The 57,671-nt window shown below is 41.1% G+C and carries 48 protein-coding genes, 2 tRNA genes and 1 pseudogene (1 of these 51 running past the window's edge); 30 read left to right on the forward strand and 21 right to left on the reverse strand.

The window, feature by feature from the left end; genetic code table 11:
* Positions 1-94 precede the first annotated feature (94 nt).
* Positions 95-562 (reverse strand): annotated as a pseudogene (locus V7K79_RS08700) (Uma2 family endonuclease); the annotation flags it as partial.
* 194 nt (positions 563-756) lie between these two features.
* Here V7K79_RS08700 and sat point away from each other — a divergent pair.
* Entirely contained in the window at positions 757-1,935 is a 1,179-nt protein-coding gene (gene sat, locus V7K79_RS08705) for a sulfate adenylyltransferase (protein WP_335046633.1), read from the forward strand.
* 177 nt (positions 1,936-2,112) lie between these two features.
* Positions 2,113-4,224, forward strand: coding sequence for a caspase family protein (locus V7K79_RS08710; RefSeq protein ID WP_335046635.1), 2,112 nt, complete (start codon positions 2,113-2,115; stop codon positions 4,222-4,224).
* 19 nt (positions 4,225-4,243) lie between these two features.
* Here the strand turns inward: V7K79_RS08710 and hisC are convergent, their stop codons facing one another.
* From hisC to V7K79_RS08725, 3 genes are all read right to left on the reverse strand, one after another.
* Complete coding sequence (gene hisC, locus V7K79_RS08715; RefSeq protein ID WP_335046638.1) at positions 4,244-5,293, reverse strand: histidinol-phosphate transaminase; 1,050 nt, start codon at positions 5,291-5,293, stop codon at positions 4,244-4,246.
* A 352-nt stretch (positions 5,294-5,645) separates the two neighbouring features.
* A tRNA-Val gene (locus V7K79_RS08720) sits at positions 5,646-5,717 on the reverse strand.
* A gap of 339 nt (positions 5,718-6,056) precedes the next feature.
* Positions 6,057-6,545 (reverse strand): DUF1499 domain-containing protein, encoded by a 489-nt coding sequence (locus V7K79_RS08725; RefSeq protein WP_335046641.1) that lies wholly within the window; start codon positions 6,543-6,545, stop codon positions 6,057-6,059.
* 323 nt (positions 6,546-6,868) lie between these two features.
* Here V7K79_RS08725 and V7K79_RS08730 point away from each other — a divergent pair, with 323 nt between their 5' ends.
* The 9 genes from V7K79_RS08730 (at position 6,869) to V7K79_RS08770 (ending at position 19,883) form a co-directional block, all read left to right on the forward strand.
* The gene (locus V7K79_RS08730; protein WP_335046644.1) at positions 6,869-7,129 is read left to right on the forward strand and encodes a hypothetical protein; all 261 of its coding nucleotides are present in this window, start codon (positions 6,869-6,871) and stop codon (positions 7,127-7,129) included.
* 677 nt (positions 7,130-7,806) lie between these two features.
* The gene (gene fbp, locus V7K79_RS08735) at positions 7,807-8,856 is read left to right on the forward strand and encodes a class 1 fructose-bisphosphatase (RefSeq protein WP_335046645.1); all 1,050 of its coding nucleotides are present in this window, start codon (positions 7,807-7,809) and stop codon (positions 8,854-8,856) included.
* Between the two features lie 331 nt (positions 8,857-9,187).
* On the forward strand, positions 9,188-10,333 hold the full coding sequence (tal, locus tag V7K79_RS08740; protein ID WP_335046647.1) for a transaldolase: 1,146 nt from the start codon (positions 9,188-9,190) through the stop codon (positions 10,331-10,333).
* Positions 10,334-10,467: 134 nt separating this feature from the next.
* Positions 10,468-11,997: a glucose-6-phosphate dehydrogenase gene (zwf, locus tag V7K79_RS08745; protein WP_335046649.1), complete on the forward strand. Its 1,530-nt coding sequence runs from the start codon at positions 10,468-10,470 to the stop codon at positions 11,995-11,997.
* A gap of 81 nt (positions 11,998-12,078) precedes the next feature.
* Entirely contained in the window at positions 12,079-13,461 is a 1,383-nt protein-coding gene (gene opcA, locus V7K79_RS08750; RefSeq protein ID WP_335046651.1) for a glucose-6-phosphate dehydrogenase assembly protein OpcA, read from the forward strand.
* 811 nt (positions 13,462-14,272) lie between these two features.
* Positions 14,273-16,879: a phosphoenolpyruvate--protein phosphotransferase gene (ptsP, locus tag V7K79_RS08755; protein ID WP_335046653.1), complete on the forward strand. Its 2,607-nt coding sequence runs from the start codon at positions 14,273-14,275 to the stop codon at positions 16,877-16,879.
* A 318-nt stretch (positions 16,880-17,197) separates the two neighbouring features.
* Positions 17,198-18,502 (forward strand): O-acetylhomoserine aminocarboxypropyltransferase/cysteine synthase family protein, encoded by a 1,305-nt coding sequence (locus tag V7K79_RS08760; RefSeq protein WP_335046655.1) that lies wholly within the window; start codon positions 17,198-17,200, stop codon positions 18,500-18,502.
* Positions 18,503-18,607: 105 nt separating this feature from the next.
* The gene (gene metX / locus V7K79_RS08765) at positions 18,608-19,687 is read left to right on the forward strand and encodes a homoserine O-acetyltransferase MetX (protein WP_335046656.1); all 1,080 of its coding nucleotides are present in this window, start codon (positions 18,608-18,610) and stop codon (positions 19,685-19,687) included.
* 22 nt (positions 19,688-19,709) lie between these two features.
* Positions 19,710-19,883, forward strand: coding sequence for a hypothetical protein (locus V7K79_RS08770; protein ID WP_335046658.1), 174 nt, complete (start codon positions 19,710-19,712; stop codon positions 19,881-19,883).
* A 101-nt stretch (positions 19,884-19,984) separates the two neighbouring features.
* Here V7K79_RS08770 and V7K79_RS08775 read toward each other — a convergent pair whose 3' ends face one another.
* Both V7K79_RS08775 and V7K79_RS08780 read right to left on the reverse strand, forming a co-directional pair.
* A complete protein-coding gene (locus V7K79_RS08775; RefSeq protein WP_335046660.1) occupies positions 19,985-20,299 on the reverse strand; it encodes a helix-turn-helix domain-containing protein in 315 nt (104 codons plus the stop codon).
* A 4-nt stretch (positions 20,300-20,303) separates the two neighbouring features.
* Positions 20,304-20,570 (reverse strand): type II toxin-antitoxin system RelE/ParE family toxin, encoded by a 267-nt coding sequence (locus V7K79_RS08780; RefSeq protein ID WP_335047044.1) that lies wholly within the window; start codon positions 20,568-20,570, stop codon positions 20,304-20,306.
* Positions 20,571-20,949: 379 nt separating this feature from the next.
* On the opposite strand from V7K79_RS08780, the gene V7K79_RS08785 reads away from it, so the two are divergent.
* From V7K79_RS08785 to V7K79_RS08810, 6 genes are all read left to right on the forward strand, one after another.
* Entirely contained in the window at positions 20,950-21,954 is a 1,005-nt protein-coding gene (locus V7K79_RS08785; protein WP_335046662.1) for an aromatic ring-hydroxylating dioxygenase subunit alpha, read from the forward strand.
* A gap of 255 nt (positions 21,955-22,209) precedes the next feature.
* Positions 22,210-22,950, forward strand: a complete 741-nt coding sequence (locus V7K79_RS08790) for a hypothetical protein (RefSeq protein WP_335046664.1) — start codon at positions 22,210-22,212, stop codon at positions 22,948-22,950.
* A gap of 84 nt (positions 22,951-23,034) precedes the next feature.
* Positions 23,035-24,093: an aromatic ring-hydroxylating dioxygenase subunit alpha gene (locus V7K79_RS08795; protein WP_335046666.1), complete on the forward strand. Its 1,059-nt coding sequence runs from the start codon at positions 23,035-23,037 to the stop codon at positions 24,091-24,093.
* The gene (locus V7K79_RS08800; RefSeq protein ID WP_335046668.1) at positions 24,077-24,982 is read left to right on the forward strand and encodes a ferritin-like domain-containing protein; all 906 of its coding nucleotides are present in this window, start codon (positions 24,077-24,079) and stop codon (positions 24,980-24,982) included. Before V7K79_RS08795 ends, V7K79_RS08800 begins: the two co-directional genes overlap by 17 nt.
* Positions 24,983-25,021: 39 nt before the next feature.
* Positions 25,022-26,227: a P-aminobenzoate N-oxygenase AurF gene (locus V7K79_RS08805; RefSeq protein WP_335046670.1), complete on the forward strand. Its 1,206-nt coding sequence runs from the start codon at positions 25,022-25,024 to the stop codon at positions 26,225-26,227.
* Between the two features lie 18 nt (positions 26,228-26,245).
* Entirely contained in the window at positions 26,246-26,536 is a 291-nt protein-coding gene (locus V7K79_RS08810; protein WP_335046672.1) for a 2Fe-2S iron-sulfur cluster binding domain-containing protein, read from the forward strand.
* 170 nt (positions 26,537-26,706) lie between these two features.
* On the opposite strand, the gene V7K79_RS08815 is transcribed toward V7K79_RS08810, so the two are convergent.
* Positions 26,707-27,870, reverse strand: coding sequence for a P-loop ATPase, Sll1717 family (locus tag V7K79_RS08815; protein WP_335046675.1), 1,164 nt, complete (start codon positions 27,868-27,870; stop codon positions 26,707-26,709).
* Positions 27,871-28,065: 195 nt separating this feature from the next.
* Between V7K79_RS08815 and V7K79_RS08820 the strand changes: the two genes are divergently transcribed.
* Together V7K79_RS08820 and V7K79_RS08825 are read left to right on the forward strand one after the other, a co-directional pair.
* Positions 28,066-29,088 carry an aromatic ring-hydroxylating dioxygenase subunit alpha gene (locus tag V7K79_RS08820; protein WP_335046676.1) on the forward strand — a complete coding sequence of 341 codons (1,023 nt, stop codon included), beginning with the start codon at positions 28,066-28,068 and terminating at the stop codon, positions 29,086-29,088.
* Between the two features lie 58 nt (positions 29,089-29,146).
* Entirely contained in the window at positions 29,147-29,722 is a 576-nt protein-coding gene (locus V7K79_RS08825) for a thermonuclease family protein (protein WP_335046678.1), read from the forward strand.
* A 97-nt stretch (positions 29,723-29,819) separates the two neighbouring features.
* Here the strand turns inward: V7K79_RS08825 and V7K79_RS08830 are convergent, their stop codons facing one another.
* From V7K79_RS08830 to V7K79_RS08840, 3 genes are all read right to left on the reverse strand, one after another.
* On the reverse strand, positions 29,820-30,701 hold the full coding sequence (locus V7K79_RS08830) for a carbohydrate ABC transporter permease (protein WP_335046681.1): 882 nt from the start codon (positions 30,699-30,701) through the stop codon (positions 29,820-29,822).
* A gap of 153 nt (positions 30,702-30,854) precedes the next feature.
* Positions 30,855-31,193 (reverse strand): type II toxin-antitoxin system PemK/MazF family toxin, encoded by a 339-nt coding sequence (locus tag V7K79_RS08835; protein WP_335046683.1) that lies wholly within the window; start codon positions 31,191-31,193, stop codon positions 30,855-30,857.
* Positions 31,180-31,404 carry a ribbon-helix-helix domain-containing protein gene (locus tag V7K79_RS08840; protein WP_335046685.1) on the reverse strand — a complete coding sequence of 75 codons (225 nt, stop codon included), beginning with the start codon at positions 31,402-31,404 and terminating at the stop codon, positions 31,180-31,182. Before V7K79_RS08840 ends, V7K79_RS08835 begins: the two co-directional genes overlap by 14 nt.
* Before the next feature lie 156 nt (positions 31,405-31,560).
* Between V7K79_RS08840 and purN the strand changes: the two genes are divergently transcribed.
* Positions 31,561-32,223, forward strand: a complete 663-nt coding sequence (gene purN, locus V7K79_RS08845) for a phosphoribosylglycinamide formyltransferase (protein WP_335046687.1) — start codon at positions 31,561-31,563, stop codon at positions 32,221-32,223.
* 176 nt (positions 32,224-32,399) lie between these two features.
* Here the strand turns inward: purN and V7K79_RS08850 are convergent, their stop codons facing one another.
* From V7K79_RS08850 to V7K79_RS08865, 4 genes are all read right to left on the reverse strand, one after another.
* Positions 32,400-34,982 carry a GAF domain-containing protein gene (locus V7K79_RS08850; protein WP_335046689.1) on the reverse strand — a complete coding sequence of 861 codons (2,583 nt, stop codon included), beginning with the start codon at positions 34,980-34,982 and terminating at the stop codon, positions 32,400-32,402.
* Between the two features lie 597 nt (positions 34,983-35,579).
* Positions 35,580-36,116: a bifunctional pyr operon transcriptional regulator/uracil phosphoribosyltransferase PyrR gene (gene pyrR / locus V7K79_RS08855; protein ID WP_335046692.1), complete on the reverse strand. Its 537-nt coding sequence runs from the start codon at positions 36,114-36,116 to the stop codon at positions 35,580-35,582.
* Positions 36,117-36,360: 244 nt separating this feature from the next.
* Positions 36,361-37,332 (reverse strand): adenosylcobinamide-phosphate synthase CbiB, encoded by a 972-nt coding sequence (gene cbiB / locus V7K79_RS08860; RefSeq protein ID WP_335046693.1) that lies wholly within the window; start codon positions 37,330-37,332, stop codon positions 36,361-36,363.
* Positions 37,333-37,418: 86 nt separating this feature from the next.
* On the reverse strand, positions 37,419-37,859 hold the full coding sequence (locus V7K79_RS08865; RefSeq protein ID WP_335046695.1) for an Rrf2 family transcriptional regulator: 441 nt from the start codon (positions 37,857-37,859) through the stop codon (positions 37,419-37,421).
* 468 nt (positions 37,860-38,327) lie between these two features.
* Here V7K79_RS08865 and V7K79_RS08870 point away from each other — a divergent pair, with 468 nt between their 5' ends.
* Entirely contained in the window at positions 38,328-38,741 is a 414-nt protein-coding gene (locus tag V7K79_RS08870; protein WP_335046697.1) for an AbrB family transcriptional regulator, read from the forward strand.
* Positions 38,742-38,841: 100 nt separating this feature from the next.
* On the opposite strand, the gene V7K79_RS08875 is transcribed toward V7K79_RS08870, so the two are convergent.
* Together V7K79_RS08875 and V7K79_RS08880 are read right to left on the reverse strand one after the other, a co-directional pair.
* A complete protein-coding gene (locus V7K79_RS08875; protein WP_335046699.1) occupies positions 38,842-40,746 on the reverse strand; it encodes a chloride channel protein in 1,905 nt (634 codons plus the stop codon).
* A 182-nt stretch (positions 40,747-40,928) separates the two neighbouring features.
* Entirely contained in the window at positions 40,929-41,057 is a 129-nt protein-coding gene (locus V7K79_RS08880; RefSeq protein WP_335046701.1) for a hypothetical protein, read from the reverse strand.
* Between the two features lie 165 nt (positions 41,058-41,222).
* Between V7K79_RS08880 and V7K79_RS08885 the strand changes: the two genes are divergently transcribed.
* On the forward strand, positions 41,223-41,609 hold the full coding sequence (locus tag V7K79_RS08885; RefSeq protein ID WP_335046703.1) for a hypothetical protein: 387 nt from the start codon (positions 41,223-41,225) through the stop codon (positions 41,607-41,609).
* 390 nt (positions 41,610-41,999) lie between these two features.
* On the opposite strand, the gene V7K79_RS08890 is transcribed toward V7K79_RS08885, so the two are convergent.
* Positions 42,000-43,619 carry an ArnT family glycosyltransferase gene (locus V7K79_RS08890; protein ID WP_335046705.1) on the reverse strand — a complete coding sequence of 540 codons (1,620 nt, stop codon included), beginning with the start codon at positions 43,617-43,619 and terminating at the stop codon, positions 42,000-42,002.
* 693 nt (positions 43,620-44,312) lie between these two features.
* On the opposite strand from V7K79_RS08890, the gene V7K79_RS08895 reads away from it, so the two are divergent.
* Positions 44,313-45,482, forward strand: coding sequence for a hypothetical protein (locus V7K79_RS08895; RefSeq protein ID WP_335046707.1), 1,170 nt, complete (start codon positions 44,313-44,315; stop codon positions 45,480-45,482).
* Positions 45,483-45,495: 13 nt separating this feature from the next.
* Here V7K79_RS08895 and V7K79_RS08900 read toward each other — a convergent pair whose 3' ends face one another.
* Positions 45,496-46,803, reverse strand: a complete 1,308-nt coding sequence (locus V7K79_RS08900; RefSeq protein ID WP_335046709.1) for a recombinase family protein — start codon at positions 46,801-46,803, stop codon at positions 45,496-45,498.
* 269 nt (positions 46,804-47,072) lie between these two features.
* Here V7K79_RS08900 and V7K79_RS08905 point away from each other — a divergent pair, with 269 nt between their 5' ends.
* From V7K79_RS08905 to V7K79_RS08935, 7 genes are all read left to right on the forward strand, one after another.
* Complete coding sequence (locus V7K79_RS08905) at positions 47,073-48,656, forward strand: type I restriction-modification system subunit M (protein ID WP_335046711.1); 1,584 nt, start codon at positions 47,073-47,075, stop codon at positions 48,654-48,656.
* A gap of 102 nt (positions 48,657-48,758) precedes the next feature.
* Positions 48,759-48,881 (forward strand): hypothetical protein, encoded by a 123-nt coding sequence (locus V7K79_RS08910; RefSeq protein ID WP_335046713.1) that lies wholly within the window; start codon positions 48,759-48,761, stop codon positions 48,879-48,881.
* Positions 48,882-49,140: 259 nt separating this feature from the next.
* A complete protein-coding gene (locus V7K79_RS08915) occupies positions 49,141-50,250 on the forward strand; it encodes a hypothetical protein (RefSeq protein ID WP_335046715.1) in 1,110 nt (369 codons plus the stop codon).
* Positions 50,243-51,568 carry a restriction endonuclease subunit S gene (locus tag V7K79_RS08920; protein WP_335046717.1) on the forward strand — a complete coding sequence of 442 codons (1,326 nt, stop codon included), beginning with the start codon at positions 50,243-50,245 and terminating at the stop codon, positions 51,566-51,568. The genes V7K79_RS08915 and V7K79_RS08920 overlap by 8 nt, the downstream gene beginning before the upstream one ends.
* 47 nt (positions 51,569-51,615) lie before the next feature.
* On the forward strand, positions 51,616-52,209 hold the full coding sequence (locus tag V7K79_RS08925; protein ID WP_335046718.1) for a Uma2 family endonuclease: 594 nt from the start codon (positions 51,616-51,618) through the stop codon (positions 52,207-52,209).
* Positions 52,196-55,654, forward strand: a complete 3,459-nt coding sequence (locus tag V7K79_RS08930) for a type I restriction endonuclease subunit R (RefSeq protein WP_335046720.1) — start codon at positions 52,196-52,198, stop codon at positions 55,652-55,654. The genes V7K79_RS08925 and V7K79_RS08930 overlap by 14 nt, the downstream gene beginning before the upstream one ends.
* Entirely contained in the window at positions 55,651-56,370 is a 720-nt protein-coding gene (locus V7K79_RS08935; protein ID WP_335046722.1) for a M48 family metallopeptidase, read from the forward strand. The genes V7K79_RS08930 and V7K79_RS08935 overlap by 4 nt, the downstream gene beginning before the upstream one ends.
* A 5-nt stretch (positions 56,371-56,375) precedes the next feature.
* Here the strand turns inward: V7K79_RS08935 and V7K79_RS08940 are convergent.
* The 3 genes from V7K79_RS08940 to V7K79_RS08950 all read right to left on the reverse strand — a co-directional run.
* A tRNA-Ala gene (locus tag V7K79_RS08940) sits at positions 56,376-56,448 on the reverse strand.
* A 65-nt stretch (positions 56,449-56,513) separates the two neighbouring features.
* On the reverse strand, positions 56,514-57,242 hold the full coding sequence (locus V7K79_RS08945; protein ID WP_335046724.1) for an HAD family hydrolase: 729 nt from the start codon (positions 57,240-57,242) through the stop codon (positions 56,514-56,516).
* On the reverse strand, positions 57,239-57,671 hold the 3' portion of the coding sequence (locus tag V7K79_RS08950; protein WP_335046726.1) for a class I SAM-dependent methyltransferase. 452 nt of this gene lie beyond the right edge of the window; only the last 433 of its 885 coding nucleotides appear in the window; its start codon lies off the right edge, out of view; it ends in the stop codon at positions 57,239-57,241. The genes V7K79_RS08945 and V7K79_RS08950 overlap by 4 nt, the downstream gene beginning before the upstream one ends.

The raw sequence follows: 57,671 nt of genomic DNA on the forward strand, positions 1-57,671 counted from the left end.
TCATTGATTTTTTTGCACAAGCTCTAATTGCTGACTCTAATAATAGTCTGTCTCGTCCTTCTTTACTTCTCCAATATTAGACCTGAATCCTTACGTAAATCCATAGTTCAGGAACAGCGATCGCAACGTATGCATCAAGAGTTGTTTTTGATGTCACATCTGTTTCAATTGCCAAATCAGGAGGCGGATCGTTTGGTTCCAGTTTGCGACGACCGATCATTCTTTGGTAATTTTGGATGTAGAAACAAGCATCTGGTTCTACCCCCGCGATATTTTCCCGCTTGAAGGTGGTTGAACCGAAGGGTTCATAACTTTTTTTGGCAATCTTCAGCAAGATTTTTACAATATCCGAAATTAAGTCCTTTGATTTTTCGTGTTCGGGTAGAGGAACCATAATTTCTAACGTAGATTTGCTGTAAGCAACTCGTAGCAATCGCTTCTCCCCCAGTTCTTGCAAAATAGATTCAAATTCCTCCCAACTTATATCCTGGATATTTACTGTACTACCAGGCGCTAGCCGCATTTGGCTAACAGGTTTAACAACGGGGGATACAGCAGTCATAAGCAATTTCAAATACAGGAACTATTCTGAAACTTGAGACTGGATTAAGCTTTAGCCTAACCTAATCAGATAGGTTGGAGGCTAGTTGCAAAAATTTTCTTCCATTCCCTAAACTATTTTTCTCTACGTACCAGCATTTGATAAGTTAGTACATAATCTGAAACAATAACAGTAAAAGCAGAGAGGGGATTACGTTGAGTCAGAATCCAGATGCCATAGCCCCCCACGGTGGACAGTTGGTTAACCGCATCGCCACACCAGAACAAAGAGCAGAGTTTCTTTCAAAAGCTGACTTTTTGCCGCGAGTGCAACTTGACGATCGCGCCGTTTCCGATTTAGAAATGATTGCGATCGGTGCTTTTAGTCCACTCACGGGTTTTATGAACCAAGAAGACTACGATCGCACTGTGACAGAAATGCGATTAGCTAACGGTCTTGTCTGGTCAATCCCGATTACACTATCGGTAAGCGAAGAAGTAGCTTCACCATTGCCAGAAGGCGGCTTAATCCGTCTGGATAACTCGATAGGCGAATTTATCGGAGTTTTGCAACTTACGCAAAAATATCACTACGACAAAATCCGCGAAGCAATAAAAGTCTACCGGACTAATGATGTCAATCATCCTGGCGTGCAAGTACTCTATAACCAAGGTACTGTAAATCTGGCGGGTGATATTTGGTTGTTGCAACGCGAACCTCATCCCCAGTTTCCCACTTACCAAATCGATCCAGTTGCCTCACGGCAACTATTTCAAGACAAGGGTTGGAAAACCATTGTCGGCTTTCAAACTCGCAACCCCATCCACCGCGCCCATGAATATATTCAAAAGTGCGCCTTAGAAATCGTTGATGGTCTATTTTTGCACCCATTAGTTGGGGCAACAAAAGAGGACGATATTGCTGCTGATGTGCGGATGCGCTGCTATGAGATTTTGCTGGAACATTACTACCCCTTAGACCGGGTAACTTTGGCAATTAATCCTGCTGCAATGCGCTATGCTGGGCCTCGTGAGGCTATATTCCATGCTTTAGTCCGCAAAAACTACGGCTGTACTCACTTTATCGTCGGACGAGATCATGCTGGTGTTGGTGACTATTACGGCACTTACGATGCTCAGTATATCTTTGATGAATTTGCACCAAATGAATTAGGCATTGTGCCGATGAAATTTGAACACGCTTTTTACTGTATGCGCACTAAGCAGATGGCAACATCTAAAACCAGTCCCAGTAGGCCAGAAGAACGCATTCACCTATCAGGGACAAAAGTGAGGGAAATGCTGCGACGCGGTGAGTTACCTCCACCAGAATTTTCTCGTCCAGAGGTAGCAGCAGAGTTGGCGCGGGCAATGCGGATAGAAGTAACGGCTTAAGGCATTGGGCATTGGCCAAACAGAGTATTGAGCATGGGGATTGAATCTTCAATTTTGAATTTTGAATTTTGAATTTTGAATTGATTTCTCCCCTGCTCCCCACATTTTTGTAACTTTACAATATAGAGTTCAGCCCTGTAAGCTGCTAACTGAATAGCTGAGGGCTGATAGCTAATTATGAAACGTCGCACGTTTTTAGAGAAAATTGGCTCAATACTCGCCGTATTGGGAATAACTGAAGCTGAGTGGTTGTCTTTGGGAAATCGCTATTATCAAGCTTTGGCACAACCCAGTCCGCGCAAGTTGGCATTGTTAATAGGTATTAACCAATACCCAAAAATTCCAGCCCTCAGTGGTTGTCTGACAGATGTGGAACTACAAAGAGAACTTTTGATTTATCGCTTTGGTTTCCAAGGGTCAGATATCTTAACTCTAACTGAGGAAGAAGCTAGTAGGGAATTCATTGAGACGGCTTTTTTGGATCGCTTGGGTAAGCAAGCTAAACCCGATGATCTGATTGTCTTTCACTTTAGCGGTTATGGCAGCCGTGTCAAATTGGAAACATCTCCAGAGACAATGCAAAATGTTCTGGTGTCAGCTAATGCTAGTCTAGTTTCACAAGAAGAGACAATAGTCAACTATATATTAGAAGAAACTCTACTGCTATTATTGCGATCGCTGCCTACAGATCGAGTCACAGCAGTATTAGATACTAGCTATTATGCGCCAACCCCAGTATTAGGATTAAAAAGTCGCGCCCTTCCAGAATCCGTAGGGGCAAAGCTAGCAGCAGAAGAACTTGACTTTCTCCAACAACTTAAAACTCAGAAGTTACCCAGCACGCCGATTGTCTTAGCAGCTACCTCAAATCCCAAGCAGTCGGCGAGAGAAGAACTCTTTGCTGGTTTTAGTGCTGGGTTATTTACCTACGCCTTGACGCAGTATTTGTGGGAATTCACCCCAACTATCAAAATTCAAGTCGCCCTCTCCTATATGGAAAATTCTCTATCCAAATTGGGTAGTAAACAGCAACCAGCGTTATTAAGTAGTCATAAAAATCAACATTTAACGTCTCTACCGCCAGATGGTATTATTGGTGCAGAAGGCGCAGTCACAGCAATTGAAGAAGATGGCAAAACAGTGCATCTGTGGTTAGCAGGATTACCGCCACAAGTACTGCTATACTACGGAGTTAATTCTCGGTTCACCTTAACAACAACAACAGAAGAATTAGTATTGCGATCGCGGACTGGGTTAACAGCAAAAGCGCAAATTCCCCAAATTGAAGGTGCAAATTCCCTACAAGTCGGGCAACTTGTCCAAGAATCAGTCAGGGTTTTAGCCCGAAAGATCCATTTAATAATTGCTTTAGATACTGGATTAGAAAGAATTGAGCGTGTAGACGCTACCAGTGCCTTTGATGCATTTCCCCATATCTCCACCGTCGTTGTCGGGGAAAAACCAGCTGATTATTTATTTGCCAAACTACAGCAAACACCTAGTCGCTATGGTCTATTTTCTCTTAGTGGCGAACTAATTTCCAATGCCACGGGGGAAGCAGGAGAAGCAGTAAAATCAACAGTGCAAAAGTTAGCGCCAAAATTATCAACCTTGTTGGCAGCTAAGTTATGGCGACTGACTGAAAATCAAGGTTCTTCTCGCTTGGCTTTGAAGACAACCTTAGAAATAATTGACAACAGATTGCCTCGCGTAATTATGCAGCGCGAAACAGTACGAGCTTTCAAAACAGAAACTTCGATTCAAAAATCCCTCCCGACACCGATTGTCCCTATCGGCAGTCAAATGCAATATCGGGTAGAAAACCAAAGCGATCGCCCAGTATATTTAATCTTGCTGGGATTAAACAATAATCATACAGCGATCGCCTTCTATTCTTGGGAAACTCCCCAAGAACCAAACACTACGGACACCAAACCTCTCCTGAAAGAAGTCGTCATCTCTCCAGGTGAAACCCTTACCCTACCCCAAACTGATACTGCTTCCGAATGGATGATTTCAGGGCCAGCTTCTGAGTGCGAACACCAACTGATTTTTAGTACTGCCCCTTTTAACGGAACTCTCGCCGCCTTGAACGCTGCCAAGTATTCTACAGCCGAAGAAGGGCCAATTGACTCATTGGAAAACTCCTTAGATGTTGTACAAGCCTTGCTACAAGACCTACATAACGCTAGTGCCTTCAAAACAGATATGAACGGCACAGCACTTGATTCACATAGCTTGGATGTGAATAATTGGGCAAGTCTTAGCTTTAGTTTTCAAGTGCTGTAAGTTAAGTGGGTGTGAATAATTAAAGGTTTGTAGTTAGTACCTTTACTAGAACCTGATTTTGCTCATCTGTCCCAACAGTGATCCGTAATTTATCATCTAGTCCGGGCTGCTTGAAATAGCGGATTAAAATTCCCTGTTCCTTCAGTTTTTGATAGAGATATTCTGCGTTTCCTTCTCTTGGCTGTGCCAGCAAAAAGTTAGCCTGGGAATCCCAGATATAAAAACCTAATTGTTTCAATTCTGTAGCTAACTTAGTCCGTGATGCTTTAATTTTGGCTACACAAGCATTTTTATAAGCTTGGTCAGTGATGGCAGCCGTACCAATTGCACAAGCGATCGCATCAATGTTATAGCTATCTTTAACCTTAAATAATCCCTGCAATAGTTTGGGATTCGCCACCCCAAAGCCTAATCGCAATCCTGCCAACGAGTAGCCTTTAGATAATGTCCGAATCACGATCACGTTTTCGTATTCCTCAACCAAAGCCAATGCATTTTCTTCAGTAAAATCTACATAAGCTTCATCAATCACTAAAACTCCAGATAACTGGCTGGCTAATTTTCGTAAATCATTTGTTGCTACCAAATGCCCCGATGGACTATTGGGCGATGCAATAAATGTCACAGCCCCATTGGCAGCAACTAATTCTTCCAAAGGTAAATTATAGTCTTCGTTGTAGGGAATCTCAATAATTTCCGCCGCTTGCATTTGTGTTAATGTGCGATACAGCACGTAAGTAGGCATCGGATAAACTACCTTCTTCCCAGGTTCAGCACAAGCTCGAATTACTACACTCAACAATTCGTCACTGCCATTTCCGACAATTATCCAATCATTAGGAACTTCTAAAACTTTACTTGCAGCTTGCCGAAACTCCCCCCCAAAAGGTTCTGGATATCGCCGCAACCATTCACCATCAATATTCTGTAGCACAGCTAATGCGGCAGGAGAAGGAGGATAGGGGTTTTCATTGCTATTAAGTTTAATAATTTGTGTACCACGTTGAGGCTGTTCACCAGGAACATAGCTAGCCATTGCATCAACATTGGAGCGAAAGTAGTTGGTCATAGGGCATTGGGAATTGGATAGGATTTCTACGACGGGCTACGCTATACCAATTTTTAATTCGTAATTCGTAATTCGTAATTCGTAATTAAGAAAGCTAGACTCTGGGTTTGGGGGTTTGAATGTGTTGCCTCATTTTAGAGAATTGGTATTAAGCAAATTTCAATCCACAATTTCTGAGCATATCGTTTTTTGTTGTTTACATCAGAAAATAGGGCTTTATAAATTACGAATGTGGTATTTTTTAATGCGGCATTGCTGCGTCCATTCTTTTTCCCCCTATAAGCACATCTTAATGTGGGGGGCATATTTAAGAAACTGAAGCTAGTTAGCTGAAAACTTTACTGTGTATAAGTGGGCGATACTGGATTTGAACCAGTGACCCCATCCGTGTGAAGGATGTGCGCTACCCCTGTGCTAATCGCCCAAGACTTTTTATATTACCATAATTTACTAAATAGCAACGTAAGCTGAAATGCCAAAGGCTGACTTGTTGCGCCTACACAATTGACGTTATTCTTCATCATTGCCGTATGTCACGCAAGGACTGTCAATTATGAGTGCTGGCTCAAATGAATTGCAGAAAATGACAGTAGAACAATTAACCCCAGATTCGTCAGGGTGAATGCACTTTATCGCTTCTTCTACTAAGGTATGGAAAGCACAATCATTGCAGATAGTCTGACATTTTTCCACTAAGTATAAATTTTTAAATGGTATTGCGATCGCATCTTTATCAGTTAAATAAGAACAAGTAGCAGCAAAATCAGATGTTTAAATCGCGTAGAGCCAGACGAATTTGCTCGCATCGCCTGCGGTTGATACCAAGATCAAACTCTCCGACGCGAGATGCCGATCGCAGATGAATTACTGACTCATTAGCAGGTAAATAAAATTCTACATCATCAACAAGTCTGAAGATGCGGCTTTTAGAAAGAGCGTGGATGTAATTATCTGTTTGTTCTACAATTTCTGTACGGGGAACAACGCTGAGAACTTTTAGTAAGATTTCTCTAGCTGCATTGCGGTCTACATGATAAACAATCGGGTTGATGGCGTGTTTTTCATCTGCGTTTTGACTGACAACACAGTTGTTTGAAACCGGGCAAGTACTAAGATGACCATTATCAACTCCCAAGCTAGAAGCCGCCCAAGTAGCCCCAGGAAGTATTAAACTACTAATTAAAGTTAAGAGTATTACAAAAGCAATACTCCGCAAGAAGCGCTGCCAGAACGCTCTTAGCAGACGGGACATGATAAATTTACTCCTTTTGTTCGGTTATTTTGAGTGAGTAATGAGAGTTACAATTCGCTCTACAGATTATCATCTATTCAGCCACACTCTGAGTTTGGGCAATCACAATGTAGCCGCGCCGACCAGTTTCTTATGCTATTGTTGCTGCCAATAACGGAATCAAGCCAAAAAAGTGACCAATAATTCAGATTTCCATTGACTACGAACCCAAAATCATTAGCAGGGGTTGCGACTGCATTCCCTAATGATTCCAGCTTTGACTCAGAAGAATTAGTTGGTATCGACTTTGTTATGGCTAATGTTAAAAAGGTTGATGGTTGTAGATGAACATAGGAATAATCCAGCCTTACAGTAACGGGTTTTTAGAAGTTGTCCCAGAAAGCGATTATTGGCAGATTGCAGCTATACACATCAATGGTCAAGCCTACTGCCCTACTCCTCAGCTTTATCGTTCAGAAAAAGTGGCATTAGCAAAAGCAACACAAATTTATGATTGGATAGCTGACCACGAACATCAAATTAGTGATGAGGCTTACTACTGCTCTGAATTAAAACTCATTTTATGGCAGCAACCAAAAGTATAGCAGGAGGCAGAAGGCAGAAGGCAGGAGGTAAAACTATTACTATTCCTAGCTTTCACTGTTTTAAAATGTCCTAATTTATGTGACTACGGCTATATCTTAATACAGCATTTCATTAATTTGTAGCAAATTAATGAAAGACAATACTTTGCAATGCCAATGCGTCCCTCTGCAATGCTATTGCATCCCGATACAATGTTAATGCGTGCCCCTACAATGCTATTGCATCCCGATACAATGTTAATGCGTGCCCTTACAATGCCATTGCATCCCAATACAATGTTAATACGTGCGCCTGCAATGCCATTGCATCCTCCTGCATTAAAAATGCTACGCTTTTACGCAAAATTGTATTTAGTTAACCAGGAAGATTGCTTGCTTTAGGCAAATCTGATAGTAGTTTCGTATTAATGTTTCAGAGTAAACCTATAGTCCCTGCCGCAAATGTGGGGATTTTAGCTTGTTATAGGATGTGTAGGCATACCTGCCCCCTTGAGAAAGTTGTGTTAAGTCAAAGTACTTAAGCTTTAGTTGCAGGGGTCACTGAAATTCATTTCTTTAGTTTATCTAAAGTCGCATCTAAGTTATCAAATTACCTTTCTAAGATAGAAGCAGCAACTATAAGTTGCTATAGATGACTAAAACCCAATTAACAACTAGTTACTGCGGAGAACATAAAAATGGCTAAAGCGCCAGAATCTTTAGACTTATCTGCCTACGATGTTACAGACAGAGCTTTAGATCGTGACTGTACAACCTTATCCCGTCACGTCCTCCAACAACTTCAGAGTTTTTCGCCAGATGCACAGGATTTAAGTGCGTTGATGAATCGCATCGCCTTAGCTGGGAAACTGGTTGCTCGTCGGATGAGTCGCGCTGGTTTAATGGAAGGCGTTCTGGGATTTACTGGGGAAGTTAATGTCCAAGGCGAATCCGTCAAAAAGATGGATGTTTACGCCAATGATGTATTTATCTCAGTGTTTAAGCAAAGTGGCTTAGTCTGTCGCCTCGCGTCTGAGGAAATGGAAAATCCTTACTACATTCCCGAAAATTGCCCGATTGGCCGCTATACCCTGCTGTATGACCCAATTGATGGTTCATCCAATACTGATAATAATCTCAGCTTAGGTTCCATTTTCGCGATTCGCCAACAAGAAGGAACTGATAGCGATGGTAAGGCAACTGACCTGCTCACCGACGGACGCAAGCAACTAGCTGCCGGATACATCCTGTATGGGCCCTCCACGATGTTGGTTTATACTATAGGTAGAGGCGTTCATTCCTTTGTTCTTGACCCCAGCTTAGGAGAGTTTATTCTCACAGAAGAAAATATTCGCATTCCTAACCACGGTTCTGTTTACAGCGTGAACGAAGGTAACTTCTGGCAGTGGGAAGAATCGATTCGAGAATACATTCGCTACGTTCATCGCACAGAAGGCTACACCGCTCGTTATAGCGGTGCAATGGTGAGTGACATCCATAGAATTTTAGTTCAAGGTGGCGTGTTTCTTTACCCAGGCACAATTCAAAACCCAGAAGGGAAATTGCGCTTGCTTTATGAAACGGCTCCTCTCGCCTTTTTGATTGAGCAAGCAGGCGGACGTGCTACTACAGGACTGAAAAATATCTTGGATGTGGTGCCAAAAAAACTGCATCAGCGCACGCCTTTAATTATCGGTAGCAAAGAGGATGTAGCAAAGGTGGAGTCTTTTATTCAAAACGGACACTAGTGTTAAAAGCCAGAAGACAGGGAAAAAAGCTTGTAAATTCCGCTTTTGAACTTTTTTCAACTCAATAGTTATTTTTGCCATGCTGCACTAGAAGATTAAGACAAAAGTATCAAGGATGCATCTAGCATCTGGCATTAATTAAAAGTTAATCATGGTGATTTAGGATTGGAATGCAGAATAGCACCTCTTGAAGATGTATTAAAGATTATCTCAGCTGGCTGATGCAATAAGTGATTGACAACGCCACAATTCAAAGTAAGCATCAAATTTTGATGGATTTAACTAACTTACTTAGAAACATCACTATACAGGAGTGAAACAAATTAGAGCTATGTCTACCAATCATTTACTAGAAATTAACCAATACGGTCAAAGTATCTGGATGGATAATTTGACCCGTGACATTATTCAATCAGGTGAACTCAAAGACATGGTTGAAAATCAAGGTATATCTGGGATTACTTCTAACCCAGCTATCTTTGAGAAAGCGATCGCAGGTAATGTGATTTATGATGCCGATATCGAAGCTGGAGTTCGAGCTAGCTTACCGACATACAAAATTTACGAATCCCTGGTTTTTGCGGATATCCGTAATGCCTGTGATATTTTACGCCCTGTCTATGAAGCCTCGAATAGACTAGATGGTTATGTGAGTATTGAAGTCCCGCCAACCATCGCCCAAGATACTGAAGCAACAATAACCGAAGCCCGACGCTATTTCCAAGAAGTTGATCGGGAAAATCTGATGATTAAAATTCCCGGTACAGAACCTGGTTTGCCAGCAGTAGAGCAGGTAATAGCCGAAGGGATAAATGTTAATGTTACGCTGCTGTTTTCTGTAGATAGCTACATCAACACAGCTTGGGCTTATATTCGGGGCTTAGAAAAACGGGTGGCTGAAGGTAAGGACATCAGTAAAATTGCTTCAGTCGCTAGCTTCTTCCTCAGCCGGATCGATAGCAACATTGACGGCAAGATTGATGCTAAGTTGAAAAAAGGCGTTGATGATATTGCCGTGGAAGCAAAGCTAAGAGCTGTTAAAGGAAAAATAGCGATCGCTAACGCTAAAATTGCGTACCAGGAATACAAGAAAATTATCGAGAGCGATCGTTGGAAAGCCTTGGTAGAAAAAGGGGCCACAGTACAGCGGCTACTTTGGGCTAGCACCAGCACCAAAGACCCCAACTACAGAGACGTGATGTATATCGAAGAGTTGATTGGCCGTGATACCGTCAACACCGTACCACCAGCGACAATTAAAGCTTGTGCCGATCATTGTAACGTAGGCGATCGCTTAGAAACAGATGTAGATAATGCTTACACACTAATCGAAAACCTCAAAGATCCGGACATCAACATCGACATCGATACCGTAATGGATGAACTGTTAGTCGATGGTATTGACAAGTTTATCCAGCCCTTCCAGTCCTTGATGAACTCTTTAGAAGACAAGATCAAGGTATTGTCACCAGTGTAGGGACTAGGGACTAGGGACTGGGGACTGGGGACTGGGGACTAGTAAACAATTTTCCTGATACCCAATACCCAATACCCAGTCCCTAATACCCAGTCCCCAATCTCAAAACCCAAAACCCAAAATCCAAAATTGTTATGGTTAGTCTGCTAGAAAATCCCTTGCGCGTTGGTCTGCAACAACAAAGGATGCCTGAACCCCAGATTATTGTCATTTTTGGCGCTTCTGGCGATCTCACTTGGCGCAAACTAGTGCCAGCACTTTATAAATTGCGACGAGAACGGCGTATTCCCCCAGAAACTACCATTGTCGGTGTGGCACGTCGAGAATGGAGCCATGAGTACTTCCGCGAACAAATGCAAAAGGGCATGGAAGAGGCACATCCTGATGTCGATTTGGGGGAACTCTGGCAAGATTTCTCTCAAGGTCTGTTCTACAGCCCTGGGGATATAGACAACCCCGAAGGCTACCAAAAACTGAAAAATTTATTGAGTGAATTAGACGAAAAACGGGGCACGCGAGGGAATCGCATGTTCTACCTTTCGGTTGCACCCTCCTTCTTTCCCGAAGCGATTAAGCAGTTAGGAAGCGCCGGGATGCTAGAAGATGCTTACAAACATCGTCTAGTAATTGAAAAACCCTTTGGTCGGGACTTGGCATCAGCCCAGAGTCTTAACCAAGTGGTACAGAAATTTTGCAAAGAAAACCAAGTATACCGCATCGATCACTACTTAGGTAAAGAAACAGTCCAGAATTTGCTGGTGTTTCGTTTTGCCAATGCGATTTTTGAGCCATTGTGGAATCGTCAATTTGTTGACCACGTACAAATTACCGTAGCAGAAACCGTGGGAGTGGAAGACCGGGCTGGTTACTATGAAAGCGTCGGCGCACTACGGGATATGTTGCAAAATCACCTCATGCAACTTTACTGCCTAACGGCGATGGAAGCACCTAACGCCATGGATGCCGACAGCATCCGCACAGAAAAAGTGAAGGTACTACAAGCTACTCGTCTAGCTGATGTTCGCAATCTGTCGCGGTCAGCAGTACGCGGTCAGTATAGTGCTGGCTGGATGAAGGGTGAAGCAGCGCCAGGGTATCGGACAGAACCAGGCGTTGCTCCCAACTCCACCACACCGACCTACGTCGCCATGAAGTTTTTAGTAGATAACTGGCGCTGGAAAGGTGTACCTTTCTATTTGCGTACCGGGAAGCGGATGCCGAAAAAAGTCAGTGAGATTGCCATTCACTTCCGCGAAGTTCCATCTCGGATGTTCCAATCTGCTGCCCAACAAATAAACGCCAATATTTTGGCGATGCGGATTCAGCCCAATGAAGGTATTTCCCTGCGTTTTGATGTGAAAATGCCGGGTGCAGAATTCCGTACCCGTGCCGTTGACATGGATTTTAGTTATGGTTCCTTTGGTATCCAAGCAACATCTGATGCCTACGATCGCTTATTCCTTGATTGTATGATGGGCGATCAAACATTGTTCACCCGCGCGGACGAAGTAGAAGCAGCTTGGCAGGTAGTAACGCCAGCCCTTTCCGTTTGGGATGCACCCGCTGATGCAAATACTATTCCCCAGTACGAAGCTGGTACCTGGGAACCAGCAGAAGCAGAATTCTTAATTAACCAGGATGGTCGTCGCTGGCGCAGACTGTAAATATTAGTCATTGAGTCACTAGTCAAAACAAATGACCAATGACAAAATCCCAAATCCCAAATCCCAAATCCAAAATTTCCTATGGCTCCCCAAGCTTCTACAATTTATTCACTTCAGGCACCAAAAGATATTTCGCTTGACGAATTAGATGCGGAACTGAATCAAATTTGGCAAAGTTACGGCATTACTGGCAAGGACGGTGCGCTTCCTGCTGCTACTCGCGCCACAACATTTACTTTAGTGGTTTACGAACCCGAAGAAACCCAGTATCTTTTGGCTACTTTGGGATTTTACAACGGTCCGCTTGATGGAATTTTAGGGCCTCAGATGGAAGCTGCCTTGCGGCAAGTGCAGACAAAATATGCACTGCTAAATACTGGAACAGCAACACATGAAACCGTGGCTGTCTTGAGAGAAGAATTCATCAAACGTCAAGGAAACGGAGCTACGGGAGACAATGGTTCTATTGAACTTCCTAGCTTAAGCCTAAATGCTCCAAGCCCTAGAATTGCCGACGAAATCGCCCTCCGCAACCCTTGCCGGATTATTGCCCTATTTCCCATTACTGGCGAAGATAAAGGAGTCAAAGCTCAAGTTTCTGCCTATTGCCCAATCCAAAAGCAATCGTCAAGTACACTAGTTTGCTGCGAATACATAACTCTCAGTGGAACTGCTGCTGCCTTGGAACGGGTAGGGGGCATGATTCCAGCCTTGTTAATTGGTGGCTTACCAAAGTTTCTCTGGTGGAAAGCAACACCAGACCCTAACAATACTCTATTCAAGCGGCTGGCAGCAGTTTGCAATAATGTGATTGTGGATTCTTGCCGCTTTAACGAGCCAGAAAGTGATTTACTCCGCCTCCAAGAATTGGTGGAAAGTGGTGTTCCCCTGGCTGACCTCAACTGGCGTCGCCTCTCAGCATGGGAGGAATTGACAGCTGAAGCTTACGACTCACCTCATCGTCGGGCTGCCCTTCGGGAAGTTGACCGAGTAACTATTGATTACGAAAAAGGCAACCCCGCACAAGCATTATTGTTTTTGGGTTGGTTGGCAAGTCGTCTAGAATGGCAGCCAGTTTCTTATAAAAAGGAAATTGGAGATTATGACATCACTCGCATTAACTTTATTGCCCAAGACCAACGGCAAATAGAAGCCGAATTGGCGGGTGTTCCCCTTGCTGATGTAGGTGAGATTGCTGGCGACTTGATTGCTTTGCGCCTGAGTTCGACCAATCCAAAGGCAGACTGTGGTACAGTAATTTGCTCGGAAACTGGTGGTTGTATGCGCATGGAAACCCACGGCGGCGCTCAATCTGCTGGTCTATTTCAACAGGTGACTTCACTTTCAGAACAAAAAGCGGAAGCATTGCTAAGTCAGCAAGTACAACGCTGGGGTCGCGAGTCACTTTTTGAGGAAAGTCTGGGAGTGACAGCGAATATTTTCAAATTGGAAACAAATAGTTAGTTTCGCCTGGAAATCATAAAATTTACCAAAATTGCGAAAATCAAAGACTAACTCTTCAGATTTTTGGATATTTCAATCATCTGGAGAGTTTTTCTCTTGTGTGTACACCGTAGCCGATTCTCTGGGGAGGGGGCAGGGAGCAGGGAGAAAGAGGGTTTTCAGATTTCTGCATAGATTACGGAAATTATAACCAATCAACCAAACTTGATATTAAATCCTCGGCAACACTAAAAGCAGCAAAAAGATGTTGTTGCTCCTTAGCGGACATATCTGGCGACAGAGCCACTTATTTGTTCAATTCCTAAAAAAGAAACATTATTGTTCCCCAACTGTCTAATCTGCAAGAAAATCCTACTTTCTGACATTTACCTTATTACAGCCGTAGTCACACAGGTTAGGACATTTGGAAAGAGTGAAAGAAGAGAGTTAGCAATAGTTTTACCTCCTGCCCTCTGCCTCCTGCCTCCTGCTATATCTGGGATTTCCTAAGAAAAGCAAAAATCTCGATCGGTCAGCTGGTAAAGTACTTCCAAAAAAGATCAACCTTTTTTAATATTGTGGCAGGATAATGTTGATGGTAATGTCTCGATTAAGTTGTACGATGGGAACAAACTTATCCAAAATATTTCTTCCCGTACTGCTAACGATAGAGTTTATGAGTGGATACCACGTATTTCCATAAAATAAAGCTATTTTATTCGCATTTCTAACTGGAAAGACCGGAATATTTTCGGACAGTTGCAATTGTAGCGGAATGGGAAAATGAAATGGATAACTAGCTAAACGCAAACCTCTCAACAAGGTTGACGGTGTGGCCACGATCGCAATTGTTATCGTTTCTCACAGCAAACAACTAGCTTTAGGTGTGCGGGAACTCGCCGCGCAGATGGTTCAAAGCCAAGTTACCATTGCTGTTGCAGCAGGTATTGAAGATTCTGAAAATCCATTGGGTACAGATCCGATTCAGGTTTATGAAGCGATCGCTTCTGTTTTTTCTGATGATGGTGTCTTGGTATTAATGGATTTGGGTAGTGCTTTGCTAAGTGCGGAAATGGCAATCGAGTTTCTGCCAGAAGCACAGCAGGAGAAAGTGTATTTGTGTGAAGCACCTCTAGTAGAAGGTGCGATCGCTGCTGTAGTGGCGGCGGCGGCTGGTAGAGATATTCACCAAGTTATGGCGGAAGCACGCGGCGCACTCCTAGCAAAAGCAACTCAATTGGGTGTTAGTAGTCCATTGTCAGTTGTCAGCCCAATAACAACCAATATAAAATCGCCAACACGAGAAATCCAGCTGATTGTGAGCAATCGCTTAGGATTACACGCCCGTCCCGCAGCCCAGTTTGTGGCAACCGCAGCCCGATTTCAATCTCAAATTCTGGTGCAGAATTTAACGAGAAATACTGAGCTAGTCAGAGGTGACAGTATTAACCAAGTCACAACTTTAGGGGTGCGTCAAGGACACGAACTGTTGATTACTGCCACTGGTTCTGATGCAGATCAAGCGCTGGCAGCATTGCAGGGATTATTTGCCAATAACTTTGGTGAGGCAGCCCAGTCTTGTTGTTCCAACAAAGATGAGCCAGCGCTGAAGACGGGTTTCCCGTCGCAGGCGACTGGCGTTGGACTGCCGAACCCGGAGGGTGAAGATAATGTTGCCTTGAATTCTCCACCAGCATTTCACCACGAAGTTACTCCAGTAACTCACGGCGAACTTTCAGGGATTGCAGCTTCTGCTGGAGTAGCGATCGCACCTGTTATTCATTATCAACCCACTCACATTTCTATTACGGAATATCACGTAGACAATCCAGAGACAGAGTGGCAACGATTACAGACAGCAATCCACTCTGCCAGACAAGAAATCCAAGCAGTTTTTTCCCAAGCTTCTCTGCAAATTGGTGACGTTGAAGCCGCTATCTTCGATGCCCAACTACTATTTTTAGAAGATCCAGTACTGTTGGAAGCAACTAACCAACACATTTTAGACAACCATATAAATGCTGAAGCCGCTTGGCAAGCTGTAGTCGATGAAGTAGCGACTTCCTACCGCGCACTTGAGGATTCTTATCTGCAAGAGCGAGTTGGCGATGTTGTAGATGTCGGGCAAAGAGTGCTGCGATTACTAGCTGGAAATGCTGCGGCTAAACTGCATCTTGAATCACCGGCGATTTTGGTGGCGACTGATTTAACCCCCTCAGATACAGCTGGACTAGATCCAACCAAAGTGTTGGGAATTTGTACTACTTCTGGTAGCGCCACCTCCCACAGTGCAATTATCGCCCGGACATTAGGTATTCCGGCAGTTTTGGGAGTGGATGCCCAGGTGTTGTACTTGCCAGATGGTACACTAATGGCACTTGATGGTGAAAGTGGCAAAGCTTGGGTAGAACCAGAATCAGACATCCTGGATTTACTGAGAGCAAAGCAGTCAGCTTGGCAAACTGCCCAACAGCAAGCACGAGCTACGGCACATCAACCAGCGATTACTCGTGATGGTCGGCAAGTTAGCGTCTTCGCCAATATTGGTAGTATAAATGATGTGCAAGTTGCTGTGGCTAACGGTGCAGAAGGGGTGGGACTACTCCGCACAGAGTTTTTGTATTTAGACCGAACAAGCGCCCCGACTGAAGAAGAACAATTATTAGTTTATCAGGCGATCGCTCAAGTTTTAGATAATCGACCGCTAATTATTCGTACCCTTGATGTCGGTGGTGATAAGCCACTTCCCTATATCAAAGCTGAGTTTCCAGAAGCTAACCCTTTCTTAGGTTGGCGGGGAATTCGTTTTTGTTTAGATCGTCCAGAACTGTTCAAAACTCAGTTACGGGCAATTTTGAGAGCTAGTGTCGCACACCAAATTAAAATCATGTTGCCAATGATTGCGACTGTAACTGAAGTACGTGCAGCTAAGGTAATTTTGGGTGAAGTGCAAGCTGAACTAAATCAAGCTGGTATTTCCTTTGATGCAACGATGAAAGTAGGAATTATGGTGGAGGTTCCATCAGCAGTAGCGATCGCCGATCAATTAGCTGCGGAAGTAGACTTTTTTAGTATCGGCACTAACGATCTGAGTCAGTACGTCATGGCTAGCGATCGCACTAATCCCAACGTGGCAAATTTGGTTGATGCGCTACATCCAGCTGTATTGCGAATGGTGCAGCAAACTGTCCAAGCTGCCCATGCAGCAGGAATTTCAGTAAAATTATGTGGAGAATTGGCAGCAGATACTTTAGCAACACCAATTTTATTAGGTTTAGGACTGGATGAGTTGAGCGTAAATCCTCAAAGTATACCTGGAGTAAAGCAGGCGATCGCTCGCTTAAGTATAGTTGAAAGTGAAGCGATCGCGGCATCGGCATTACAACAAGATTCCGCAGAGGATGTTAGAGAACTAATCTCAACTTCAATTTCTGCATAATTAATTCGTAATTGATAATGACGCTCTCTACAAGACGCTGTGCAAACGTCATTACGAATTACGAATTACGAATTACGAATTACGAATTACGAAAAAGGCTAGTCTATTTGCATGACGACTCACACGCTTTTTTTCTAAAAATAAATTAAAAGGTGTTAATTCCCATTTTCTATTTTCCAACTTGTTGTGCTAAAGATGAGGAATCCTGGGTGCAAACAGTTAAAATACGGTAAGCCTTCTAAATTACCGTTGATTTATCCAAAACAAGGCTCAATTATTGTTACTTGTTTGTATAATTGGAAACTCAAATAACTGCTTATGTCAGAACAATATCGTTTTGAAACCTTGCAAGTTCATGCTGGACAAGAGCCGGCTCCTGGAACTAATGCTCGTGCCGTACCGATTTACCAAACGACTTCTTACGTTTTTGACGACGCCGACCACGGAGCGCGGTTATTTGCTCTCCAAGAATTTGGCAACATTTACACCCGCATCATGAACCCAACAACGGATGTATTTGAAAAGCGGATTGCTGCCTTAGAAGGAGGTGTAGCAGCATTAGCAACCGCTAGCGGGCAAGCGGCGCAATTCTTGGCAATCAGTACCATTGCTCAGGCTGGAGATAATATTGTTTCCACTAGTTTTCTGTACGGTGGGACATATAACCAATTTAAAGTATCTTTACCACGTTTAGGTATTAACGTCAAGTTTGTTGAGGGAGATCAGCCGGAAAGTTTTCGTCAGGCGATCGACGATCGCACGAAAGCGTTATACGTTGAAACCATTGGCAATCCTCAATTCAACATTCCCGACTTTGCCACTTTAGCTCATATTGCCCACGAAAACGGCATACCTTTAATTGTGGATAATACCTTCGGCGCTGGTGGTTATTTAGCTCGACCGATTGAACATGGTGCAGATATCGTAGTAGAATCTGCAACTAAATGGATTGGTGGACATGGTACTTCCATCGGTGGCGTAATTGTCGATTCCGGTAAATTTGATTGGGGTAATGGCAAATTTCCTTTATTTACTGAGCCAGCACCGGGCTATCATGGGCTGAATTTCCAAGAAGTATTTGGCCCTAGTGGAACATTTGGCAACATTGCCTTTATTATTCGCGCTAGAGTTGAAGGGTTACGAGATTTTGGCCCGTCCTTGAGTCCATTTAACGCCTTTCTGTTACTGCAAGGATTAGAGACTCTTTCTTTACGTGTAGATCGTCATGCCAGCAATGCCCTAGAATTGGCTCATTGGTTAGAGCAGCAAGAGCAAGTATTATGGGTTAATTATCCGGGGCTTCCCAATCACCCTTATCATGAACGAGCGAAAAAATATCTTCGGCATGGCTTCGGGGGAGTTTTAAACTTTGGGATCAAAGGTGGACTAGAGGCGGGTAAAGCTTTTATTAATCAAGTGAAATTAGCGAGTCATTTAGCAAATGTTGGTGATGCGAAAACCCTCGTTATTCATCCTGCTTCTACAACCCATCAACAGCTAAGTAATGACGAACAGCTTTCAGCAGGAGTGACACCCGATTTGGTGCGAGTATCAGTGGGAATTGAACATATTGACGATATCAAAGAAGATTTTGAGCAGGCATTCCAGCAAGTTAAAAGTTAATTATCAATAAATTGGGAAGTGGGAAGCAAAAGGCAGAGGGGAAAAACTTACTGCAACTTCTCCCCTGCTCCCCTGCTTCCCCTGTTTCCCACTTCCCACTCAGATATGATCTACTCAGACTTCATCTCACCGCAAACCCAGTTTTACAAGATGACTGTGCCATTTCCACTTGAAGGCGGCGAAGTATTAATTGGGGTTCAGGTTGCTTATCGTACCTGGGGAGAGTTAAATGCTCAAGGCGATAATGGGGTATTGATTTGTCATGCCTTAACTGGTTCGGCTGACGCTGATGATTGGTGGGAACCTTTGTTTGGTTCTGGGAAAGTTTTCAATCCAGAACACGACTTTATTGTATGCAGCAACATTTTGGGAAGTTGTTACGGTACAACTGGGCCAATTAGTATCAACCCCATAACGGGAAATTCTTATGGCGTATCCTTCCCTAAGATTACAATCCGAGATATGGTTCACCTGCAAGCTGTACTACTAGAATACCTGGGTGTTCAATCTCTGCGGTTAGTAGTTGGCGGCTCACTCGGTGGGATGCAAGCACTAGAATGGGCATTGTTATATCCAAAAAAGGTGAAAAGTATTGCACCCATCGCTGTTTCTGGCAGACATTCAGCTTGGTGTATTGGATTGAGTGAAGCTCAAAGACAGGCAATTTACGCCGATCCAAACTGGCAAAAAGGGAACTATACTTTGGATGCGCCCCCAAACCAAGGACTAGCAGTGGCGCGGATGATGGCGATGTCTACTTACCGTTCTTGGGATAGTTTTACTAGCCGCTTTGGACGGCAGTATGATGCATCTGAGCAGTTTACTGTAAGCAGTTACTTACAGCATCAGGGTCAAAAGCTAACAGAACGATTTGATGCCAACACTTACATCATCCTTACCCACGCAATGGATCGCCACGATGTTGCACGCGATCGCATCAGTCCTAATTTGTCAGATTATGAATTCATACTGCAAAGCATCCAGCAACCAACTTTAGTTGTCGCAATTGATTCTGACATCCTCTATCCTCCAGTAGAACAACAAGAATTGGCAAATTCAATCCCGAATGCTCAACTGGCGTGGCTGAAGTCAACTCACGGACATGACGCATTTTTAATTGATATGGTTGCATTAAATGAACTGCTGATCTCTTTTCGGCAAAGTTTAGATTTCTCAGCCTCCTAACTCGATATATTGAGAAAACAGCTTGGCATTTCATGTTACTAGCGTTGTCATTAGTAACTGTAGCTTGTCTGTTGCGATCGCAGAACCCCAAATCCTGGCTGATATTTTTCAGAGAGTAGAGACACTTTCCCATCTGCTGATTGCAAAATGGTTGAAAAAGTTAGTTTCCTGGCAGACACCAGCAGAATATTTATAGCATTTGCAGGCGTGAAAGGTTGGGAAGTATTTTGTTTCCTGTTTGAATTATCTCACGCATAGACGCAAAGATAAGTTTGAGAGTTTAGCATTGAATTGCTTTTATCCCACACCAGCAATCACCTGCCCAATATCTTGAGGAGTTGCACCTGTTGCTAACATTGCCCGAATCAACAATTCAATTGATACTGAAGCATCGCCATTTTCAGCTTTAGCAATCCGAGGTTGGCTAGAACTAATCTTAGCAGCGAGTTCACTTTGAGTCATCAGTTTTTGCCGACATTCCTTCAAGTTTTGGCTGAGAGCTAGCTTAATTTCAACAAAGATAGTTTCTTCGGGTGTTAACTCCAAAAAATCTGAAACTGTACCAATTTTCCAGCCTTTAGATTCCAAATGTTTTCTCTTAGCTTGATCCATCACATTACTCCTGTTGATCGTTATCGTATTTGCTCAGACGCTTTTTGCAAATCTCAATTATCTTCTTGGATGTTGTTCTGGTTGTTTTATTAAAGACTTCAACAATCAAAATTGCATCGTCATCAATTCGATAAATGATTCTCCAGTTTTTATCTGTATCTCGAATACGTAATTCATGACAGTGAATTCCTACACTTGGCATAGGGCGTGAATGTGGCAACCCAAGGGATTCACCTTCCTGTAATTGTCTGAGCAGAACACCTGCTTCTATGCGTGCTTCTTAACTGAAAGGTGGGGTTTTAACTTCACTATACAGCCAAACTAAAGGTTTACTTTGATCTCCCATACTGTATTTATATCATATCTGATATATTGATATAATATACCTATGAAAGGGAACTTTATCTGTAGAGCGATGCCTACAGCGATCGCGTAATGGTGCTTGTTGATGAAGGTCTTCGTTTAGTGCTTGCGCTATAGGTCTTGAATTATGCCAGCAAGATAACAAGATGATATTCGCCAAAGATAATAAATATTGTACCAATTCTCTAAAATGAGGCAACACATTCAAACCCTCAAATCCAGATATATTCTAGCTTTATTAATTACGAATTATGAATTGGGATTAAATAATTATCTACCAAACAGTTATGCAAATATTCAATAATTGGAATGTAATCGCTAAGGGTTGGTATATTGCCTGTCCTAGTCATGAAATACCTAAAAAAACAGCAAAATCTGTAGAAGTGTGCAGTCATAAAATTGTCATTTTTAGAGGTGAAGATAAGCAAGTACGCGCTTTGGATGCTTACTGCCCTCATTTGGGGACAGATTTAGGAATTGGGAAGGTTGATGGTAATTGGATTCGTTGTACATTTCATCATTGGGCATTTGATGAAACAGGGCTTTGTCGAAATATTCCCTGTCAATCAGAAATTCCTACTCAAGCTAAATTACAAGCTTATGCAACAGAGGAAAAGTATGGATTTATCTGGATTTATCCAGATGCTAAAGCACCAGAGAAAGTGGCTGATTTTGATGAATTGAAGGGTAAACAAGTTGTTGCAAAAGCTGATAGTGTACTTGTAAGAAATTGCCATCATCATATTTGTATGATGAATGGAATTGATGCTCAACATTTAAAGACAATTCATTATTTAGATATCAAAATGGATCTGTCGCTACATCGTAGCGAATTAGGCACACAAATAGACTTTATAATGCGGGGACAATTCCCTCAAACTACTTGGAGAGAAAAGTTAGGTCAAAAATTTCTTGGTTCTACATATCAGTATTCAATGCGTTATGCTCATGGTTGCATTGGTTTGTTAACAATGATGAAAGATGTTAAGCTTTTTCCCGCACTGTATATGATATATGCTTATACTCCAACTGCACCTGGAAGAACGAGAATTCAACCGATTTATGTAACTGAAAAACGCCAAGGTATTGTGGGATATCTGCTGAGTCGGTTTTTGCTATTCTGTACTCGCTTGGCTTACTATATGCTCAGAGATGAAGATGGCAAGATTTACGACAATATTCGCTTTAATCCGAAGTTGCTCCTAAGTATTGATCGGCCATTAGCTGAATATATGGAGTATGTAAATCAGCTAAAACCGTCTCGATGGTCAAAAAATAGGGGTGTAGAATAGTACGTTGGGTTAACGACAGTGTAACCCAAAAAAGCTTTGGTAATGTTTTATTTTTCAACTTAATCTACATCTGAATTATTTTCTAGAGTAGGCAATGCCCACCAACTCTTATTGATAGGTGCAAGATGTGAATATTCAATTGTAGTGTAAATAACCATTTTAGAATCTGTCACATTACACCGTAAATTTACTAAAGTATTCAATAAAGTGTAATTACAAACATATAATATATTAACTTTAAGTAATTTCCGAAGAATGAATAGTTTGCTGATTCCTGTTCAAAATTTGCAACTAAGCGATCGCACCGCTATGTATGCGCTGCTGCAAAATCACTTTCAAGGTATAACCTGGGATGGGTTTCAAATCGATCTAGAGTGTAAAAACTGGGTTTTATTGTTGAGAGATGAAACATCCAATGCACTCAAAGGATTTTCAACTTTGATGTTATGCCAAAAGGCTTTTTTGGGAGAGCAAATTAGTGTGGTGTATTCTGGCGACACTATTGTTGATCCTAGTGCTTGGTCGAGTACAACACTACCACGTAGTTGGATTGCCACTATCAATCTTCTGCGTCAACATTATGCAGAAAATAAACTTTACTGGCTGCTAATTTGTTCTGGTTTTCGCACTTATCGTTTTCTCCCTACCTTTTGGCAAGATTTCTACCCTCGTTATGATGTTACAACACCTGTTGATGTTAAAAATCTAATGGAAAATTTGGCACAGGAATATTATGGTAACTTATACCAAGAAGCAACTGGTATTGTACGGTTTCCGCATCCCCAAATTTTACGGAAAGGGTTGATTGAAATTCCATCAGGACGACAAGCTAATCCTCATATCCAGTTTTTTGAGAAAAAAAACCCTGGCTATCGGTTAGGTGATGAATTGGTTTGTTTAACTGAAATTAACTATGATAATCTCACCCGTGCTGGACAACGGATGTGGCAATCAAATTCATTGTTAGAATCTGTACAATATCCTGTTCTTATTTAATAATTTTTATTAATACAAATTATTAAATTTGCGCCAAATAAGGTATTTAATCACTTTCCTTGCCTACCTCTATATATCAATTTTATGCATTCTACCAGCCTCCATTCAAACTTTAATAATCCAACGCAATTTGTGGAGGGATGGTACTGGGCATTACCATCGAAAGAATTAAAAGTTAGTAAGGTGAAAGCGGTAACGCTGCTGGGTAGAAATTTGGCAATTTATCGGGGAGTTAGTGGTGAGGTGGTGGTGGTAGATGCATATTGCCCCCACATGGGCGCACATTTAGCAGAAGGTAAGGTAGAAGGTGATGGAATTCGCTGCTTTTTTCATAATTGGAAGTATGATAGTCACGGAATTTGTGTAGATGTTCCTTCTTTCGGAAAACCGTTACCTGTGTGTATTAAAACTTGGCATACGGTAGAAAAATACGGCATGATTTGGGTTTGGGTAGGAGAAGAAAAGCCAAATTTGCTGCCCTTTGTACCAGAATTAGAACAGGTAGATTGTGATTATATTTTGGGGACTAGATTTGTCAAAAACTGCCATCCCAATGTTTTACTAATTAATGCGATTGACGCTCACCATTTTAATACAGTACACAATTTACCTTTAGAGATTGTATTTGATTCTCAAACCATCAACTCTAACGCTATTACGTTCAGTAACACTACACGGGGAGGTGATGATTCTTGGTTAATTCGCCTGATTCGCCCTCTATACCGTAAGGAAGTTACTTATAGTATGTGTTATTGGTATGGCAGCACTGGCACTGTAACACTAGGGCCGGATTTTCTGCACTTCTACATCATATTTGCGTTGCGATCGCTCGAAGGTGGTAAAACTGAAGGGCAAACAATTCTTGTGACTCCCAAACGTCCGGGATTTTGGGGATGGGTTTTAAATCGTGGTTTGTTATGCTTAACTCAGCAGGTTGGTAATTACTTTGCAAAAGGGGATACCCAAGTATTCCAGACAATTCGGTTTGATTTGAAGACTCCCACTAAAGCAGATCAATCTATTCTGCAATTTATTCAACACGTTAATCACCAAAAAGCCTTAAGCTGGGGAACTTGGCATACTGTTAATTATCTAAATATTCAAACCCCAATTGGACAGGAGAAAAATGGATTCAAAATATAATATTGTCGGTTTGGACTTACGGTATGAAGATTATAATGACCTTTTGCGACGGATATTAACAGCAGCATTACCTAATCATAATAACTGTGCTAATTACCCGCAATTAAATTATTGGGATGCGGAGTTTTTCAATTTGCATCAAGTTAAATTTTTTCAACAATCTAATATTAATGAACAATTTGCTATTGTAGAACTTGCAAACCGTAGTTTATTAGAAGAATCATATTTTATTGAGAAAGCAGGCATTGGCTACATGGCAAAAATGGTACTGTTAGCAGAAACAGTTGAAGAACGAATACTTTATGGACTATTTACAGCTGATGAAGCTACCCACCTTCACCAAATTAGCCAGTTTTTACCAGAAATGGAAGTAACTAGCACGGACGATCCGTTTTTGCACTTATTATCAGAAGTGGTTGAAAGTACAGATAAAACAGTTTTATTATTTGTGTTGCAAGTCGTTTTAGAAGGATGGGGTTTAAGCCATTATCGGCGTTTAGCGAAGGAATGTCGCTATCCAGTTTTAACAGAACTTTTTTCCAGCTTTTTACAATCTGAATCCCGTCATCACGCTACGGGAAGCACTTTGTTTAATCAAATTACTGTCTCAACATTCAGTCAAACAACAATTCTTGATGTATTGGCACAGTTTTTGTTTATGGTACAGGTGGGGCCGCAAAGCGTATTAGCAGCAGTGGAACAAGTGAAAGGACATCTGACGCGATCGCAAAAAATCCAAATTTTAGAAGAATTAGATACAGAGACTCACAGTGGAATGCGATTACAAATATTGCGATCGCTCATGGGGATAAAATCAGCTCAGTCTATCCTGCAAACCTTAGAAGAACGCGGAGCTTTTCAACCACTCCCCGCTTATCAATGCGTGTAATAAATATCAATCTTATCTCTGCGTCAAATAAAAACGGATATGGAAAAAACTATTCATCGCAAATTACAAATTAATCACACCCGCAACAAACAGCAAGATCATACTGCTTTAATGGATGAAGCAGTTAGCAATTTTCGCTATGAAGATTGTCAAAACGAGTATTGGAACCCAGAGGAATTTTCTCTACTATATGGTACACCTTTATGGGAACAGTCCAGCCAACATCAGCGTATAATTTTGAACCAACTTTACTGGGTAGCTTACTACTCACAAATTGTTTCTGCTGAAATTGCCACTATCTTTTTCAATCAAACCAGTGCAGCCGGACTTTACGCTCAAGAGGATTTTCGCTTAATCTGCGATACATTAGATTTGGAATCCTCCCAAGAGCGATCGCACATTAATGCCTTCCGCACAATTGCCAAACAGGTTGAACAAGCGTTGTTTGGAGAACTTATTTTTACCTACCCCATGCGCGGCCCCTTTACAGAAACGATGGTTTATGCCAACACCAATGCTCTAAAAACTTGGTGGAAAAAAATTCAACTTCAATACTTTGGGCTGATTTCTGCGAATAATACTTTTTTAGCTTGTCAGTATTTCACGGTACGGGGAGTGCGGACACTAAATGGTAAGTTAGTACAGCACAAACTCAGCAATTATTATCAAAAACATCCCAATCCTGAAGCAGCTCCTATTCCTGCTAAAGTTTCCTATTATCACTTTTTGGATGAAAGTTTTCACTTCAATAGTTCAACAATTATATCTCACGATGTTGTCACTAGCCTGAAGCCACCAACGGCATTTGAGCGATTGGTTGCTAATTTAGGACTATGGGGATGTCAGAGAGATCATTTTCATTTTTCGGCGGCGATTAACGGGATTTTTTGGTACGAGCCGGCGCTGTATAGCAAGATTTTTCGGGTGTTGCGATCGCCCATTTTTGAGATGAGTGACAGGGATGCTAAAGAAATGATACGCTGTTGTTTCACCGAAGAGTCGGAAGGATTACAGCGTAGTTTTTCAACTCATCAGGAAGCGATGAAATCTTATCAGGTGTATGTTGAGAAACTCGATTATCTTTGGCAACGTAATCGGGATATGTCGCTAATGGCTACTAATTCAGTTTCTCGATATCTGGCGATTCAACAAAAGGCTTTTCAAGGTTTTAAATATCAAGAGGATTTATTTTTAGCTCACGCAAAGGTGCAAAGGCACAAAGAAGAATGGGACAGAGTTGTTTAGGTAACAGTCTTTTTTACTATGGTTGATTTGTGTAAGATATCGTTTCCAGAAAGTAATTTTGCTCCTATCACTTTGGAGTGTAATGAAAATTTATCTGAACATCTCAAAATTCAGAATTCACCTGTTTTATTTGGTTGCCGAACTGGTATTTGTGGCACTTGTTTGGTTGAGATTATTGGTGAGATTCCTCCTCCTCAACCTAATGAACAGGAAATATTGGAGACTTTAACAGCTAATAATCCTCATGCGCGGTTAGCTTGTCAGGTTCATGTTACAGGTAATGTTGAAATTCGTAGGCTGGAGGGGTAAATTTGGTTCATATAAGTAATTTTTTTTATGGTTTATTAAAAGGAACCAAATTTAAATATAACGAGTAAAAATAGCAACATTAGATCACATTTAAGACATAATCAATATCTCTCATCCGTCCAATACATCAAATTGTAAGTCTAGACTGATTTACCAAATATTAAACTTATTTACTCATTCTCTAATTTCTGCTTTTTATTAAAAGCTTGTTGAAACCGCGTTTTAAGACTGGTATATTTTTTGCCCAGATTGAGTGCTTCCATAAGTCCATAGTGAACCTGATATGTTTGGTTTGTTTTAATTTTCGGAGATATGTTGGCAGATTTATTTGCAATCATATAGGGAAAGTAATAATCCCATGCCTTATCATATTCAACAGATGGATTTTGTTGCGCTCCCAAAAGCCTTCCTGCCATTTCAAAGAGCTTTGAATTTCTGTAATTCTTGTAAGTTGTATTCCAACTCAGTAAAACTGAATTATCCCTAATTTTATTGTTTCTATTTTGTAGTTCTATAGAATCAAAAATATCTGGTCTTACTAGAAGAACAACTTTAAGCCGACCTCGTGAATCCTTTATATTAGGAAATATGTCATTATTAATTGCCCACACTGCATTTGCTAAACCTTTGACACAATCAAGATAGTCATTATATTCAATATGAGATGGTCGAATATCAATGCCATCTATAAACAACACATGGCTTTTCTGCAATTTTAATGATGCAAACGCCTCTTCAAAGTTTTTCTGCACATACATAAGATTAATTTGAAATAGGCTTTCAGAAAATGCTATTTCTTCACTTTGCTCTCCACTAGCTTTAGCATATTTTGATATAATTTCAGCTGCTAATTTTGATTTCTCTACAAATTTAATAGCGTTAATAATTTCTGGAGAAAATGCTTTTGCATAATATTCATCTATAGCAGCGTTAATATTCCGAAATCTAAAAGCTTTAGGATAAAGTAAACTATTTGGCTCATATTTTGTGATGTTATTACTAAGTAGCAAATAAATAATAACTTTCCAAATGTCTATATAATCAGATAGAGCAAGATGCTCTTTATTTTTCATTTGGACAAATTTTTGATAATCAGTTTCCCTTATGTAGTTGAGTGCAGATAAAGTATCTTTGTAATCATTATTTGATAAATAGGTTGCGTATGCAGTTTTCCCAGTTCCTTTTTCACCAATAAGGAAAAAAGTGTTTCTTTCGCAAAGCTTATCGAGTTCTTCTGTTCTGAAAAAGACTTTATTTAGAAAGCTTTTATTTTCGCTTCTTTTATAGTTTTCAGCATCATTAAAACCAAACTCTAGCTCTTGAATTTTTAACATAGAGGGATTTTTCTAAGTAAATATCCTTACTATTATCTATTAAATATGTAGTGTAACATATTAGGATAGCCTGTAAGTCAATCAAACAGCAAGCTAAAATAGTGTAATTTCCCTTATAACTAAGCTGTCAGCAATATAACAATAGGTTCTACTCAAGAAATTGCCATAATTTAAATACGATCGCTCCCACCCATTATGCAATTTACAGATTTCTGGTACATTGTCGCACTCAGCGAACAGTTACAACCTAACAAGGTATTACCACGCACCGTTTTAGGAGAATGGTTAGCGATATTTCGCGGTGAAGATGGACAACCCGTAGCTTTGCGCGATCGCTGTTTACACCGCAATAGCCGTCTGTCCACAGGTAAAGTTTGTAACGGTACTTTACAATGTCCCTATCATGGTTGGGTATATGACAGAGTTGGGAATGTTATTGCTGTTCCAGCCGAAGGAGATGACTTCAAACCTTCCCCACAGCGTCGAGCCAAGTCTTATGCTACCAAAGAACAAGATGGCTATGTTTATGTACGGTTAGCCGATACCCCAAGTATTGATTTTGAACTTTTTTCTATGCCTCACTACGGAGAAACAGGATGGGAGACGGTGCGGGTAATTAACCGTTTTGCAAACAATGTTACCAATTGTGCAGAGAACTTTATTGATATTCCCCATACGGCTTTTGTTCATCCTGGTGTTTTTCGTACTTCCCGTCAACAAAAGTTAGAGATGACTGTTGAACGCTGGAATGGTTCGGTTTTGGTGGAGTATCGCAATGAAAACAGTAATTTGGGATGGTACAGCCGTTTTCTGAATTTGCAGGGTGCAGAGATTAAACATAGCGATCGCTTTTATATGCCCAATATTACCTCTGTAGAATATAAAATGGCACACAATCGCCATTTGTTCATTACCAGTCAATCTATTCCAGAAACCGATAATTCAACTCTGGTTTATACCGATGTCACCTACAACTATGGTATCTGGAATAAATTAGCACGTCCTTTTGTGCGGTGGACTGCTCAACACATTATCCGCCAAGACGTGGAAATTTTGGGTATTCAAGGGGAAGCGATCGCTAAATACGCAACACAATTTTATAATACACCTGCGGACACAATTCATATATTTGTAGAGTCAATTATGACAGCTATATCTCGTGGAGAAGATCCGCGTTTATTGCCAAATCAATCAGTAAAAGTTACATTTTGGGTTTAAGAATAATTCGTAATTAATCAACAATATCATCCCACAGAGGTAATGCAGGTAAGTTTGGATGGAGAAATTAACTAAATCAGTGCGATTTTGGCTTTGTGCAACTATCATAATTTTGAATTTGATCGGCTGCGATCGCTTTATCGGGAATTCTGGAGAACCAGTTGAGCGAGTCAGTGATGGTGATACTATAGTAGTGAAAGATACTGATGGCAAAAATTTTACCGTGCGCTTTGCTTGTGTAGATGCGCCTGAAATAGCTCATACTAATAAAGAAAAGCAGAGTAAACGCATTAGCGATCGCAATCAATTTACTTGGGGTGTAAAAGCCCAAGAACGCCTGCAACAGCTGGTGCAACAAGGAGGCGATCGCGTGACTTTGAATATCACTGATAGCGATCGCTATGGGCGTAAAATTGCTGAAGTCCGTTTAAAAAATGGCACTTTTGTACAACAGGTATTGTTGCAAGAAGGTTTAGCAAAAGTGTATCGTCCCTATTTAAACAAGTGTCCTAGTAAAGACTTAGTTCAACAAGCTGAAACTGAGGCGAAGGCACAAGGGCTCGGCGTTTGGAGCGATACTAAATTTGTAAATCCTTGGGAATATCGCAGTTTATACAAAAAGCAAAAACTCTAGCTGTTTCTAATTGAATGCATTACTACATTTTTTGGCATTGCATACTTGCGGTATAATTTAGCAGCTTCCAAAATTCCCCCCCTGCCTCCCTACCTCCCTACTCCTCTCCCCAAGTTTGCAGTTGCAAATAAACTAATACCAAAGTTGCTGCTAATAACACAGTTGCTCCTGCTGCTGCATAACCAAAATCAAATTGACTAAAAGCCTCTTGGTAAATGTAGTAAACCAGCAAATTAGTCGAATTCAGTGGCCCGCCGCCAGTCATCACATAAATTTGCTCAAAACTCCGCAATGTAAAAATTGCAGTAGTGATGATTGCAAATATCACGGTTGAGCGTAATCCGGGCAGAGTAATATACCAAAATTGTTGCCAAGCATTTGCTCCATCCAAATCTGCTGCTTCATAACGACTGGAAGGAATTGCTTGCAACCCTGCTAAAAAAACCACCATATTGAAACCCAGTTGTTTCCAAATACTCATTAAAATAATTACCGGCATTGCCCAAAATGTGTCTCCTAACCAGGGTATGTCTGAAATGCCAAAAAAAACTAAAAGTCCGTTAACTGGCCCTGATGTCTGAAACAGCCAGCGAAATCCCAAACCTGCTGCCACAATTGAAATAATTGAAGGTAAAAAATAAGCACTTCGCAGGATGCTTTGCAAGGGAATGGAGCGGTTTAATAGTATTGCTAATCCCAAGGAGATAACTAAACTGGGAACGATGGTGGCAACCGTAAAATAAAAGGTGTTACCCAGAACTTGCCAAAAGTCGGGGTTGAGTAGCAAGCGCCAATAGTTTTTTAAGCCTACCCAATAAGTACCTTTTAAGGTGAAACTACCAGCAGTGAAGCTTAGGTAGAACAAATAGGCAATCGGCCAAATGATAAAAATGCCTAGCAAAATTAATGCTGGTGCAAGAAAAATCCACGCGGCTGCTGTATCATTATCCAACCATGACTTAGTATATTTTTTTTCCATCTATAATTAACCCTCTTAGCTGTTATGACCCTCCGCCCTGATTCTACCCTTAGCTTGATTTCTTCTACTATTAGCGATCGCTTGGGTAAGCTTTTGGTTCATAATTATCTCTACTTGGAGTCTTTACTTAAACATCGCTATTTTTCTGTAAACTCAAACCAATCCCAAATGCAATTTTAATGCTACATCAATTAATACCATCATATCTTCGTTTAAACTACCCGATACTTCACCAGTAATTCGTTGCTTAGAAATTGTTCGCACTTGCTGCGCCTGTACTTTTGAAGGCTTCGTTAAACCACTAACTTCTGGATTAAGCAGAACTTCAAAGGGATAAACACGGCTTACATTAGAAGTAATCGGTAAAATTGTCACAGTAGTAGCAGCACTATTACTTATATCATTACTGACAATTAGCACCGGACGACGTTTACCCATTTCTGAACCCATCACCGGACTAAGATTTGCGTAATAAATATCACCACGTTTCATCTGTTAAACCATCTGCCACTGTCACATCCCAATCGTTATCAACTTCAGCAGACGCTTCTCGGTAAGCTGCCTCTAAATCTCGGTTTTGCAGCAATTTTAATGCTTCTTCAATTACTTGAGAACGAGATTTACAGCCTTTATTGCGCTTGTAATTTTCGACAAACTCCATTAAAGACGGTGGCAAGGAAATAGAGAGTTTTTCTACATTCATCTTCCTACCATTTAGTAGTAAAAATAATTCGTACTAATATACTAGCTTAATCTCAAAGCCCAGATCACATATATCAATTGAACGAGTTATGAGCTAAATCTTTACTCACGACTTAGTATATATTTTTGGCATCTATAATTTTTCCTCTTAGCTGTTATGACCCTCCGCCCTGATTCTACCCTGAGCTTGGTTTCTCCTAGCACTAGCGATATTTGCCAACAATTTGCCCCTTTAAAACTGGGAATTATGGCTTCTGGAAATGGCAGCAATTTTGATGTAGTCGCTCAAGCTATCCAAGATGGGCGGCTAAATGCCCAAATTCAAGTTTTAATTTACAATAACCCCTCGGCGAAAGTAGCCGTCAGAGCAGCTAATAGAGGTGTAGAAACTATCTTACTAAATCACCGCAACTATCAAAACCGAGAAGGGTTTGACGAAAAAATAGTGCAGACATTGCGGCACTACGATGTAGAATGGGTGATTTTGGCAGGGTGGATGCGATTATTAACGTCAGTTTTCATTGATGCCTTTCCTGAGAGGATTATTAATATCCATCCTAGTTTGTTACCTAGTTTCAAGGGAATTCATGCTGTAGAACAAGCCTTGGCATCTGGGGTAAAAATCACTGGTTGTACAGTGCATATAGCTTGCTTAGAAATGGATAGCGGCCCAATATTAATGCAAGCCGCAGTACCAGTACTGCCAGATGATACAGCAGAAACACTCCACGCCAGGATTCAAATTCAGGAACATCGAATTTTACCATTAGCGATCGCTCTAGCAGCTTCTTCGTCAAAAGTGACACTAAGCGTAACGTAAAAATATTAATATAGTTGCTAACAAATTTTGCTAATCTCACGCGATGTGCGACTTTTTTTATTCTTGTGGGATGGACATCTTAGCCGTCCTTTATGGTATGGCAAGATGCCTACCCCACAATAGAATCAAGGTTTAACAAAATTAAGAGTTGCACACGGCATCAATCTCCCACAAAATTATTCATCAGAGTCAGCTTCAGCAGTTTGATACGCTTGTAAAAGCCTAGCATGATCGAGAGTAAATCCTACTTGCATCGCTATCTGGGTAAATAAATCAATCTCAGATTGTTGCCAATCACGGGGTTCAGAACACTGATGTGCAATTAACAAGCCAAATAGCTGCTCATCTTTGATAATTGGTGCTACTAAATTTGCTTTCACACCAAAAGATTCGAGGAATTTAATGTGACAATCAGCCAAACTAGACTCATAAATGTTGTTGATTGCGACAACGCGACCAGATTGGTACTTTTCTACATAGCCTTGAGTGAAACAGGGGTCATGGATTTTAGACCGCAAAACTTTGGGATAACCTGGAACCACTGATTCAGCAATAATAATTCCAAACCAATTGGCGTAAAAGCTATAAACCAACACTCGGTCAGTATTTAGTGCTTTGCGAACCTCTTCCACTGTGGTTTTAATGACATCTTCTTCCTTAAGTGATTGGCGAATTTTGCGGATAATATCCACCAATAACTGACTTCGCATACTTTCAGCTTCGATTCGTTGCAAGAGTCTTGCATGGTCGAGAGCAAATCCTACTTGTATCGCTATCTGGGCAAATAAATCAATCTCAGATTGTTGCCAATCACGAGGCTTGGAGCATTGATGTGCAATTAACAAGCCAAATAGCTGTTTATCTTTAATAATGGGGGCGACTAGATTTGCTTTCACAGCAAAGGATTCGAGCAGTTTAATGTGGCAATCAATCAAACCGACTTCATAAATGTTGTTTATAGCTAGAACGCGACCAGAGCGATACTGTTCTACATAGCCTTGACCAAAACATGGGTCTCGGATTTCAGCTTGCAAAACTTTTGGGTAGGTGAGAACAACTGATTCGGCAATCACAATTCCAGACCAATCAGCGTTAAAGCTATAAACCAGTACTCGGTCAGTGCTCAGTACTTTACGAACCTCTTCTACGGTGGTTTTCAGGACATCCTCTTCGTTGAGCGATTGGCGAATGCTGCCAATCGTATCCGCCAGCAACCGACTTTGCACACCTTCAGCATCGATTCGTTGCAGGAGTCTGGCATGGTCGAGAGCAAATCCCACTTGCATGGCTATCTGGGCAAATAAATCAATCTCAGGCTTTTGCCAATCACGGGGTCTGGAGCATTGATGTGCAATTAACAAGCCAAATAATTGTTCATCTTTGAGAATGGGTGCTACTAAATTTGCTTTCACAGCAAAGGATTCGAGCAGGTTAATGTGACAATCTTTCAAATCGGCTTCATAAACGTTGTTTGTAGCTTGAACGCGACCAGACTGATACTTTTCTATATAGCCCTGAGTGAAACATGGGTCTTGAATTTCAGCTCGCAAAACTTTTGGATAACCTGGAACCACTGATTCGGCAATCACAGTTCCAACCCAATTAGCGTTGAAGCTATAAACCAGCACTCGGTCAGTACTCAGTACTTTGCGAACTTCTTCTACGGTGGTTTTCAGGACATCCTCTTCGTTGAGTGATTGGCGAATGCCTCGGGTAGTTTCGATAAATACCTGAGCTCTATCTGCCTTGGTATCTACTTGTTGTAGAAGCTTGGCGTAATCAAGAGCAAATCCTACTTGCATGGCTATCTGAGCAAACAAATCAATCTCAGACTGTTGCCAAAAGCGAAGTCTAGAACACTGATGTGCAATCAATAAACCGAACAGCTGCTTACCTTTAATAATTGGTGCTACCAAATTAGATTTGACAGCAAATTGCTCTAGCAGCTCAATATCACCATCACTGAGATTGGCTTGATAGATATCATCAATAGCTCGGATGCAACCATTCTGATATTTTTCTATATATTCTGCCTCAAACCCAGTATTAGAGACTGTAACCCCTAACATTTTCGGTAAACCAGGTACTACTGATTCGGTGATAAAGGTTCCATTAGAATTGGAGTTAAAACAAAAGATGGTTACGCGATCAATGCTTAAAGCTTTACGAATTTCTTCTGAGGTAATTTTGAGAACATCTTCTTCATTAAATGATTCTCGAACCCACTGGGTAATTTTTTTCGATAGCTGGGAGTAATCAGCTTCGGCTTCTTTTTGTTGTAACAAGCCCGAAAGCATCTCTGTAAATAAGTTTATGTTGCTCTCTAACATCACTAATTCATCTTGGTTAGCGATGAAAGATTGAGTAAACTCACTGTTTGGACGTAGCTTATTTTTAATATTATTAGAAGTTGCAGCAGCCTTGCCGACTCGATTAATAACTCGATTCGTCACAAAAACAGCGATCGCACCTGCTAAAATTGCTGTCACTCCCATACCAGTTAACAAGAGTGACAATTGTGTTTGTAGATCAACTTCACTTTCTATTAAACTTTTTTCCCTCTCTTGTCTGACTTGCGGAATTTCTGTATTAATTAAATTAGTGACATAGTTGTAAGTAGCTGTTCCAATTGCAACTACAGGAAGCACACTGATACTTAGTGCCCAAACTATTGCTTTAGTCTTTAAACTCCATTTTTGTTGCCAGTGTTTCTGTTGACGATTTTGTCTTGCTTGGTTTTGAGAAAAAGACTGACTCATAAATGAAACCTGGATTGTTGCAATTGAGAATCAAGTAAATAACTTCACTACCAAATTCTACACAAACCTTATTAAATCAGAACTGGCTTTCAGGAGTATTTTAAGCACTAATCTTTTAAGTCATCTCCCATAATGTATATTTTTTATTTGCTTTCAACTCGAAAAAATTGGGTCTAATAAACAGGTTTGTTAACAATCAAATAGCGATCGCTTGCTTGGATGTCTTATTTTCTCATTAAGAGTTGTGATTTTCTGGCAAGACACATAAACAATCTTTATTTTTTAATCAGGTTCTACAGACTTCTTTTCACAGTTACCCTTCGTAATTTCATGTATGCTTGATTACTTACAGCATTTTTCAAGTAGATGTGATGAAGAGTGCTGTTAGTAGTAACAGGGCATTTTTTAAGCTGTGCTAAGTTACAAGAACCACCCACAAGCAGCCTTGCTCAAACCCAAGTACATAAATACTGAGTAATTCTAAATTCACCCGCTTGCCGAGGTACTCACTACTCAGCACTGAGTAGGGTAAAAATCCAGGATTTAAAATTAGACTATAAAGAGTTTCTTCTGCCTCCTGCCCCCTGCCTCCATAGCCTAATCTGCAATCAACTCTACTGCATCTCGTCCATCACAATTTTGTAAGTAAACTTTGACAATTTCTTCTTTAGCTGTAGGCAACTTCTTACCAATAAAATCTGGGTGAATTGGTAATTCTCGATGACCTCTGTCTACTAACACAGCTAAACGAATCGCCTCTGGCCTACCGTAATCGTTGACTGCGTTCAAAGCAGCGCGAATCGTCCGTCCTTTGAAAATCACATCATCCACGAGTACAACAGTTTTCCCGGTAAGGTCAAAAGGAATTTCGCTTTTGGTTGGAGTCCGCAACCCAATTTTGTCAAGGTCATCTCGATAAAATGTAATGTCTAAAGCACCGACTGATACTGCTACACCTTCAAGGGTCTCAATCTGACGCGCCAATAATTCAGCTAATGACGCACCTTTAGTATAAATACCAAGAAGCACCAGTTGAGACAAATCACGCGTCTTTTCGACAATTTGAGAAGCAAGACGAGTCAAAGTACGACGGATTTCTTCGGATGAGAGAATTTCAACTACTTTGGCAGACATAGCGAGTTATAAGTTAAAAGTGATACAGCAGTTTTCGTTTGGATGAAGTACAAAGTCACTGGTTTTGAGGCAGGAGGCAGGAGGCAGGAGGCAGGAGGCAGAAGAATAATTTATTTTTGAGTCTTCGGTTTTGTACCTCACGCTTGTTGCAAACTGCTGTAAGTTAAGAGTTAGGAGTTTTTATTCTTAACTTCTATACAGAGGTGATTAATCGCGTCTTTAATTCCTAACTTTATATTTACAATTACCTATTTGGCAGCATTAAGAATATAGCGATCGCTATTCCTAACCATAGCAAAAAACAATATCGAGTTAGCTGTAAAGCATTCTGAATAGAAGTTGTAGTAATCTCATAAATAGCATCTCCTAGTAGTGGTTTGTATTTAGCTACCCCCCGATACCAATTTGTACCCCCCATCTGCACACCCAAAAAAGCCGCATAGGCGCACTCACTCCAGCCAGAATTGGGACTAGGATCGTTAATTGCGTCCCGACGACAAATTTGCCAAATATGTATTGGTTTACCCGATAGCAGCGCCAGAGTCACGACTGTTAACCGACAAGGTAGCCAAGTCAAATAATCTTCTAACCGCGCACAGAACCATCCTAAATAAGTATAAGGTGCTTCTTGATAGCCCACCATTGAATCGAGGGTACTGCTGGCTTTATATGCTAAAGCCAAGGGAGTTGGCCCCACAACTGGGATAAACACACCAACAATTGCATAAAAAAGTGGAGCCATTACCCCATCAGTGGCATTTTCTGCAACCGTTTCTAAAACAGCTCGAAAAACTTCTGCTTGTGAGAGGTTTTGGCTATCCCGACCAACGTAATTACTTAAAATCTTTCGAGATTTCTTTAAATCTCCGACTATTAAAGGTTGTAAAACAGCCTCTGCTGCTGCTCGCAAACTTCTGCCAGCAAAACAACTAGCCAAAAGAATGCTATCTATTGCAATTCCTAAGAGTGGATGAATCCATTTGGCAATTTGAATAATCAAAAAGCCAATAAGACCGCTACCAATTATTAAGATAATACCTAGTACAATTCCAGCTAGGCGTTGTGTTAGAGAATTTTGACATAAGTCAAGAAAAAATTTGGTCAGGTGAGAAATTATCCACCCCATAACTTGCACTGGATGAGGCCAATCCCAAGGATCGCCAACTAAGTAATCTAAAAATGCTGCAATTATTAAGATATAGATATTATTAGTCATAAGTCACAAGTCAAGGGTTAAAAGTTAAGGGTCAATATTTCGACTATTGACGCCAAGCCGTGCAGCGTCTTTGACTCTGCTCTTGACTAAACCACAAAACTAGCTTCTTCTCCAAGGGAAGCTTGCCGACTGCGAGCATCGTAATAAAGGTCTGCCAGAGTAATACTGTACAAAGCTTCTTTGAGCTTTTGGTTGACTCTCTGCCAGAGGCTAAACGTTACCCAATCTTCAGCTTGTGTAGGTACTGAGGTCTGATGAGGTAAATGGCTAGTCTCGCCAACAGCTTCTAAAATTTGTCCTATAGATATTTGTGCAGGCTCTCTAGCCAATTGGTATCCGCCGATGCTACCACGAATTGATTTAACTATTGACGCACGACGCATTTCTATTAGTAGTTTTTCGAGGTAAGGAGCTGGAATATCTTGGCGTTTAGCGATCGCTCTCACAGATACAGGCCCATATCTTGGTTGTAAACTTAAATCTAGCAACGCCTTCACACTATAGTGTCCTCTGGTAGTTAATTTCATTTTGGCAAGTTTTGTTATTTGTCCTTTGTTTTCATTCGCACTGCATCTCCCTGAAAAGAAATTCTGCTGATGGCTTGCGACTCTTAGACTTCTTTAGTTTGTGATTTGTAAATAACCAATGACTAATTACCAATTACCAATGATTAAGGATCAGTTTTGCTTATCATTCTATGAGGATGTTCTACATTCTTAAGAAATAGACAACCTTGAGAGCGTTAGTTTAGAAAACTTAAAACTTATATAGTCTAGCAGTATTCACAAAGTATATATATATTTATCAGCATTGCCAGCATTCTCTAAAATAAATTGTCTTGGCAATATTGTTAATGACATAATAATTGTGCAACTGAATGTAATATACTTGGCTTGGTTGAGATAAAAACTAAAGGATTGCGTTCCTGTTAGCTCAACCTCAGCTAAAATAAAATCGATTCAAACACTTCAAACATTCATTTTCGACCTAAGTTGATGCCTAAACAGAAAAAAATTGAACCCCTAATCGGTGAAGAACTGCTCAAAAAAGTCAAAGAGCTAGAGAACGAGAGCAAAGAAGACAAAGCCAAGAAGTGCGGCTACTATACCGTTACCAAAAATGGTATAGAGCGCGTCAATATGATGAAGTTCTTAAATGCCCTAATTGATGCTGAAGGCATTCAGTTAGACAGTACACCCAGTGCTAATGGGCGTGGTGGACGCAGTGCTAGCTATAGAATTAGTGTGCAATCGAATGGTAACTTACTTATAGGTTCAGCTTATACAAAACAGATGAATCTGAAACCAGGAGATGAGTTTGTGATCACTTTAGGCAAAAAGCACATTCGTCTGAGACAGGTAGATCCAGAAGATCGCGAAGGTGATGAAGCCATAGAAGCCACAGCTTAATAATTTGTCATTAGTCAATTGTCATTTGTCCTTTGTGAAAATCAATGACTATAAACAGTCATTAGTCAAGTGTCATTTGTTTTTTGTGAAAACCAATGACCTAATGACTAATGACTATATCTGTCGTGGGTAACACTGGTAAATAGTGGCGAAGTGCCTTGCGCGTAACTGCTAAATTACAGGTTAATCCAATTTGCTCTTTTTCTAATAAACCCAAAATGCGATCTGGTTTATCTCGTGCTACCACTGGTAATTGATGTAAACCTCGAAGACTCATCCGGTCTAAAGCCTCAGATAAAAGTTCATCTTGCCATGCATAGAGAATTTCAGTAGTACAAATGTCTATGAGGGTTTGACTAGATAAATTATCGGGAATTTCAGTTAAGGAATTTGGGTATGTTTGCCAAATAGCAAGGGCATGGTTAATATGTTCCAAAGAAAGTATACCAACTAATTGCTCTGCTTGATCAAATATTAAAGCACTACGGACGCGATCGCGGGTCATTTCCACAGCTGCATCTAATATTCCCAAAGTTGCAGGTAACTTTTTGGGACAGGGATACATGGCATCTTCTACCAAAATTTGCTGCACAATTTCTGCTTGTTCATCTTTCAATTCCGAAAGCCCAATTTGTTGTAGATTAGAGTTAGAGTTAAAAGTTGGTTTAATCCTTTCTACTAGCCAAACACTCAAACCCACAGCCGCCATCAATGGTAAAACAATCCGATAATCGCGGGTTAATTCAAACAGCATCAAAATAGAAGTTAACGGCGCTCTCACACTAGCAGCCAGTACTGCTGCCATTCCCACCATTGCGTAAGCTGGGGGAGCCGCCATTTGATCGCAAATTATCGGGAATGCTACAGCCAACATTTTGGCGTAAGCCGATCCAAAAGAAGCACCTAAAAACATTGCTGGTGCGAATAAACCACCGATGAAACCACTACCCGCACTAATTGCAGTCATCAATAACTTCACCACCAACAACACCACCAATAAGTAGAGTGGAAACTCCACATCTTGAAGCATTGCTTCTACAGTTTCATAACCAACACCCAGAATTTGCGGGAACTGCAAAGCAACAGCACCAATGATCACACCGCCAATAATTGGATGAATCGGCTGAGGAATTCGTCCCAAAAAATCAAAACCTGGAACCTTCCCAGCAAAGCAAGCTTTTGCTAAACGAATTGATTGAGTATAAGCCAGAGAAACTAGGCTGGCCCCTAAACCCAAACCAAGGTAAAGAGGCAATTCCAAAGGACTGCGAACTTGGTAAACAGGTAAATCAAAAGCAGGTTGGGCCCCCAAACCAATTTGGGCAATTAATGCTGCTACTACTGCTGCTAGCAGCACTACACTCACAGCAGAAGTAGCGAAAGATGTCGCTCCCATCACCACCTCCAAGGCAAAAAATACTCCAGCGATGGGAGCATTGAATCCCGCAGCCAGTCCCGCCGCCGCACCAGCACCCAATAGCAAACGTTGTCGTTCTTGAGATACATTCAGGATCACAGACAACAACATCCCAAAATTTGCGCCAATTTCCACACTCGGCCCTTCTGGCCCCAAAGAAGCACCGCTCCCTAAAGAAACAGATGCAGCCAGCATTTTTGTCACTGGTCGTAGTGGTCGCCCAATCTCTGTTCCCTGAGAGGCGGCGATGAGAGATGAAAGTTCAGGGCCAAAGTCTTGAGTGCGCCAGCGCATCAAGCCAACAATTAATCCGCCAAGGATGGGAACGCAGGCTAAAGTCCAAGCACCCCAAGCGCCAATTTGACTCATTAAATTTTCCAGCATCAGCTGGTGAACCAACTGGATTAAATAATGAAAGGTGACTATACCCATACCAGTACCACCGCCAATGAGCATGGCTAAAAACAGCACAACTGTTTCTGGGGATGGTTGAAAACGATTAATTAGGTGAGCTAAACGAGCGGAAGGTGTAGGAAAGGCAGGTTGTTCCGTTACCTTCCTTAGTTGAGTGGGAGGCAAGAGAGTCATTGAGAGGCAGGGTAAATGTAAGAAAAAATTTAAATTTTTATCTGTTACTTATCATTGTGAGCCATTATTTAGCAACCGGACAAGTAGACTTTATTTACTTAACTTCCAAAGCAGCTTTAGCTAAAAATGTCATTGTGCGAGATTTGTGTGGGGAGAATGGTTAAATGAGAGAGAATTATTATTTAAGGGTCAGCAATGCCTAAGTTGGGCGTAGCTGTGGTTAGTGGGGTGCGAACGATCGCCAACGTTATTTTTTCTAGAGACAACAAAGTTTTTTCGGCTGGGTGGACGCACCCATAAACATTAACCATGAGTCATCCTTGTTTAAATCTAGCTATACTCGTGTTGCGACTATTGAGCCATCCTTGGTAGTAATAGAATGTATGTATGATTGATACCTGATATCAGATCGGACATTGATCCCAATTCAATATAGCTATTGTTATACGAGTAAATGGACTAGGCGGACGAGGTAAATGAATATACACACTTTTGATAATCATTATGTTACTTGCCCAATTTGCCAAAGAAATGCCACGCTAAAACCAGTTAAAACGCGTATGGGCTTGTTTTGCTGTCCCTATTGCCAGGAAAGGCTAGTAGTTTGCCAAAGTGGTCATTATGTCCGCGATCCGTTTACTTGGAGACAATTGATGATGTCTTCGTCGCTACGTCGTCAAAGCCGACCTTTAGCGAGGATTATCAGAGATTTTGTTTTACTCAAGCGTCCTATGGTTGCCTTGGCTGTAGGAAGTGCCATTTTCTTTAGTGCGATCGCTTTGACCCAAGAAAAGACAAGCTATGATAACCAAATTCTCCCCACAACAGAGAAAATTAATGACCCAGGAAACAAATCTCAGTAAATGGATTACTTTTGTATAAATCAAATTCTACTTTGATTGTTGTAATATTATAACTAAATACTCTGATAATACCGTGTCTTATTGCCCCAAATAGGACGCGGTTTTATATTATGTCCGTTTAAAGAGCGATCGCTGATTATGTAATACCAATTCTCTAAAATAAGGCAACAGATGTAAGTAGGGATTGCCTTGCTGCATCTAAATTTCTCAATTGCGAAAAAGCGAATTGGTGTAAGTACTCGCTACAAGATGATCATTACCTTTTGGGTAACGCTCTGATTTTTTCCTGAGAAGGGGACAAGGAAATCAAAAGGTAAAAGGCAAAAGTAAAAAGAATCTTTTGCCTTTTGACTTTTTATTTTTTATTTTTTAATGCCCAATACTCCATATTTATAGCCGATTAGTATCTTTTGTGACTAATTTCCAACCTTCAGCTTGGTCAATTAGCTTCATCGACTCTAGTTGAAGATTGTTGAAAGCAGATGCATGAAGCAGAAAGTAGGGTTGACCGTTGTAGTGCCAATAATATTCTAGTTCACCAACAGAAGCGGGAATAATGGTGCGATCGCTATAATAATCCAACGAGGGACGATGGTAGGGAAAAGATGTATAAATCTTCCTCGTCGCTGGATTTGCTCGTACAATCATGGCGGCGACTGGTTTAACTGGATAGGCTTGTGATAATTCCCAAACCCAGTAGTTAGATTTCATTAACAGCAGCAGCGAAATATAACTTCCCCAAAACAAAATCTTTAAAAATTGGCCGTCACCTCGTTCTGCCAAAATAGCTGCTAAGGTCATAGTTAAAGCTACGGCAGCAAAAATCAATTGTAAGTCGGTTTTTGGTGTTGTACCCGCACTGAAATAAATGCTACCAGTAGAAGCAGCCACAGCAAGTATTGCCAAACCAGCAACCCAAGCACGAGGATAAGATGAGAGTAAAGGTGAATTTTCCGTATCTGATAACTGGATACCAAAGGCTAAAGCTAAACTAGGGTAAATCGGGAATAGATACCAGGGAACTTTGGTAATCATGAAGGAAATTACCAGTAGATAAACCCCACTCCACGCCATTACTAATTTTGCCCAGCTAAGGTTGCGATTTTCCCAAGTTAAACGGATAGTTTGTGGTAAGAATAATAACCACGGCCATGTGTATTTGAAAAGTTCAATCACATAGTACCAAGGTGGTTCAGAATTCTCTTCTACAACTGAGCCAATTCGGCCTAGTGATGGGTTTGCAATGCCAATTTGAGCGAAAGTATAACCATAATGAATTAGTTGGGCACCATACCAACCAGCTACAGGTAGAATGCCGATTAAGATTGCTATCCAGAGATAGTAACAAGTGAGCAATCGTGGCGTATCCCAAAATAGAAATACAAGTGCGATCGCACCGAGTAATACACCTAGCAGTCCTTGAGTTAAACAAATAAACCCAAAGCTGATGCCAATACCAAGACAATAACGTAAATCTCGGCGCGATCGCAGCACGCACAACATCATCACCATCAAAAAACTTACCATCGCTCCATCCAACATTGCCAACCGCCCATGACGCACTACAGGTAGCATTGTTAGATAAATCAAAGCGCTATAAATAGCAGCCCAACGTTGGCGAAATATTTCTCGAGCAATGCAATACAGTAAAGGTACAGATGTTGCCGTTAAAATTGCTCCAGGTAAGCGCGTTGTCAACTCATTTTCGCCTCCTAGAGAATAAGCCCAAGCTATTAGCAAATGCATCAAAGGCGGCTTGTCATGATATGGTTCGCCTCCTAACGTTGGGTAAAGCCAAGGCATTGAACCTGATGGGGCGTGCCAAATTTCACGAGCAACCTGTGCCACAGTACCTTCATCCCAATCTCGCAGCGGCAACCCTCCCAGATTGATGCTAAACAGTAATACTGCTGCCAACAGTAATACTATTAGCCATACCCAATCAATCCATTTTCCAACCGTGCGATGCTGTTTTTCCAGATGACTCCAAATAAAGCTTCCTTCTTGCATATTCTCTGGTAATCATTTTACTTGCTGGTTTGATTACATAGAGACATCTAGCGAATCTCCAATGTTGCCACCCAGTAACAACGTATGTTTTAACAATTGCTAGTTTCCAAGATTAACTTAAATTTTTCTAATTAGCGCTATTTTTTGAAAAATTTATATTGGTTATTTAAATAACATTTAAGCCAAGAAATGATAAAAAGAATACAAGCAATCCATAATTTTTACCTGTGGCATAGTCCGTAAATAAACTTGTGTTTTATTTTTTATCTGACACTTGGATAAATTTTGATCTACTTAGTTTTTATCTGGCTAATTTCAAAAATTTAGTAAGCAATTGCTACACTAATTCAATACTATGATAAGTATTTCAATATATATATAAGACTCATATTTGATTGCGTGAAAAAAACTCAGTACACCTTTATTCCTTCTTAATAGTCACCAGTCCCCAGTCCCCAGTCCCTTACCTCTACTAGTAATTCCCCAAATCAAATCGGATTGCTATATAATATTTTAATTTAAAAATAGTATAATCATTTACTACTTAAATAAATTATTTAAACGAAGAAAAAACCATAAAATTTTACATCTTAAATTTAATTAAGTAAATATTGAATTATCATATCTATGATATACAATAATTCAAGCAATTCTGCTAACAATAAATAGCTAAAAAGTTATTGGAGACTATCAATGAATTTACCTGTAGTTGTAGATGTTACTCTTGGTTTAGTTTTTATCTACTTAATTTTGAGCTTGCTAGCTTCGGAAATCCAGGAACTAATTGCCACATTATTACAATGGAGAGCTAAACATTTAAGAACTTCAATTGAATTACTTCTATCAGGTGGTAGTGAAAGTGAAAAATCAGATATTATTAATGCAATCCAATTGGTACAAAAACTTTATAACGATCCTTTGATTAATACATTGAATCATCAAGCCAAGGGTAAACTAGAAAAGCATTTTCAGGATATTAATAAAAACCCTGATAAACTAATATTAGAAAAACAAAGCGGTCCTTCGTATCTTCCTTCTGAAACATTTGCAACTACTTTATTAGATACCTTAAAAATTTCCCAGCTAATTAATCATGTTAAACATCCTAGTGAAGAAGCAAAAACTAATTTGTACATGATATTAGCCTCTTATAAAGAACTTAAAAAAGGTGTAAACGATCCGACAAGTGCAAGTTACACAAAAATTCAAGAAATTTATGGAGAGATTGACCAGAAATTTATAGATTTTGTTAATAATGAGTTACCTGATGAAGTACCTAATAATTTAATCAAGAGTCTTTGTGTAATTGCTCAACGTAGCAGAATAAAAGTTGGTGATCTCACAGAGGAAGCGAATCAATTTAAAAATGAAGTAGAAACATGGTTTGACCGCTCTATGGATCGAGCAAGTGGTGTTTATAAGCGCAATGCTAAAGGAGTTGCTATTTTAATTGGAATATCAGTTGCCTTTTTAACCAACACTGATACATTTCACTTGCTTAAAAGACTATCAGAAGATTCAGTTATCCGCTCTACTATTACTCAAAGTGCAAGTCAAAAAATCGATTATATCAATAATGAAGCAGACAGAAGGAATATTGAGAAATTATTAGGAAATTCTTCTATACCAATTGGATGGCAAAATATTAATCAACAGTTTGAGTTATTAGATAAGACAAAATCTAATACAGTTTATATCAGAATTTCACAAGTTTTTAAATTAATTTGTGGTTGGATAGTGAGTGGTTTTGCTATTGCTATGGGTGCGCCTTTCTGGTTTGATATCCTCAATAAAATTATCAATGTACGGAATGCAGGGCCAAAACCTGTTGCGTATACTAAGGATCAACCATCTCAAAAATAGCGTTTTGATTAAATCAAAAAATAAAAATAACTTGGAGTTTGAATTCTTTATTCTGAAGAGTAATGTCAATTTGTCTGATAAATTCTCGAAAGTAAAATCGTCGTTCTGTTTCCGACAAATCTAACCAAAATTGTGGTATAGAAACAGCTTGAGCAACAGAACGCAAGTTAACTGGGGGGAGAGTTGCTAGCTTTGCTTCGAGTGCAGAAATTTCTGTGCGGAGTTTGTAAGCCCTTAACTTTGCTGTTTCGTCATCTAAAATTCCAGTTTCAATTAAAGCGGGTAACTGAGCAAGTATTTCTTGCTGACGAGCGATCGCTTGCCCTAAACTATTCTTGACTGCATCCAACTGAGGAAAATTCATTCCTGCTACCGCCAGAGGTAAATCACGGCAAACGGTTTTAATGGTGCGTTCCAACACCTCTTGGTAGGAAATAGCCTTACACTTAGGGCGTTGCGGACAGCTAGTAGAACGTAAATAAAGATACTCTTTATCTTGGTTGCGTTGAGTAACACGGGTAACTGTCAGATGTGACTGACACTCAGCACAGACAACCAACCCAGCCAGAGAACGCGGTGCGCTAGCAGTTCGGGATGGTAAACGGCTGTTACGGCGTAAAAGTCGGTCAACTTGAGCTGCTTCTTCCTTAGAAATTATCGGAATATGGGTATTGGAGATAATTTCACCATTTTGGTAGGCTGTGTTACCGCGATAGACTGGATTAGTCAGCCAGCGTCTTCCTGTAGTAACAGAGATTTTCTTGCCGTATTTTTTCGCCAAGTAACGCACTGAACCCCGCAGGGAACCATAGAGTAAAAAGTGTTCAAAAAAATCTTTTACCACTGGTGAAGTACTGCGATCAATGGTATATTTTCCCTTACCTCTGCGATAGCCGTAGGGAACTTTGCCCGGTGGCGGTGCAACCTCAAGACGATTACGGGCATGTCCTTGGCGGATGCGGCGACTACGTTGCTGACGTTGGATTGCGTGTAGCAAATTCAGCAAGTCAGCACCCAGAGGGTAATTTTCGGAAGTGTAGGGTTGTTCAGTGGCGATTACTGCGATTCCCATGACTTCAAGTTGATTGAGACGATCGCTAATTTCCTCTACAGTATCTCCCAATTCTTCCAACCGACGAATCAAAAGATAATCTGCTGGTTCAGTTTGGCAATCGCTAAATAATTGTTGTAATTGCGATCGTTCAGAAGAGTCTGGCTTGCCCAAATCTTCATAAACCCGATCCACCTCCCACCCCCAATCGGCTCGATCGGGAGAAGATTCTAATAGCGGATCGGTGTAAGAGTAAGCAATTATTTTCAAAGGTTTAACGCAGCATCACAAAGAAATGATATCAGTTGTAACTACTAGCTTGACGACAAAACATTAAGTGATACTGTCCGCCTGTATAGGAATCCGATTTAATTCCTGAATCACTCGTAGAGGTAGGGGACTGGGGACTGGGAATAAGGAATAAAGGTGTACTGATTTTTGAACAAAAATCAAATATGAGTTCTATATTATCCATAAGTGGTGACACCCACGAAGTAAAGGCAAATTTCTGATCGTCAAAAGCCGGGGATTCTACTGTTATGGCAAAACTCACCCTTCCGAAGCTGGAACGTCACTTATTTGCGGCGGCTGATATTTTACGCGGCAAAATGGACGCTTCTGAATATAAGGAATTTATTTTTGGGATGTTGTTCTTAAAGCGGGCTGCTGATGTGTTTGAGGTGCGCTATCAGCAAATTGTTAAGGAATTTATAGATAAAGGGGAGAGTGAAGAAGCCGCTAAGGAAAGGGCTGACAACCCTAAACGCTATGTTCCAACTGATAGAGAAGCTTATACGTTATTTGTACCACCACAATCTCGTTGGAGTACTATAGTTAACACCTTTCATCAACAGATAGGTAATAAACTTAATACTGCCTTACATAGTCTTGCTGATGCTAATCCGGCGGTGCTACGGGATGTTTTTGAGCATATTGATTTTAATCGGCAGGTAGGTGGCAAAAGTACCTTAAGCGATTTGCAATTACGCCAAATGATAGAACATTTTGACAAGCGATCGCTACGGAATGAAGATTTAGAATTTCCCGATTTGTTGGGTGCGGCGTATGAGTATTTAATTTATTTTTTTGCTGACTCTGCTGGTAAAAAGGGCGGTGAATTTTATACTCCCCGTGGAGTCGTGAAGTTAATGGTGCGAATTGTCAACCCCCAAGAAAGGATGGAGGTTTATGACCCCTGTGTGGGTTCGGGGGGAATGTTAATTTTATCTAAGCAACACATAGAAGAACACGGTGGAAATTCCCGCGATTTGAGACTCTACGGACAAGACAATAACGGGGGAGTTTGGGCTATCTGCAAGATGAATTTATTGCTGCATGGAATCCCCAATGCTGTGCTTCAGAATGATGATACCTTGATGGTGCCCATTAAAGAGGGGGGTAACTTAAAGCATTATGACCGAATACTGAGTAATCCACCGTTTTCGCAAAACTACAGCCGGGGTAATAAAGATAACCCGATGGAGTTTATTGACAGATTCCGCGTTTTTTGCGCGACAAGTGGAAAAGCTGATTTGATGTTTGCCCAGCACATGCTAGCGGTGTTAAAGCAAGATGGGATTATGGCGACAGTAATGCCGCATGGGGTACTGTTTCGTGGTGGAGAAGAAAAGAAAATCCGCCAGCTATTTATTGAAGAAGATAATTTAGAGGCGGTGATTGGCTTACCACCACAATTATTTTATGGGACAGGGATTCCGGCGTGTATTTTGGTGATGCGTCCCAGAGGTGCTAAACCAAAAGCGACACAAGGTAAGGTGTTATTTATCAATGCTGATGCGGAATTTCAGGCTGGACGCGCTCAAAATTCTTTGCGTCCTGAACATATAGAAAAAATTGTCTCGGCTTATGAAGATTTTACAACCAATGCTGATTATGCTGGGATTCCTGGTTATGCGGCGGTGGTGACTCAACAACAATTGGCTGACTACGAATACAACTGTAATATTCGCCGCTATGCTGATAATACTCCACCGCCAGAACCTCAAGATGTGCGATCGCATCTTTTGGGTGGTGTACCCAAGTCTGAGGTGGATGCAAAGCAAGAATTGTTTACTAGTCACGGTTTTGACCCGATGACTTTGTTACAACGAAGGGTAGGGTAAACCCTTATTCTGTAACTCGTGCGTATGCCGAAATAACAAATGAGTTCGCAAAAGTAACAAATGAGTTCGCAAAAGCAACAAATGAGTTCGCAAAAGTAACAAATGCGATCGCAAAAGCAACAAATGAGTTCGCAAAAGCAACAAATGCGATCGCAAAAGCAACAAATGAGTTCGCAAAAGCAACAAATGCGATCGCAAAAGCAACAAATGCGTTCGCCAAAGTAACAAATGCGTTCGTCGTTATTGCAATACTGTAATTCTTTGGTGATGAGGTTTTTCGCGTCAGTTTTACCCCACCCTAACCCTCCCCTTAGAAAGGGGAGGGAACTGTATTTCTGGTTTCCCCCCTTTATAAGGGGGGATTAAGGGGGGTAATTTGACTTGTGTATACACCGTAAGCGGTAAGAGGTTGGGGGTGGGGTTCTTCGAGTTAAATAAGCAATCAAGTAGACATGATATAACAAGCTGATACGAATTAATAAATATGGAAGAATATTTAGATTTTCAGCCAACGTTAACGGAACGCGCCCAAATTAAGCAGCGCATTGAAACAGATGCAGGGATTGGACAACAGGAGGACAAACTACGGCAAGTTACTCTCAATTGGTGGCTGCAACATCAACAGCGTTTAATTGATTTGCCTAAAAACAAGCAGTTGATGAAGCTACGGGCAGAATTTTTACAGACCTTTGAAGCGGCGGTGCGTCCCATTGGTTTGTTAGATAGGTTTAAGACTATGGGAGTCATTGCTAGCTGGTGGGAAGATGCTTATGAGGTTTCTGCTGATTTGAAACGTTTAGCGAATTTGGGTTTTAAAGGTTTGATTGATTCTTGGGTGGATACAATTCGGGATGCTTTGGAAGATACGGAAAGTAAGCAATCTGGTAATAAGTTTGACGCTTTGAGTCACAAAATTGTCCCGGCGCTGGTTCCGCAGTATTTGCAACAGTTGGAAGATGCTGAGGCGGAAGTTGCGACTTTGGAACAGGAAAAAGAAGCCTTTGAACAAGGGGAGGAAGGGGAAGCATCGGAAGATGGGGAAAGTGTTAATTTTGTCAAGCAATTAGAAGAACAAGTGAAGGAATTGAAATATTCAATTAAGGATGGTCAAAAACGGCTGAAGGAATTGCTGGGAACTGACCGCAAGAAGGGGTCGATTAAGTATGAGAAAAAGCAGGGGAATGATCCGACTGATTTAGAAGAGGAATTGGGTAATCTGCAATCAATGGTGATCCCAAAAGAGCAGGAAATTGCCGAGATTGAGGTGCAGTTACAACCCTACAAGGAGATTTTGGAAAGGTTGAAGGAAGCACGTAAGTCTGTGCGGGAGTTGAAAGGGTTGCTTGTAAAAGAGTTGGAAGCTGCAAGTGCAGGTTTGAGTGAGGAGAAAGCGCAGGGGTTGGTGTTGGATTTGTTTAAGGCGGATTTGTTGATGCAGTTGGAGAGATATGTGAGTGAACACCGTCAGATGGTGATTGCTGCGGTTGAGAATTGGTGGGATAAGTATCGGGTGACATTGGCGGAAATTGAAAATGAGGAAGAGGAGGTTAATCAAAGGTTGAGTGAGTTGTTGAAGGGGTTGGGGTATGTCTAAAACCCTCGTTAAGTTTGAGACTTTCAATAATACACCTATCGGAAATTTTCCATTAGATTGGGATATTGTAGCTATCGGTGATATTGCTACTTTTGTGGGTAGTGGAATAACTCCTAAAGGTGGAAGCAATGTCTATAAGAAAGAAGGAATTTTATTCATCCGAAGTCAAAATGTTACTTTTGAGGGTTTATTACTAGATGATGTAGCCCACATTGATGAAAGAATTCACAAAATCATGAAACGCAGTGAGGTTTTTGCCCATGATGTCCTTTTAAATATCACAGGTGCGTCAATAGGTCGTTGCTGCCCACTCCCTGAAGGACTTGGAACAGCTAATGTAAATCAACATGTTTGTGCTATTCGTTTACCCAATCCTAATCGAGAGAATGCAATATTTTTATCATCTGTCCTTGCATCTTATATTGGCGAATCTCAGATTAATAAACTCAATGCAGGGGGAAATCGTGAAGGATTAAATTATCAACAGCTTCGTGCTTTTTTAATTCCTTTTCCTCCAACACAAGAACGTGCTGACATCGCTAAAATATTAGACGCAATTGATAAAGCGATCGCACTCACCGACATCCACATCACAAAACTCAAAAAAGCTAAAGCCGGACTGCTGCACGACCTCCTCACACGCGGTATTGACGAGCATGGCGAACTTAGAGATTATACACGTAACCCTGAATTGTTTAAGCGATCAGTCTTGGGGATAATTCCAAAAGATTGGGAAACTCCAACAATAGATGAAGTTACAGTAGATGATAGCCCTATCTGTTATGGAATTGTTCAAACAGGTTCATATGTAGAATCTGGCATACCAGTACTAGCTATATACAATATGGGTAGAGATTATAGAACTAATATTCATAAGGCTTCTCAATTAATTGAAAATCGTTATATTCGTAGTCGAGTTAAACCAAATGATGTTCTAATTTCTGTTAAAGGAACAATTGGACGGGTTGATATTGTTCCAAATTATTTTTTTGGAAATATTAGCAGAGACATTGCTCGAATCAGGCTAAAATCATATATTTTACCAAAATACGTTTTTCAAACACTTTCATCACAAATTTTACAGCTTCAAATCAGAAGAACAGCAGTAGGTACAACACGAGCAGAAATATCTATTTGGATTCTGAAGCAGCTTAGACTACCTTTACCGCAAATAGAGGAACAAGAACGTATTGTGAATTATTTAGACACACATAACTTTCGTATCAGTTCTCAAGAAACCCGATTAGAAAAACTCAAACTTTTAAAAAAAGGCTTAATGTCAGACCTCTTAACTGGACGGGTGCGCGTGAAAATTTAACCAAAAAATAACAAACCTGAGAAGAATATAAAATACAAGAAAAGGCAATGATTGCAACACCCAATAAATACCACTTAACCCCTGACGAATATCTTCAATGGGAAGCGAGACAGGAGATTAAACACGAGTATATAAATGGCAAAGTTTACGCGATGACAGGCGGGACAATTCCCCAGAACGCCATAGCTGTTAACCTCATCGCCGCACTTAGACCCCATGTCAGAGGAAGTTATTGCCGAGTTTTGGGAACTGAAGCCAAAGTGGGAATTACAGAAAAAGGTTCCTTCTTTTATCCTGATGTACTTGTAACCTGCAATGCCCAAGATAGACAAGCCATTCAAGTCATTCGATTCCCTAAACTGATTGTTGAAGTTCTTTCTCCCGGAACTGAAGCCTACGACCGAGGTGCTAAATTTGCCCAATATCGCCGCCTAGAAAGTTTGCAGGAATACGTACTAATTAATTCCGAAAGCATTGGTGTAGAAATCTTCCGCCTCAACGATCGCAGCAAATGGGAACTAACTTCTTATACCACCGATGACGAAATCGAGTTAATTAGCATAGAGTTTAAATTTCCTATCGCACTGCTGTACGAAGATGTAGAATTTCCGCCACAGGGGGCGCAAAATGACGGGACTTGAATATACATATACAGAACTACCCACAATAGAACAACTCCAAAAAATGCAACAACTTCCCGGCGGTTTAGGCTGGGAATATATCGAAGCAAACTATTTAGCAGCAATCCCCGAACAACGGGACGATTACCACGAAGTTCTCCTAATTCCCCGACTTCAGCGCCAACTCAGAGAAATCAACCTCGACGACAACGGACAACCCTGGCTAGACCAACGCCGCATCAACCAAGCCATCAGCCAACTGCAAAACCTCGGCCCCGGTAAACTGATGGAGAAAAACGAAACCCTGACAAAACTCCTCCTCACAGGCGTGAAAGTCGAAGGACTCACAGGAAAACAAATTACCATCAACCTGATAAACTTCGACCACCCCGAACGTAACGACTTCCTCGCCATCAGCCAATTCCGCATCGACCCACCGGGAGTAAAAGGCCCCAAAGGTCACTACCGCCCTGATATCATTTTGTTTGTCAACGGTATCCCCCTCGTCGTCATCGAATGCAAAGCCCCAGGTGCAGATATGCTCAAATCTGGGATTCAAGACTTGCTAAAATACTCCAACCAACGCCACAGCCTGCAACCCGAAGGAATTGAGCGCCTTTTTCACTACAACCAACTGATGATTTCCTGCACCTCCGGGCGGGCTGTCGTGGGTACGGTGGGGAGTCAACCCAAGCATTATCTCGAATGGAAAGACACCAGCCCTTTTGATTCCAACTTAATAACCCAGGTTTTAGACATCACAAACCCGACGCTTCCCGAAGAAGAATTAATCTCAAGTGCATCTAATTACTTATTACCTGAAGACAAGTCTGATATATGTTGTCCCACAGCGTTTAGATCCCCCCTAACCCCCCTTAAAAAGGGGGGAACCGGAGTCAAAGTCCCCCTTTTTAAGGGGGATTTAGGAGGATCTAATGAGGTTTTGTATTCTGTACAAAAATCCGGGGAGACTTTAGCAGCAGTCAAAAGCGGCGAAAAGTTAGAAGATTTAATTGACTTATCCAAACTTAACCGCCGCCAGCAACTCATCGCCGGAATGCTTCACCCCGCCAACTTGCTGGATATCCTGCGCCACTACATTCTGTTCACAACCAAACACAACCGTCGCATCAAAATAGTCCCGCGCTATCAACAATTTCGTGGCGTATCCAAAGCCGTTGACCGCTTGCTACACGGTAAAACTAAAACACAACACGGTAGCCAAGACCAGCGCGGCGGTATTATCTGGCACTACCAAGGCTCTGGTAAAAGCTTGGATATAATGTTTATCCTCCGCAAACTGCGGACAATTCCCCGACTTCAACAGTTTAAAGCTGTCATCGTTACCGATCGCACAGATTTAGAAGAACAACTTCAACAAACAGCAACCCTTTCCGGTCAAACTCTGCAAGTAGCAATAAGCATCAAAGATTTAGCGAAGAAACTGCGACAAACAGGGCCGGGTATTGTTTTTGGAATGGTTCAGAAATTTAACAAAATTAATGAACGCAAAGAATACGCTGATATTGAAGAGTTAAACAATGCTCTCAATCCCTCAGAAAACATTTTACTATTAATTGACGAAGCTCACCGTTCCCACAGCAACACCCTTCACGCTTACCTTTCCAAAGCCTTACCCAACTGCGCCAAAATTGGTTTTACAGGAACTCCCATCATCTCCGCAAAGAAAAAGAAAACAAAAGATATCTTTGCTCATGACGAAAATCCTTATATTGATATCTACAGTATCCGCGATTCCCAAAAAGATAAAGTTACCGTTCCCATTTTCTACGAAGGATTGGAAACAATGGGAGCAGTCAAAGGAGCCAACACCCTAGACCAACTTTTTGAGGTGCTATTTCAAGACTATACCCCAGAAGAACGCGCAGCAATTAAATCCAAATACGTTGGTAAGAAAAACGTCCTCAACTCCAAAGAACTGATGAAGGACAAGGCTAGGCATATCTTACGGCACTATGTCACCCGGATCATGCAGGGTAAATTTAAAGCTCAGGTAGCAGCAAGCGATCGCCATGCTTGCGTTTTGTACCAGCAATATCTTACCGCAGCCAAAGACGAACTGATTCAAGAATTAGAATCAAAAGCTGTTATTCTGCAAAGTCTGAAATTAGAATCAGCACCAGCCGAATACCGCACCCTGGTACAAGCTTATCCTTACCTCGATACCATCAAACGTTTAGAATTTGCGGCAATTATCTCCGCCGACAGCAAAAAAGACCCCCAAGCCTGGAAACAATGGACGGATGAAAATAACCATACCATCTACAAAAACCGTTTCTGGAAAAACTTAGATGAAGACGGTTTAGCTTTTTTAATTGTAAATAATAAACTCTTGGTGGGCTTCGATGCACCTTTAGAACAAGTGCTATATGTAGACCGCAGCTTAGTAGAACATGATTTATTACAAGCGATCGCTCGTACCAACCGCACCGCCGAAGGTAAAGACTACGGTTTAATTGTAGACTATTACGGTATCGACATCGCCGCCGCGATGAGTGTCTACGACCAAGAAGATGTCGATGGTGCTTGGTTTGATATCCAAGAAGAACTACCTAAACTAGACCGAGCTTATCAACGGGTAATGAACTTTTGGCAAAAACGCAACTTAAATATTTACGATGACCAAGAAGCTTGTGTAAATATCCTAAATCATGATGAGCAATCGCGTGCAGAATTTTATCAACTGCTGCGGGAGTTTCTGCAAGCAATGGATGCCTTTTTACCTCGTCCCCAAGCTTTGCGCTACCTGAAAGATGCGAAAAAGTTGGGAGAATTAAAGAAATTAGTCGATGATATTTTCCGAGATGAACCCCCAGAAGATGCTAAAGAAAAGGTTCAAGCCCTGATAGACCAACACATCCAATCTCATGGGATTAACCTGAAAGTCTCACCAGTAAATATCCTTGACTTAGACTTTGAGCAACGGGTACAACAAAGACGTTCCGTGCAAACTCGTGCAGCCCAAATGGAACACGCCATCCGTTACCACATCCGCACCCATCTAGATGATGACCCAGTTTATTATCGCAATCTTAGCGATAAACTAGAAGAAATTTTACAACGTTTAGGTGCAGATTGGAATGCGATCGCCACAGAATTTTTAAACCTAGCGCAAAAAGTCCGAGCCGAACAAACCGAAGTCAGCGAAAATCAACCATCAGCCCGAATTCGCCCATTCTTCAATGCTCTCATAGATACACTTGAGTCATCAACACCCGAAATTGCCACCCAACTACAAACCTTTACCACCGAACTGGTAGACTTTATCTACAACCAAAGTTATGTAATCGGCTTCTGGAACGACTTGGTAGCCAGAGAAAACCTCTGTAAAAATATCTGGCTGAAATTAGAAGATTTAAATGTCTTCCCAGATAGTAAACTGGATGGTTTAGCAGACCAAATCACCCAATTAGCCGAACGACACGATGCAAATCGAAGCAGATGAAAACCATTAATGTTGGAGAACTTTCCTTTGAACTGCGCGAAAGTCCCCGTCGTCGCACAGTTGAAATTACCATCGAACCTGACGGCCAATTAATCATCACAACACCACCTCAAGTCCCTGTAGAAAAACTAGGACAAATTATCGAACAACGCCGCTTCTGGATTTACAGCAAACTCCTCAAAAAAGCAGCTATCAAACCGCCATCTGCACAAAAAACTTATTTACCTGGCGAAGGCTTCCACTATTTAGGACGTAGCTATCGCCTGAAATTAGTAGATACCGCAGACAACCCCCTAAGACTTTACCAAGGACACTTTGAACTTTTGCGATCTGCTGAAAGCAGCAGCGCTTCGCTATCGCATCAACAGCAAGGTCGAGATTTATTTATTCAGTGGTATCGCGGTCATCTTCAGCAGCATTTAGAGTCAATTATTACATCTTTATCTAACAGAATCGGCAAAGCACCGACTTCGATGCAAGTGCGCGAACTCGGTAATCGTTGGGGTTCATGTAATCCAAAAGGTGATATTTATTTCCACTGGCGTGTTGCTTTGCTTCCTAGTTCCATGATTGAATATGTAGTCGTTCATGAAATGGTTCACTTAGTTCAACCCAACCACAATAGAGATTTTTGGGACAGGGTAGAGCGAATCTTACCTGATTGCGTGGATAGAAAAGAGTGGTTAGCGAAAAATGGCGCAACTTTCAATTTATAAACAAATGGAGAATAACGGATTTGAACCGATGGCCTCTGCGGTGCGATCGCAGCACTCTACCAACTGAGCTAATTCCCCTTAATCGGTGCTAAGTCAAGAGTACTATGACTCATTAATTTCAGACATTATCACCGTAGACTATTCTAACATTCAGTTGCCGATGGCTGAGGCTGTTTTTGAGAATAAACTTTCTGCACACGTTCGAGTTCCAAATCACTGAGATAATCAACAGTCCAGTTACAGCAGCGCTGGAGCATGTGGAATGGGTAAGTATTCGCTACACCAACAACTTGCATTTGCGATTGCTTCGCTGCTTCGATACCTGCTGGAGTATCTTCAATTGCCAGACACTCGTATGGTTGAAGATTCAAGTCGGGATATTCTTGATTCAGACGTTTTACTGCCAGTAGATAACCGTCGGGTTCTGGTTTACTGGTGGTGATGTCATCACCTGCGACGATAATTTTAAAATGTTCGGCTAATTTAGCTCGCTGGAGTACCAATTCTATTTCTTGGCGAAAAGCGCCACTGACTAATCCTAATTTTAAATTCCGCGATCGCACCTGAAATATTAAGTCTTCCACACCTGGATATAAAGGCAGTCTCTCTATTTTCTCTAGTTCGACCACATACGCTTGGGCTTTCCGGTACAGCAACTGAGTTAAATAGTTTTCATTGCCTACTCTACCACGATTAGCGAGTAGTTGCCCAAAACAAGCGCGATCGCTGCGTCCTAAAGAAGCTTGACGCTCATCGACACGTTGGGGTTGGAGATTTTCTTCCATGAGAATCTCATCGATCAGTTGCAGGTGGATTGGCTCATCGTTAATGATTACACCATTAAAATCAAAGAGAACTGCCTTTAAACTCATGCCATTATGCCAAATGCTGGAGAACCAAGTCCCTCCAAATTATTATCTACTGATGTGGCAGTATACTGACGGACATTTTCGGTTGAGAGCGGTTTAATGCCGCTAGTTACCTGATTTATCCACCATACATCCTGCGATCGCACTGCTTCAAATCCGGCTGCACCCATATTCGCGTCTATGCTACCAGCAGCATACTCACGAATATATGGCTCCTCAAAAACATCATTAAGCCATTCTAACTGACGCAGAGTCTTCTGATTCCCATCTAAAATTAACACTTGTCCTCCAGTTACCAGCAACCGGAAGCTTTCTTGCAGAATTGCTAGAGACACCGCATCTGGTGTTTCGTGGAATAGCAAAGAAGCTGTCACTAAGTCAAATGTTGCGTCACTCAAACCAGTTTTTTCAGCATTCCCGTGTCGCCAGAGT

The sequence above is a fragment of the Nostoc sp. genome, assembly GCF_036917575.1.
Taxonomy (GTDB): domain Bacteria; phylum Cyanobacteriota; class Cyanobacteriia; order Cyanobacteriales; family Nostocaceae; genus Nostoc.

Coding starts and splice junctions, on each gene's coding strand:
- V7K79_RS08710 (WP_335046635.1), top strand. CDS start 2,113: ATGAAACGTCGCACGTTTTTAGAGAAAATTGGCTCAATACTCGCCGTA.
- hisC (WP_335046638.1), bottom strand. CDS start 5,293: ATGACCAACTACTTTCGCTCCAATGTTGATGCAATGGCTAGCTATGTT.
- V7K79_RS08725 (WP_335046641.1), bottom strand. CDS start 6,545: ATGTCCCGTCTGCTAAGAGCGTTCTGGCAGCGCTTCTTGCGGAGTATT.
- V7K79_RS08730 (WP_335046644.1), top strand. CDS start 6,869: ATGAACATAGGAATAATCCAGCCTTACAGTAACGGGTTTTTAGAAGTT.
- fbp (WP_335046645.1), top strand. CDS start 7,807: ATGGCTAAAGCGCCAGAATCTTTAGACTTATCTGCCTACGATGTTACA.
- tal (WP_335046647.1), top strand. CDS start 9,188: ATGTCTACCAATCATTTACTAGAAATTAACCAATACGGTCAAAGTATC.
- zwf (WP_335046649.1), top strand. CDS start 10,468: ATGGTTAGTCTGCTAGAAAATCCCTTGCGCGTTGGTCTGCAACAACAA.
- opcA (WP_335046651.1), top strand. CDS start 12,079: ATGGCTCCCCAAGCTTCTACAATTTATTCACTTCAGGCACCAAAAGAT.
- V7K79_RS08760 (WP_335046655.1), top strand. CDS start 17,198: ATGTCAGAACAATATCGTTTTGAAACCTTGCAAGTTCATGCTGGACAA.
- metX (WP_335046656.1), top strand. CDS start 18,608: ATGATCTACTCAGACTTCATCTCACCGCAAACCCAGTTTTACAAGATG.
- V7K79_RS08775 (WP_335046660.1), bottom strand. CDS start 20,299: ATGGATCAAGCTAAGAGAAAACATTTGGAATCTAAAGGCTGGAAAATT.
- V7K79_RS08785 (WP_335046662.1), top strand. CDS start 20,950: ATGCAAATATTCAATAATTGGAATGTAATCGCTAAGGGTTGGTATATT.
- V7K79_RS08790 (WP_335046664.1), top strand. CDS start 22,210: ATGAATAGTTTGCTGATTCCTGTTCAAAATTTGCAACTAAGCGATCGC.
- V7K79_RS08795 (WP_335046666.1), top strand. CDS start 23,035: ATGCATTCTACCAGCCTCCATTCAAACTTTAATAATCCAACGCAATTT.
- V7K79_RS08800 (WP_335046668.1), top strand. CDS start 24,077: ATGGATTCAAAATATAATATTGTCGGTTTGGACTTACGGTATGAAGAT.
- V7K79_RS08805 (WP_335046670.1), top strand. CDS start 25,022: ATGGAAAAAACTATTCATCGCAAATTACAAATTAATCACACCCGCAAC.
- V7K79_RS08810 (WP_335046672.1), top strand. CDS start 26,246: ATGGTTGATTTGTGTAAGATATCGTTTCCAGAAAGTAATTTTGCTCCT.
- V7K79_RS08815 (WP_335046675.1), bottom strand. CDS start 27,870: ATGTTAAAAATTCAAGAGCTAGAGTTTGGTTTTAATGATGCTGAAAAC.
- V7K79_RS08820 (WP_335046676.1), top strand. CDS start 28,066: ATGCAATTTACAGATTTCTGGTACATTGTCGCACTCAGCGAACAGTTA.
- V7K79_RS08825 (WP_335046678.1), top strand. CDS start 29,147: ATGGAGAAATTAACTAAATCAGTGCGATTTTGGCTTTGTGCAACTATC.
- V7K79_RS08830 (WP_335046681.1), bottom strand. CDS start 30,701: ATGGAAAAAAAATATACTAAGTCATGGTTGGATAATGATACAGCAGCC.
- V7K79_RS08835 (WP_335046683.1), bottom strand. CDS start 31,193: ATGAAACGTGGTGATATTTATTACGCAAATCTTAGTCCGGTGATGGGT.
- V7K79_RS08840 (WP_335046685.1), bottom strand. CDS start 31,404: ATGAATGTAGAAAAACTCTCTATTTCCTTGCCACCGTCTTTAATGGAG.
- purN (WP_335046687.1), top strand. CDS start 31,561: ATGACCCTCCGCCCTGATTCTACCCTGAGCTTGGTTTCTCCTAGCACT.
- V7K79_RS08850 (WP_335046689.1), bottom strand. CDS start 34,982: ATGAGTCAGTCTTTTTCTCAAAACCAAGCAAGACAAAATCGTCAACAG.
- pyrR (WP_335046692.1), bottom strand. CDS start 36,116: ATGTCTGCCAAAGTAGTTGAAATTCTCTCATCCGAAGAAATCCGTCGT.
- cbiB (WP_335046693.1), bottom strand. CDS start 37,332: ATGACTAATAATATCTATATCTTAATAATTGCAGCATTTTTAGATTAC.
- V7K79_RS08865 (WP_335046695.1), bottom strand. CDS start 37,859: ATGAAATTAACTACCAGAGGACACTATAGTGTGAAGGCGTTGCTAGAT.
- V7K79_RS08870 (WP_335046697.1), top strand. CDS start 38,328: ATGCCTAAACAGAAAAAAATTGAACCCCTAATCGGTGAAGAACTGCTC.
- V7K79_RS08875 (WP_335046699.1), bottom strand. CDS start 40,746: ATGACTCTCTTGCCTCCCACTCAACTAAGGAAGGTAACGGAACAACCT.
- V7K79_RS08880 (WP_335046701.1), bottom strand. CDS start 41,057: ATGGTTAATGTTTATGGGTGCGTCCACCCAGCCGAAAAAACTTTGTTG.
- V7K79_RS08885 (WP_335046703.1), top strand. CDS start 41,223: ATGAATATACACACTTTTGATAATCATTATGTTACTTGCCCAATTTGC.
- V7K79_RS08890 (WP_335046705.1), bottom strand. CDS start 43,619: ATGCAAGAAGGAAGCTTTATTTGGAGTCATCTGGAAAAACAGCATCGC.
- V7K79_RS08895 (WP_335046707.1), top strand. CDS start 44,313: ATGAATTTACCTGTAGTTGTAGATGTTACTCTTGGTTTAGTTTTTATC.
- V7K79_RS08905 (WP_335046711.1), top strand. CDS start 47,073: ATGGCAAAACTCACCCTTCCGAAGCTGGAACGTCACTTATTTGCGGCG.
- V7K79_RS08910 (WP_335046713.1), top strand. CDS start 48,759: ATGCGATCGCAAAAGCAACAAATGAGTTCGCAAAAGCAACAAATGCGA.
- V7K79_RS08915 (WP_335046715.1), top strand. CDS start 49,141: ATGGAAGAATATTTAGATTTTCAGCCAACGTTAACGGAACGCGCCCAA.
- V7K79_RS08920 (WP_335046717.1), top strand. CDS start 50,243: ATGTCTAAAACCCTCGTTAAGTTTGAGACTTTCAATAATACACCTATC.
- V7K79_RS08925 (WP_335046718.1), top strand. CDS start 51,616: ATGATTGCAACACCCAATAAATACCACTTAACCCCTGACGAATATCTT.
- V7K79_RS08930 (WP_335046720.1), top strand. CDS start 52,196: ATGACGGGACTTGAATATACATATACAGAACTACCCACAATAGAACAA.
- V7K79_RS08935 (WP_335046722.1), top strand. CDS start 55,651: ATGAAAACCATTAATGTTGGAGAACTTTCCTTTGAACTGCGCGAAAGT.
- V7K79_RS08945 (WP_335046724.1), bottom strand. CDS start 57,242: ATGAGTTTAAAGGCAGTTCTCTTTGATTTTAATGGTGTAATCATTAAC.